The 57671-nt window shown below is 72.6% G+C and carries 43 protein-coding genes (1 of these 43 running past the window's edge); 14 read left to right on the top strand and 29 right to left on the bottom strand.

Features of this window, described 5'->3' with window-relative positions:
- From ACH4U8_RS45425 to ACH4U8_RS45410, 4 genes are all read right to left on the bottom strand, one after another.
- Positions 1-12014 carry part of the coding region annotated (locus ACH4U8_RS45425; protein WP_395784557.1) for an SDR family NAD(P)-dependent oxidoreductase on the bottom strand (this coding region is incomplete at its 3' end). 785 nt of the annotated region lie to the left of the window's left edge, so 12014 of the 12799 annotated nt are shown.
- A gap of 58 nt (positions 12015-12072) precedes the next feature.
- Positions 12073-12267, bottom strand: a complete 195-nt coding sequence (locus ACH4U8_RS45420; RefSeq protein WP_360320466.1) for a ferredoxin — start codon at positions 12265-12267, stop codon at positions 12073-12075.
- 8 nt (positions 12268-12275) lie between these two features.
- Positions 12276-13466 (bottom strand): cytochrome P450, encoded by a 1191-nt coding sequence (locus ACH4U8_RS45415; protein WP_360320463.1) that lies wholly within the window; start codon positions 13464-13466, stop codon positions 12276-12278.
- A 106-nt stretch (positions 13467-13572) separates the two neighbouring features.
- Positions 13573-13962 carry a nuclear transport factor 2 family protein gene (locus ACH4U8_RS45410; RefSeq protein ID WP_360320460.1) on the bottom strand — a complete coding sequence of 130 codons (390 nt, stop codon included), beginning with the start codon at positions 13960-13962 and terminating at the stop codon, positions 13573-13575.
- A 607-nt stretch (positions 13963-14569) separates the two neighbouring features.
- On the opposite strand from ACH4U8_RS45410, the gene ACH4U8_RS45405 reads away from it, so the two are divergent.
- On the top strand, positions 14570-17335 hold the full coding sequence (locus ACH4U8_RS45405) for an AAA family ATPase (RefSeq protein WP_395784555.1): 2766 nt from the start codon (positions 14570-14572) through the stop codon (positions 17333-17335).
- 156 nt (positions 17336-17491) lie between these two features.
- On the opposite strand, the gene ACH4U8_RS45400 is transcribed toward ACH4U8_RS45405, so the two are convergent.
- The gene (locus tag ACH4U8_RS45400) at positions 17492-19087 is read right to left on the bottom strand and encodes an ABC transporter permease (RefSeq protein WP_395784553.1); all 1596 of its coding nucleotides are present in this window, start codon (positions 19085-19087) and stop codon (positions 17492-17494) included.
- A complete protein-coding gene (locus ACH4U8_RS45395; protein WP_360320451.1) occupies positions 19084-19980 on the bottom strand; it encodes an ABC transporter ATP-binding protein in 897 nt (298 codons plus the stop codon). Before ACH4U8_RS45395 ends, ACH4U8_RS45400 begins: the two co-directional genes overlap by 4 nt.
- 114 nt (positions 19981-20094) lie before the next feature.
- On the opposite strand from ACH4U8_RS45395, the gene ACH4U8_RS45390 reads away from it, so the two are divergent.
- From ACH4U8_RS45390 to ACH4U8_RS45380, 3 genes are all read left to right on the top strand, one after another.
- On the top strand, positions 20095-20583 hold the full coding sequence (locus ACH4U8_RS45390) for a MarR family transcriptional regulator (RefSeq protein WP_360320448.1): 489 nt from the start codon (positions 20095-20097) through the stop codon (positions 20581-20583).
- A gap of 145 nt (positions 20584-20728) precedes the next feature.
- Entirely contained in the window at positions 20729-21433 is a 705-nt protein-coding gene (locus tag ACH4U8_RS45385) for an HAD family hydrolase (protein WP_360320445.1), read from the top strand.
- The gene (locus ACH4U8_RS45380; protein ID WP_360320442.1) at positions 21433-21873 is read left to right on the top strand and encodes an NUDIX domain-containing protein; all 441 of its coding nucleotides are present in this window, start codon (positions 21433-21435) and stop codon (positions 21871-21873) included. Before ACH4U8_RS45385 ends, ACH4U8_RS45380 begins: the two co-directional genes overlap by 1 nt.
- 44 nt (positions 21874-21917) lie before the next feature.
- Here the strand turns inward: ACH4U8_RS45380 and ACH4U8_RS45375 are convergent, their stop codons facing one another.
- Together ACH4U8_RS45375 and ACH4U8_RS45370 are read right to left on the bottom strand one after the other, a co-directional pair.
- Positions 21918-22838, bottom strand: coding sequence for a galactosyltransferase-related protein (locus tag ACH4U8_RS45375; protein WP_395784551.1), 921 nt, complete (start codon positions 22836-22838; stop codon positions 21918-21920).
- A 365-nt stretch (positions 22839-23203) separates the two neighbouring features.
- Positions 23204-23782, bottom strand: a complete 579-nt coding sequence (locus ACH4U8_RS45370) for a TetR/AcrR family transcriptional regulator (protein ID WP_395784549.1) — start codon at positions 23780-23782, stop codon at positions 23204-23206.
- A 117-nt stretch (positions 23783-23899) separates the two neighbouring features.
- On the opposite strand from ACH4U8_RS45370, the gene ACH4U8_RS45365 reads away from it, so the two are divergent.
- Positions 23900-24814, top strand: coding sequence for a hypothetical protein (locus ACH4U8_RS45365; RefSeq protein WP_395784547.1), 915 nt, complete (start codon positions 23900-23902; stop codon positions 24812-24814).
- 64 nt (positions 24815-24878) lie between these two features.
- Here ACH4U8_RS45365 and ureB read toward each other — a convergent pair whose 3' ends face one another.
- The 10 genes from ureB to ACH4U8_RS45315 all read right to left on the bottom strand — a co-directional run bounded on the left by ureB (position 24879) and on the right by ACH4U8_RS45315 (position 37299).
- Positions 24879-25451: an urease subunit beta gene (gene ureB / locus ACH4U8_RS45360; RefSeq protein ID WP_395784545.1), complete on the bottom strand. Its 573-nt coding sequence runs from the start codon at positions 25449-25451 to the stop codon at positions 24879-24881.
- Between the two features lie 13 nt (positions 25452-25464).
- Entirely contained in the window at positions 25465-26232 is a 768-nt protein-coding gene (locus tag ACH4U8_RS45355) for a cobalamin biosynthesis protein CbiX (protein WP_360320427.1), read from the bottom strand.
- Between the two features lie 347 nt (positions 26233-26579).
- A complete protein-coding gene (gene mnhG / locus ACH4U8_RS45350) occupies positions 26580-26939 on the bottom strand; it encodes a monovalent cation/H(+) antiporter subunit G (RefSeq protein WP_360320424.1) in 360 nt (119 codons plus the stop codon).
- A 1-nt stretch (position 26940) separates the two neighbouring features.
- The gene (locus tag ACH4U8_RS45345; RefSeq protein ID WP_360320421.1) at positions 26941-27204 is read right to left on the bottom strand and encodes a monovalent cation/H+ antiporter complex subunit F; all 264 of its coding nucleotides are present in this window, start codon (positions 27202-27204) and stop codon (positions 26941-26943) included.
- On the bottom strand, positions 27201-27770 hold the full coding sequence (locus ACH4U8_RS45340; protein ID WP_395784543.1) for a Na+/H+ antiporter subunit E: 570 nt from the start codon (positions 27768-27770) through the stop codon (positions 27201-27203). The genes ACH4U8_RS45345 and ACH4U8_RS45340 overlap by 4 nt, the downstream gene beginning before the upstream one ends.
- Positions 27767-29338 carry a Na+/H+ antiporter subunit D gene (locus ACH4U8_RS45335; RefSeq protein ID WP_395784541.1) on the bottom strand — a complete coding sequence of 524 codons (1572 nt, stop codon included), beginning with the start codon at positions 29336-29338 and terminating at the stop codon, positions 27767-27769. Before ACH4U8_RS45335 ends, ACH4U8_RS45340 begins: the two co-directional genes overlap by 4 nt.
- Positions 29335-30123: a Na(+)/H(+) antiporter subunit C gene (locus ACH4U8_RS45330; protein ID WP_360320412.1), complete on the bottom strand. Its 789-nt coding sequence runs from the start codon at positions 30121-30123 to the stop codon at positions 29335-29337. Before ACH4U8_RS45330 ends, ACH4U8_RS45335 begins: the two co-directional genes overlap by 4 nt.
- Entirely contained in the window at positions 30120-33047 is a 2928-nt protein-coding gene (locus ACH4U8_RS45325; protein ID WP_395784539.1) for a Na+/H+ antiporter subunit A, read from the bottom strand. Before ACH4U8_RS45325 ends, ACH4U8_RS45330 begins: the two co-directional genes overlap by 4 nt.
- Before the next feature lie 129 nt (positions 33048-33176).
- Positions 33177-33533 (bottom strand): arsenate reductase family protein, encoded by a 357-nt coding sequence (locus ACH4U8_RS45320; RefSeq protein ID WP_379988031.1) that lies wholly within the window; start codon positions 33531-33533, stop codon positions 33177-33179.
- A 460-nt stretch (positions 33534-33993) separates the two neighbouring features.
- The gene (locus ACH4U8_RS45315; RefSeq protein ID WP_395784537.1) at positions 33994-37299 is read right to left on the bottom strand and encodes an AfsR/SARP family transcriptional regulator; all 3306 of its coding nucleotides are present in this window, start codon (positions 37297-37299) and stop codon (positions 33994-33996) included.
- Between the two features lie 151 nt (positions 37300-37450).
- On the opposite strand from ACH4U8_RS45315, the gene ACH4U8_RS45310 reads away from it, so the two are divergent.
- Together ACH4U8_RS45310 and ACH4U8_RS45305 are read left to right on the top strand one after the other, a co-directional pair.
- On the top strand, positions 37451-38479 hold the full coding sequence (locus ACH4U8_RS45310) for an NADP-dependent oxidoreductase (RefSeq protein ID WP_395784535.1): 1029 nt from the start codon (positions 37451-37453) through the stop codon (positions 38477-38479).
- A 44-nt stretch (positions 38480-38523) separates the two neighbouring features.
- The gene (locus ACH4U8_RS45305) at positions 38524-39168 is read left to right on the top strand and encodes an NAD(P)H oxidoreductase (RefSeq protein WP_395784533.1); all 645 of its coding nucleotides are present in this window, start codon (positions 38524-38526) and stop codon (positions 39166-39168) included.
- Between the two features lie 225 nt (positions 39169-39393).
- Here ACH4U8_RS45305 and ACH4U8_RS45300 read toward each other — a convergent pair whose 3' ends face one another.
- The 5 genes from ACH4U8_RS45300 to ACH4U8_RS45280 form a co-directional block, all read right to left on the bottom strand.
- Positions 39394-41931: an ABC transporter permease gene (locus tag ACH4U8_RS45300; protein ID WP_395784561.1), complete on the bottom strand. Its 2538-nt coding sequence runs from the start codon at positions 41929-41931 to the stop codon at positions 39394-39396.
- Positions 41931-42680, bottom strand: a complete 750-nt coding sequence (locus tag ACH4U8_RS45295; RefSeq protein ID WP_360320397.1) for an ABC transporter ATP-binding protein — start codon at positions 42678-42680, stop codon at positions 41931-41933. Before ACH4U8_RS45295 ends, ACH4U8_RS45300 begins: the two co-directional genes overlap by 1 nt.
- Before the next feature lie 211 nt (positions 42681-42891).
- Positions 42892-43548: an ArsR/SmtB family transcription factor gene (locus ACH4U8_RS45290; protein WP_395784531.1), complete on the bottom strand. Its 657-nt coding sequence runs from the start codon at positions 43546-43548 to the stop codon at positions 42892-42894.
- A 61-nt stretch (positions 43549-43609) separates the two neighbouring features.
- The gene (locus ACH4U8_RS45285) at positions 43610-44140 is read right to left on the bottom strand and encodes a DUF1697 domain-containing protein (protein ID WP_360320391.1); all 531 of its coding nucleotides are present in this window, start codon (positions 44138-44140) and stop codon (positions 43610-43612) included.
- 260 nt (positions 44141-44400) lie between these two features.
- Positions 44401-44967: a WHG domain-containing protein gene (locus tag ACH4U8_RS45280; RefSeq protein ID WP_360320388.1), complete on the bottom strand. Its 567-nt coding sequence runs from the start codon at positions 44965-44967 to the stop codon at positions 44401-44403.
- 100 nt (positions 44968-45067) lie between these two features.
- Between ACH4U8_RS45280 and ACH4U8_RS45275 the strand changes: the two genes are divergently transcribed.
- The gene (locus ACH4U8_RS45275) at positions 45068-45562 is read left to right on the top strand and encodes an FBP domain-containing protein (RefSeq protein ID WP_360320385.1); all 495 of its coding nucleotides are present in this window, start codon (positions 45068-45070) and stop codon (positions 45560-45562) included.
- 112 nt (positions 45563-45674) lie between these two features.
- Positions 45675-46514, top strand: coding sequence for an SDR family oxidoreductase (locus ACH4U8_RS45270; RefSeq protein WP_395784529.1), 840 nt, complete (start codon positions 45675-45677; stop codon positions 46512-46514).
- Positions 46515-46601: 87 nt separating this feature from the next.
- Here the strand turns inward: ACH4U8_RS45270 and ACH4U8_RS45265 are convergent, their stop codons facing one another.
- A complete protein-coding gene (locus ACH4U8_RS45265) occupies positions 46602-47753 on the bottom strand; it encodes a serine hydrolase domain-containing protein (protein WP_395784527.1) in 1152 nt (383 codons plus the stop codon).
- Positions 47754-47888: 135 nt separating this feature from the next.
- On the opposite strand from ACH4U8_RS45265, the gene ACH4U8_RS45260 reads away from it, so the two are divergent.
- The 4 genes from ACH4U8_RS45260 (at position 47889) to ACH4U8_RS45245 (ending at position 51267) form a co-directional block, all read left to right on the top strand.
- Complete coding sequence (locus ACH4U8_RS45260; RefSeq protein WP_395784525.1) at positions 47889-48587, top strand: PadR family transcriptional regulator; 699 nt, start codon at positions 47889-47891, stop codon at positions 48585-48587.
- 208 nt (positions 48588-48795) lie between these two features.
- The gene (locus tag ACH4U8_RS45255; protein ID WP_360320376.1) at positions 48796-49917 is read left to right on the top strand and encodes an ATP-binding cassette domain-containing protein; all 1122 of its coding nucleotides are present in this window, start codon (positions 48796-48798) and stop codon (positions 49915-49917) included.
- 89 nt (positions 49918-50006) lie between these two features.
- Positions 50007-50753: an ABC transporter permease gene (locus ACH4U8_RS45250; RefSeq protein WP_395784559.1), complete on the top strand. Its 747-nt coding sequence runs from the start codon at positions 50007-50009 to the stop codon at positions 50751-50753.
- Between the two features lie 112 nt (positions 50754-50865).
- The gene (locus ACH4U8_RS45245) at positions 50866-51267 is read left to right on the top strand and encodes a VOC family protein (RefSeq protein ID WP_360320373.1); all 402 of its coding nucleotides are present in this window, start codon (positions 50866-50868) and stop codon (positions 51265-51267) included.
- On the opposite strand, the gene ACH4U8_RS45240 is transcribed toward ACH4U8_RS45245, so the two are convergent.
- The 5 genes from ACH4U8_RS45240 to ACH4U8_RS45220 form a co-directional block, all read right to left on the bottom strand.
- Complete coding sequence (locus ACH4U8_RS45240) at positions 51264-52064, bottom strand: aspartate/glutamate racemase family protein (protein WP_360320370.1); 801 nt, start codon at positions 52062-52064, stop codon at positions 51264-51266. The genes ACH4U8_RS45245 and ACH4U8_RS45240 overlap by 4 nt on opposite strands.
- Before the next feature lie 147 nt (positions 52065-52211).
- A complete protein-coding gene (locus tag ACH4U8_RS45235; RefSeq protein WP_395784523.1) occupies positions 52212-52805 on the bottom strand; it encodes a Sir2 family NAD-dependent protein deacetylase in 594 nt (197 codons plus the stop codon).
- Positions 52721-53110 (bottom strand): DUF4180 domain-containing protein, encoded by a 390-nt coding sequence (locus ACH4U8_RS45230; protein ID WP_395784521.1) that lies wholly within the window; start codon positions 53108-53110, stop codon positions 52721-52723. Before ACH4U8_RS45230 ends, ACH4U8_RS45235 begins: the two co-directional genes overlap by 85 nt.
- Positions 53111-53281: 171 nt before the next feature.
- On the bottom strand, positions 53282-55165 hold the full coding sequence (locus ACH4U8_RS45225; protein ID WP_395784519.1) for a hypothetical protein: 1884 nt from the start codon (positions 55163-55165) through the stop codon (positions 53282-53284).
- A 13-nt stretch (positions 55166-55178) separates the two neighbouring features.
- A complete protein-coding gene (locus ACH4U8_RS45220; protein WP_360320358.1) occupies positions 55179-56240 on the bottom strand; it encodes a MoxR family ATPase in 1062 nt (353 codons plus the stop codon).
- A gap of 464 nt (positions 56241-56704) precedes the next feature.
- Between ACH4U8_RS45220 and ACH4U8_RS45215 the strand changes: the two genes are divergently transcribed.
- On the top strand, positions 56705-57496 hold the full coding sequence (locus ACH4U8_RS45215; protein ID WP_360320355.1) for an arylamine N-acetyltransferase: 792 nt from the start codon (positions 56705-56707) through the stop codon (positions 57494-57496).
- Positions 57497-57671 lie beyond the last annotated feature (175 nt).

Below are 57671 nucleotides of genomic sequence, written 5' to 3'. Positions count from 1 at the left end.
GCCGAGAACACCGGCCGCCCGGTGCCGTCGGCGGCCCGGACCGCGATCCGGTCGGTATCCCCGTCGACCGCGGCCAGGCGCACCCGGAGCGCGGACGCCCCGGCCGCGTGCAGCCGCAGGCCGTTCCATTCGAAGGGCAGCCGCATCGTCTGCTCCCGACCGGGGCCGGCCGGGTCCGGATCATCCGCGATCAGCGCATGCAGCGCGGCGTCGAGCAGAGCGGGATGAATGCCGAACCGACCCGCGTCGTCGGCGTGTTCGGCAGGCGCCTCGACCTCGGCGAACAGCGTGCCGTCCGGGTCCCGGTACAGCGCACGCAGCCCCTGGAAGGCGGGCCCGTAGCCGTAACCGGCCTCGGCGGCCTGCGGGTAGAAGTCGTCGATGTCGATCGCCCGGGCCCCGACCGGCGGCCAGGCGGCGAGGTCGAACACCGCTTCGGCGGCGTCCTCGGCCAGGAATCCCGCGGCGTGGCAGGTCCATTCGCCGTCCTCGCCCACCGCTTCGTCCCGGGAGTACACGCCCACCGCCCGACGCCCGTCGGCAGCGGGCGGTTCCACCTGCACCTGGAGGGCGTACGCACCGTGGGCGGACAACACGAGCGGTGCTCGGAGCGTCAGTTCGTCGACGCGTCCGCAGCCGACCCGATCGCCCGCCTGCATGACCAGCTCCGCGAAGGCGGTGCCGGGCAACAACACCGTTCCGGCGACCGCGTGATCGCCCAACCAGGGCTGGGCCTGGAGCGAGATCCGGCCGGTCAACATGACCGCATCGGCGCCGGCGAGCCGCACGGTGGCCGCCAGCAACGGGTGTCCGGCCGGAATCAGCCCGAGCCCGGCGGCATCGGCGGGGCCACTCGCGGTCGTGTCGAGCCAGTAGCGCCGGCGCCGGAAGGCGTAGGTGGGCAGGTCGACATGCCCGCGCGCGGCGGGGGTGAGCAGCGCGGCCCGATCGGTCGGGCAACCGCGCACGTGGGCGAACGCGACCGCGGCGAGCAGCGCCTCGATCTCCGCGTGGCCTCGGCGCAGCGCGGAGCGAATGCCGATGTCGCGGGTGGCGCCCGCCTCCGGGTCGGTCGGCGCGGCGACGCAGTCGTGGACCATGGCGGTCAGCACCGCATCGGGGCCCAGTTCCAGGAAGGTTCCGGTGCCGGCCGCGCGCAGGTGTGCCACGCCGTCGGCGAAGCGCACCGCACCGCGGACCTGCCGAACCCAGTAGTCCGGGTCGGTCAACTCCTCGGCGCTCGCGTGCCGTCCGGTCAGGTTGGAGACGATCGGCAGCGTCGGCTCGGCGAAGGAGACGCCGGCCAGAACGTCGCGGAACTCGGCGAGCATGCCGTCCATCCGCAACGAATGGAACGCATGACTGACGGTGAGACGCCGCGTCTTGCGCCCCCGCGCCGCGAAGACGGCCGCCACCGCCAACACCGGCTCCTCGTCGCCGGAAAGCACCACGGACGTCGGCCCGTTCACCGCGGCCACACCCACCGCGGCCGACCCGTCCAGCGCCGCCCGCACCTCGTCCTCGGGCGCCTGCACCGCGACCATCGCCCCACCGGCCGGCAACGCCTGCATCAACCGCCCACGCGCCGCCACCACCGCCGCCGCGTCCTCCAGCGACCACACCCCCGCCACATGCGCCGCGGCCAACTCACCGATCGAATGCCCCAGCAGGAACCCCGGCCGCACACCCAACGACTCCACCAACCGGAACAGCGCCACCTCCACCGCGAACAACCCGGCCTGCGTGAACACCGTCTCGTCCAACAAACCCTCGGCACCGACCCCGCCGAACACCACATCCCGCACCGAATGCGCGACATGACCCGTCAGTTGCCGGTCCAACTCGAACACGGCGGCGTCGAACGCCTCCGCGAACACCGGGTAGGCGTCGTGCAGTTCACGCCCCATGCCGACCCGCTGGCACCCCTGCCCACTGAACAGGAAGGCGAGATCTCCCGTTCCGAGGATCGAGCCGCGTACGACACCTGACGTGGCCTCACCCGCCGCGAGCGCGTCGAGGCCGGCCAACAGGTCGGCACGGGTGGAACCGATCACCGCGGCCCGCTCGTCGAGGGCCGCGCGCGAGACGGCGAGCGCCGAGGCAACGGCGGCGAGATCGAGTTCGGGGTGGTCCCGCAGGTGCGTGGACAGGGCAACGGCCTGTGCTTCGAGCGCGTCGTCGGACTTCGCCGACAGCAGCCAGGTAAGTACGCGTTCATCGGCCGGCGTTGGCTCTTCGGTCGCCGGGAACACCGGCTCGGGGCCCTGTTCCAGCACGACATGCGCGTTGGTGCCGCTGGCGCCGAACGACGAGACGCCCGCTCGGCGGGGACGACCCGTCTCGGGCCACGTGCGCGCCTCGGTGAGCAGTTCGACCGCGCCCGCCGACCAATCCACGTGCGGGGACGGCTCGGCGCTGTGCAGGGTCCGCGGCAACACGCCCTCGCGCATCGCCATCACCATCTTGATCACGCCGCCCACACCGGCCGCGGCCTGGGCGTGACCGATGTTCGACTTCAACGACCCGAGGTAGAAGGGCCGTTCCGCGTCGCGATCCCGACCGTAGGTCGCGATCAGCGCCTGCGCCTCGATCGGGTCGCCCAGCGTCGTGCCCGTCCCGTGCGCCTCGACCGCGTCGACCTCGGCGGCCGACAGGCCGGCAACCGCCAGCGCCTGACGGATGACCCGCTGCTGCGAGGGGCCGTTCGGCGCGGTCAGCCCGTTGCTCGCACCGTCCTGGTTCACCGCGGTGCCCCGCACCACGGCCAGGATGTGATGGCCGTTGCGCTGCGCGTCCGACAGTCGTTCCACCAGCAACACGCCGACGCCCTCGGACCAGCCGGTCCCGTCCGCGTCGGCGGAGAAGGCTTTGCAGCGCCCGTCGGGCGACAACCCGCGCTGGCGGCTGAACTCGACGAAGACCTCGGGCGTCGACATCACCGTGACACCGCCGGCCAGCGCCATCGAGCATTCGCCGCTGCGCAATGCCTGAACGGCCAGGTGCAGGGCCACCAGCGACGACGAGCAGGCCGTGTCCACGGTCACCGCGGGTCCCTCGAACCCGAAGGTGTAGGACAGCCGGCCCGAGGCGGCGCTGCCGGTGTTGCCCATCAGCAGGTAGCCGTCCACCCCTTCGGGCACCTTCTGCATGCCCGACGCGTAGTCGTGGTACATCACCCCGACGAACACGCCCGTCCGACTGCCGCGCAGCGTGGTCGGATCGATTCCGGCCCGCTCCAGCACCTGCCAGGAGGTCTCCAGGAGAAGCCGCTGCTGCGGGTCCATCGCCAACGCCTCGCGCGGCGAGACCTCGAAGAATCCGGCGTCGAACTCCCCCGCGTCGTGCAGGAATCCGCCCTCGCGGGCATAGCTCTTCCCGGAGACCGAGGGGTCCGGGTCGTACAGACCCTCCAGGTCCCAGCCCCGGTTCGTCGGGAACGGCGAGACCGCGTCCCGACCCTCGGCGACCAGGCGCCACAGGTCCTCCGGCGACTCCACCCCACCGGGATAGCGGCAGGCCATGCCGACGATCGCGATCGGTTCGTCGTCCACGACCGCACCGACCACCGCGGCGGGGGGCGCCTCCCGAGCGCCGAAGAGGGTCTGCCGGATGGTGCGCAACAGCGCGGTCGGCGTCGGGTGGTCGAAGACCAGCGTGGCCGACAACCGCAGACCGGTCGCGGAATTCAGCCGATTGCGCAGGTCGAGTCCGGTGAGCGAGTCGAAGCCGAGGGACTTGAAGGTGCCGGCGAAGTCGACGTCGGCGCCCGTGGGCAGGCCGAGTACGGCCGCCACCTGTTCGCGAACCAGCTCCTGTAGGGCCCGTTCCCGCTCGGCGTCCGGCAACGCGCCGAGCCGTAGTGCGAGTGCGGATCCCGCCGGGGCCTCGGCCGCGCCGTCGGCGGTGGGGCGGGCCGGCGCGGGGGCGAAACCGCGCAACATTCCCGCCGACGTGCCGTTCCCGGCGCGGGCGCGGAGTGCGGGCAGGTCCAGCGCGACGGGGACCAGCAGGGCCTCGTCACTGCCGAGGGCGGCGTCGAACAAGCGGAGACCTTGTTCGGTGGCGAGCGGCCCGACGCCGAGCCGGCTCATCCGCTGTCGGTCGGCGCCACTCATCGCGCCCGTCATCCCGCCGGCCTCGGCCCACAGGCCCCAGGCCATCGAGGTGGCGGGGAGCCCGTCGGCCCGGCGGGCGTGCGCGAGGGCATCGAGATACGTGTTCGCCGCAGCGTAGTTCGCCTGGCCCGGGCCGCCCAGGATCCCCGAGACCGAGGAGAAGAGCACGAAGGCGGCGAGGTCGAGATCGCGCGTCGCCTCGTGCAGGTTGACCGCACCGTCCACCTTGGACCGCAACACGGCGTGCAACCGCTCGTCGGTCAACGCCTCGACCAGGCCGTCGTCCAGGAGCCCGGCGGCGTGCACCACTCCGGTCAACGGGCCCCGGATCCGGCCCAACACGCCACGCAACGCCTCCCGATCGGCCGCGTCACCCGCCTCCACCACCACCGACGCACCCAGCGTCGCCAGCTCCGCCACCAACTCGTGCACTCCGGGGGCCTGTTCGCCACGACGACTGAGCAACACCAGGCTGCGCACCCCGTGCCGGGAGACCAGGCGCCGGGAGATCAATCCGCCCAACAGGCCGGTACCACCGGTGATCAGGACCGTGCCCGCATCGAGGGAGGTCTTCGCTTCGCCGGACGCAGAGGCAAAGGCAGAAGCAGACCCGGCCCCGGACGCGGAGGTGGATCCGAACGCCGAGACGGGCGAGTCGACGGCGTGCCGAACCAGTCGCGGCACCAACACGGTGCCGCCGCGGATCGCCATCTCCCGTTCGCCGTGGGCCAGTGCGCCCGGCAGGAGGGCCTGCCAGTCGTCCTCGCCGTCGACCGGGTCGACGTCCACCAATACGAAACGATCGGGATGCTCCGTGGCCGCCGACCGCACCAGGCCCCACACCGGCGAGGCCGCGAGGCCGGGCAGCACGGACGGCTGCGGGCCGGCGGCGACACCCACCGCGCCCCGGGTAACCACGAGCAGTCGCGACTCGGCGAACCGTGCGTCACCCAGCCACCCGCGCACCACCGACAACGCCCCGGCCGCCGCCCGATGGGCCGCGGCGGCGTGGTCGTCACCCGGCTCCGACGCCACCAGGCAGGGCAGTACGACCACCTCGGGTACGCCGCCCGCGACCAGCGCCGACAGGTCGGGGGTGTCGGCGTCGAGCACCGCGATGCCACCGGCGAAGGCGGCGCCGGCCGATCCCGGCATCCACTCGACGCGGCACAGGTCGTCCGTCGCGACCGGTCGTGCCGCCGCGAGCGACTCGGCGGCGATCGGGCGCAGGGTCAGCGCCTCGATCGCAGCCACCGGGCCGCCCTTCGGATCGGCCAGCGTCACCCGGACGGCATCCGAGCCGACGGGTGACAGCCGTACCCGCAACCGGGAGGCGGCGCCCGCGAAGAGGGTCAGCCCCTTGAAGACGAACGGCAGTCGCACCCGGTCCGCCGCACCGTCGTCGCCCCGGGGAAGCGCGGCATGCAGTGCCGCGTCGAGCAGCGCCGGGTGCAGCCCGAAGCGGGCCGCACTCCGCGCCGGCTCCTCGGGCAGCGCCACCTCGGCGTACACGTCCTCCCCCACCCGCCAGGCGGCCCGCAGGCCCTGGAAGACGGGTCCGTACGCATAGCCCTTCGGCACCAGGTCGGCGTAGAAGTCGTCGAGCCGCACCGGCTCCGCGCCGCTGGGCGGCCAGGTGCCGGAGGCGAAGGAGGTGTCGGACGCATCGGACGCCGATCCGCGTTCGGACAGTGCGCCGACGGCATGTCGGATCCACTCCGGCCCCGCCGATTCGGCCGCGCCGCGCGAGAACACGCTCACCGGCCGGGTTCCGTCGTGCTCGGCCGCGCCGACCACGACCTGGATCTGCACCGCTTCGCGCTCCGGGATCACCAACGGCGCTTCCAGGGCGAGTTCGTCGATCCGACCGCAGCCGACCTCGTCGCCTGCCCGGACCACCAGTTCGACGAAGGCCGCGCCGGGCAGCAGGGCCGTGCCGGCGACCAGGTGATCCCCGAGCCAGGCGTGCGAGGACAACGACAGCCGGCCGGTCAGCACGACCCCATGCCCGCCACCGAGTCGCACCGCGGCGCCGAGCAACGGATGGTCCGCCTGCGCCTGGCCGAGACCACGCGCGTCGCCGGTGGACTCGATACGTTCCAGCCAGTACCGCCGGCGGCGGAAGGCGTAGGTCGGCAGCTCGACGGTCACCGTGCCGCGGCCGGGAAGCTGCCCGCCCAGCAGCGGGGACCAGTCCACGGCGACGCCGTCGACGTACGCCTGCGCCACCGCGGCGGTGAAGCGAACCAGGTCACCCTCGCCCCGGCGCAGCGTGCCCAGGACGACCGCTTCGGCCTCGGCCGACTCGACCGTGCCTTCGATCGGGGTGGTGAGCACCGGGTGGGCGCTGGCCTCGACGAAGGTGTCGAAGCCCTGCGCGAGCAGCAGCCGCACCGTCTCCTCGAACCGCACGGTCTCGCGCAGGTTGGTGTACCAGTACTCCGCGTCGAGCGCGGCGCCCTCCACCCGCTCCGCCGTCACCGCCGAGTAGAACGGGATCGCCGGCACCGCCGGTTCGATATCGGCCAGCTCGGTCAGGAGCCGCTCGCGGATGGACTCCACCTGCACCGAGTGCGACGCGTAGTCCACCGGGACCCGACGCGCCCACACACCCCGCGCATCACACTCCGCGAGCAACTCGTCCAGCGCGGCCGAGTCACCCGCCACCGTCACCGAGGACGGACCGTTCACCGCCGCCACCGACACCCGACCCTCGAACGCGGTCAGCAACTCCGCCACGTCCACCCGCGGCAACGACACCGACGCCATCCCGCCCGAACCGGCCATCTCCAGAATCGCCCGACTCCGCAACGCCACAACCTTCGCCGCGTCCGACAGCGACAACGCACCCGCCACACACGCCGCAGCGATCTCACCCTGCGAATGCCCCACCACCGCAGCCGGCTCGACCCCGAACGACCGCCACAACTCGGCCAACGAGACCATCACCGCCCACAACACCGGCTGCACGACGTCGACCCGGTCCAGCCACTCCTCCGACTCCGACCGCAACACCGACACCAACGACCAGTCCACGAACGGCGCAAGAGCCGCCTCACACTCCGCAACCCGCCCCGCGAACACCGCCGACGAATCCACCAGTTCCGCAGCCATCCCCAACCACTGCGAACCCTGACCAGGGAACACCAAAACGATCCGCCCGGAGGACCGCGCCACCCCCGAAACCACACCCGACCCGGACTCCCCGGCGGCCAACATCGCCAACCCGGACGACAACTCCGCACGACCCGAGGCCAGTACCACCCCCCGGTGATCCAACACCGAGCGTGACGCGACCAGCGCCCCGGCCAGGTCGGGCAACGGCAGTTCGGGCTCGTCCCGAACGAATTGCCCCAGCCGGGCCGCCTGGGCTCGAAGCCCCTGCCCGCCACGCCCGGAGACGACGAACGGCAGCAGCGCGTCCGGGTCGCCGCAACCCGCTTCCGCAGCGGACACCGGGCCCGACGCCGCCGTCGGTGCGCTCCCCGTCACCGGGTCCGCGTCCGGCTGCGGGGTCTCGCCCGCAGCCTGCTCGATGATCAGGTGGGCGTTCGTACCGCTGATCCCGAACGAGGAGACCGCCGCCCGGCGCGGTCGGTCGACCACGGGCCACTCCCGCGCCCGGGTCAACAACTCCACCGCGCCCGCCGACCAGTCGATGTGCGGCGACGGTTCGTCGGCATGCAGGGTCCGCGGCAGGATGCCCGCGCGGATGGCCATCACCGTCTTGATCACGCCGGCGACACCGGCGGCGGCCTGCGCATGGCCGATGTTGGACTTCAACGAGCCGAGATACAGGGGCTGTTCGTCACCACGGTCACGGCCGTACGTGGCCAGCAACGCCTGCGCCTCGATCGGGTCGCCGAGCGTGGTACCGGTCCCGTGTGCCTCGACCGCGTCGACGTCGGCGGCCGACAGACCGGCGCTCGTCAGTGCCTGGCGGATCACCCGCTGCTGCGAGGGGCCGTTCGGCGCGGTCAGCCCGTTGCTGGCACCGTCCTGATTCACCGCGGAGCCCCGAACCACGGCAAGGACCCGGTGGCCGTGGCGCTCCGCGTCCGAGAGCCGCTCCACCAGCAGTACACCGACGCCCTCGGACCAGCCCGTGCCGTCCGCGGCGGCGGAGAACGCCTTGCACCGGCCGTCGGGCGACAGACCCCGCTGGCGGCTGAATTCGACGAACATGCCCGGCGTGGACATGACCGTCACGCCGCCGGCCAAAGCCATCGAGCACTCGCCGCCGCGCACGGCCTGCACCGCGAGATGCAGGGCCACCAGGGACGACGAGCACGCCGTGTCCACGGTGACCGCGGGCCCCTCGAAACCGAAGGTGTAGGCGAGGCGTCCGGAGACGACGCTGCCGGTGTTGCCGGTGAGCAGGTAGCCCTCGGAGCCGTTGGCTGCCTCGTCGAGCCGCGCGCCGTAGTCCTGGTTCATCGCGCCGACGAACACACCGGTTCGGCTGCCGCGCAGCTCGGCCGGGTCGATCCCGGCCCGCTCGAACACCTCCCAGGAGGTCTCCAACAACAACCGCTGTTGCGGATCCATCGCCAACGCCTCACGCGGCGAGATCCCGAAGAACTCGGCGTCGAAGTCGGCGACGCCGTGCAGGAAGCCGCCGTGCCGGGCGTAACTGGTGCCGGCTTTCGCCGAGTCGGGGTCGTAGAGTCCCGCCAGGTCCCAGCCTCGGTCGTCCGGGAACGGCGTGATGGCCTCCCCGCCGGCGGCCACCAGGCGCCACAGATCCTCGGGCGAGGCGATCCCGCCGGGCAGTCGGCAGGCCATGCCGACGATGGCGATCGGGTCGGCGTCGGTCGGTGATCCGGCCGCCTGCTTCGTCCCGCTTCCGGGCGCGGACCCGGCGACGGCGGTCGGGTCGGCCGCCGACTGCCCTCCCGTGGCCTCCGCGATCAGGGCGGTGAGGTGGCGGACGACGGCGACCGGCGTGGGGTGGTCGTAGGCGAGCGTGGTCGGCAGCCGGAGCCCGGTGTCGGTGTTGATGCGATTGCGGAATTCGACGGCGCTCGGCGAGTCCAGGCCCAGTGCCTTGAACGTCTGCTCGGCGTCGGCCGGGCCCAGCGCGCGGCGGCCCAGCACGGTCGCGGCATGGGCGAACGTCAGTTCGCGGATCGCCTGTTCCCGCTCCTCCGGGGGCAATGCCGCCGGCCCGCCGACCGGTGCGGACGGCCGCGACCCGTCGTCGGTGGGCGCGTCGACCGCGGAGCCCAGCCAGTGGCGTTCGCGCTGGAACGCGTAGGTCGGCAGGTCGACCCGGCAGGCCCCGGCGACGAGGGCGGGGTGCCAGTCGACGGCGACCCCGCGGACGTGGGCTTCGCCCAGGGCGGTGCGAAAGCGCTCGGAGCCACCCTGGTTGCGGCGCAGCGTGCCGAACGCGGCGGCGTCGGACCCGGTGTCCTCGATCGTCTCCAGGATGCCGGTGGTCAGGACCGGATGGGCGCTGGACTCGATGAAAACGTCGTGGCCCAGGCGCAGGAGCGTACGCACGGCCTGGTCGAAGCGCACGGTCTTGCGCAGGTTGGTGTACCAGTACCCGGCGTCCAGGGCGGCGGTGTCGAGGAGTTCGCCGGTCACCGACGAGCAGAAGGGGATGTGCGAGGTACGCGGCCGGATCCCGGCCAGGGCCCGCAGCAGGGTTTTCCGGGTTTTGGTGACCTGGGCGGAGTGCGAGGCGTAATCGACCGGTACGCGCCGTGCCCAGGTGCCCTGTGCCTCGCAGATGGCCAGGAATTCGTCCAGGGCGCCCTGCGCGCCCGAGACGATCACCGACGCCGGACTGTTGATCGCGGCGATCGAGAGTCGTTTCTTGAACGGGGCGATCAGTTCGGTGATCCGGTCGGCCGAGACGCCGACCGAGACCATGCCGCCTCGGCCGGACAGGTCGAGGATGGCCTTGCTGCGCAACGCCACGACGGTCGCGCCGTCCTCCAGCGAGAGCGCGCCGGCGACGCACGCGGCGGCGATCTCGCCCTGGGAGTGCCCGACCACGGCGGCGGGCCGCACCCCGGAGGAGGCCCAGAGTCCGGCGAGCGAGACCATCACCGCCCAGAGCACGGGCTGCACGACGTCGACCCGCTCCAGCCAGTCCTCGGAGTCCGAGCGCAGGGTCGCGGTCAACGACCAGTCGACGTGCGGCGCGAGTGCCGCCTCGCAGTCGGCGATCCGCGCGGCGAAAGCCGGTTCGGAGTCGAGCAGATCCGCGGCCATGCCGAGCCACTGCGAGCCCTGGCCGGGGAAGACCAGCACCGGGCGCGCGGTGGATCGGGCCCGGCCGGCCACCACGCCCGGCGCCGGTTCGCCGGCGGCGAGCGCGGTCAGGCCCTCGACCAGGTCGGCCCGGCCGCCGGCGATCACCACGCCGCGGTGGGCGAGCAACGAGCGTGTCGACACCAGCGAATGGGCGAGGTCGGGCAGGTCGAGTTCCGGCCGGTCGGTGACGAAGCGGGCGAGTCGGGCGGCCTGTGCGCGCAGCGCCGAGTCGGTGTGGCCGCAGACGAGCAGGGGCAGGGGGCCCGCCGCGGGACCGGGGGTCGCGCCGGCCGGGGCCGGAGTCCCCTGCTCGACCACGGTGTCGGCGTCGGTGAGCACGACGTGGCAATTCGTCCCGCCCATGCCGAACGAGCTCACTCCGGCGATCCGCGGCCCGGCCGCGGCCGGCCAGGCGATCGGCTCGGTCTGCACCGTCAGGCGCAGTTCGGCCAACGGGATGTCGGGATTGGGCTCCACGTGGTTCAGCGAGGCCGGGATCTCCCGGTGGGAGACCACCAGGGCGGCCTTGACCAGTCCGATCACCCCGGCCGCGGCCTCCAGGTGGCCGACGTTGGTCTTCACCGAGCCGACCGGAAGGGGCCGGTCGGGCTCGCGCGCGGCGCCGAGCACGGCGCCCAGCGCGGCGGCCTCGATCGGGTCCCCGAGCCGGGTGCCGGTTCCGTGCAACTCGACGTAGCCGACCCGGGCCGGGTCCACGTCCGCCTGCCGGTACGCCCGGCGCAGCACGTCCTGTTGCGCACTCGCGCTGGGCGCGGTGAGCGTCTGGCCGCCGCCGTCGTTGTTGACGGCGCTGCCGCGCAGCAGGCAGTGGATCCGGTCGCCGTCCGCGAGCGCGCGCCGCAGGGGCTTGAGCACCACCACGGCACCGCCTTCGCCGCGGACGTAGCCGTTGGCCCGGGCATCGAAGGTGTAGCAGCGTCCGTCCGGTGACAGTGCGCCGAAACGTTCCATGCGTTCGGTGGACTGCGGGGTCAGGATCAGGTTCACCCCGCCGGCCAGGGCCGTCTCGGACTCGCCGGAGCGCAGGCTCTCGCAGGCCATGTGCACGGCGACCAGGGAGGAGGACTGGCCGGTGTCCACGGTCAGGCTGGGGCCGCCCGCGCGCAGGAAGTAGGAGACCCGGTTGGCGATGATGCTGCGGTGCAGGCCGGTGGTGCTGTGCGCGGTCACCGCGTCCGGACCGTCGGCCTGGAGCAGCAGCGAGTAGTCGTCGGAGAAGGCGCCGACGAACACGCCGGTGCGGGTGCCGGCCAGCGTGTCGGCCACGGTGCCGGCGTCCTCCAACGCCTCCCAGCTCAGTTCGAGCATCAGCCGCTGGTGCGGGTCCATGGCGGCGGCCTCGCGCCCGGAGATGCCGAAGAAGGCCGGGTCGAAGCCGTCGACGGAGGCGAGGAAGGATCCCCGACCCGATACGCCGCCGATGCCGGCGCGGTCCGCGGCGGGCGGTGCCACGGTGTCGGCGCCCGCGCGCAGGAGCCGCCACAGGTCCGCCGGGCCGTCCACCCCCGGCAGCCGACACGCCATGCCGACGACGGCGATCGGCTCGTGCCGGTCCGGACCGGAACCCCGGTTCGCGGACGGGTCGTTGCCCAGGCGGTCCCCACGTACCATGTCAAGCCCTTCAGTTCTCAGCCGGTTCGCGGTTGTGGCCCGATGGCCGGGCCGGGACTCACTCGGTGAGCTTGACCGCCCCGGACGGGCAGAGCCTGGCCGCCTCGCGGACGGCCTCGTGGCCTGCGTCGGGCGGCTCCGGCAGGAGCAGCACGACCAGGCCCTCGGTTTCGTCCTGGTCGAAGACCTCCGGTGCCTCCAGCGCGCACATCCCGGCGCCGCAGCACAGGTCGCGGTCCACCTCGATCCGCATCGGCCCGCCTACCAGGCGACCGGCATCGAGGCGACGCCGTAGATCAGCATGGTGTCCCGCATCCGGACCTCTTCCGCGGGAACGGCCAGGTGCAGTCCGGGGAATCGCTCGAACAGGGCCTCGAAGCCGATCCGCATCTCGATGCGGGCCAGTTGTTGGCCGATGCACTGGTGGATGCCGTGTCCGAAGGAGAGTTGGCCGCGGCCGCCGCGGGCGAAGTCCAGGCGGTCGGGGTCGGCGTAGTGCTTGGGATCGCGGTTCGCCGCGAACGCGGACAGGGTGACCGTCTCGCCGGCCTTCATCGGACAGCCCTCGAACTCGAAGTCCTCCAGGACGCCGCGGATCGGGCCGTAGTGGTTGACCGTCAGGTAGCGCATCAGTTCCTCGACGGCGCTCTCCATCGTGGTCTCGCCGGCACGCAGCGCGGCGAGCTGATCGGGGTTGGTGAGCAGGGCGTAGGTGCCCAGCGAGAGCATGTTGGCGGTGGTCTCGTGCCCTGCGGCCAACAGCAGGAAGCAGACGTTGGTGACCTCCTCGACGGTGAGTTCCTCGTGCGCGGCCAGGCCGCCGAGGATGTCGTCGGAGGGGTCCGGGCCGCGGCGCCGTTCGACCAGGCCGGCCAGGTACTTCTGCATCGCCTCCAGGGCGGCGTAGGCCTGTTCGATCGGGGTGTTGGTGTCCTGGATGACGGTGGAGTTGTGTTGGAAGACCTCGCGGTCCTCGTAGGGCACGCCGAGCAGTTCGCAGATCACCAGCGACGGGACGGCCAGCGCGAAGGCGGGTACCAGGTCGACCGGCGGGCCGGCCTGTTCCATGGCGTCCAGCGCGTCGGCGGCGATCTCCCGTACACGGTCCCCGAGTTGGTTCATCCGCCGGAGCGTGAACAGGCCGGTGAGCAGGCGACGGTAGCGGGTGTGCTCGGGCGGGTCGGTGTAGACGAAGAAGCCGGGCTTGGCGGCGGTGGGCTCCTGCGATTGGATCGGCGAGCGCAGCAGGTCCTTGCGCGAGCTGAAACGCAGGTCGGCCAGGGCCGCCCGGACCTGGTCGTAGCCGGTGATCAGCCAGCCCTCGCTGCCGTCGGGGTACAACAACCGGTCGACCGGGCAGGCCCGTTGCCGTTCGAGCAGTTCCGGCGGCGGGTCCAGGGGCGTGGTGCGCGTGACGGGCAACGGCTTGGCCTGGGCCGGAACCTCGGTCATGTCGTGATCCTTCCTGTCGGCGGTGTATCGCGGTCTCCGGCGGTGCCGGCGCCAGGCGTGGTCCGCGGCACCGGTGACGCCCGGTGCCGCGCCTGTGGTGGTGCGGTCAGCCGAGCACCCTCATGTCGGTATCGCCCCACAACGCACGGAAGTCGCCCACCAGGCCGTCGTCGCGGAAGCGGACGATCCCGATGATCGAGATCTCGATCCGCTTCGGATAACTGCGTGGGCTCAGTTCGATGGTGGCGGGCAGCACGACGGTCTCGCCGTCGTGGGCGGCGACCGGCGTGCCGGGGCGTTCCCGGGCCCGGTCGTCGACGATGGCCCGGGTGATGTGCGCGCGCAGAGCGTCCCGGCCCACCTGCTCGCCGGAGCCGACCGGATCCTCGAATACCACGTCGGGGGCGAACAGTTCGAGGACGCCCTCGACGTCGCCGGCGTTCATCCTGCGGCAGTACTCCAGTGCCAGGGCCTTACGAGTCACCTCGTCGGGCACGCCGACTCCTTCCGGGCGGGTCAACGGCGAAGGCGCGGGCGCGAAGGCCCGCGCCGGACCGGGAAGCCGGTCTCACACAGGACCCAGTGTTCGATCGCCCTTGCGGACGACACCACCCCTGTTTCCGACCCCTGTCCACCCCGGGGGTCGTCCCCGTGGGCCGCCGACCTGCGTGGGAGCAAAACCGGGCCGGCGCGTTCCGGCGGCCGGGCAACGTCGCCCCATCGGTCGAACCTGCCCGCAAAATCGGCGAGTTCGTCGGTGCGCCGAAGTGTTTCGTGTCACTGCAAGGCCCGCGTCAAGGAGTCTCGAACGTCGCCCGAATCCCTGTTAACGTGATCTGACGGTAACCGTCGACATGCGCAGCGCGACCCCTGGCCAGGGAGTCGGCGGCAGATCGCATGGTCGACGTCCGGAACGTCGGTGCTACAGCGTGGTACCCCTCGACGTTTTCGTGTCCCCATCACTGCTGTGAAGGAAGGTACATGGAGACCATCGTGCGCCCTCATCGTCTGCACACCCCGTCCACGAGACTCGCGCCGCCTCCGTCCCCACACCCACGACATCGCCAGGCACCGACCGGCACCGTCCGTGACGAGACCAAGACGTGAACACTCGGGAGCGTTCACATGCGGCGGCCGTACTGGCCGAACTCCTCGACGGCGCACTCGCGGGAGAAAGCGGAATCGCCGTCGTCGGTGCCTCCGTGGCCATGGGCAAGACCACACTGCTGGCCACGTTCACTCATCGGGTGCGGGCCGCGGGCGGCCTGGTCCTACCAGCCGTGGCGTCCGAGTCGGAGGCGGGCATCCCATTGGGGGTGATCGGCCAACTACTCCAGGAGGCTTCGTTGTCGCCCCCGGTCCGCGATCGGGTGGGCCGACTGCTCGCGACCGGCCGGGCGCAGATGACGGCCGCGCCGCACGGGCCGCCGGGCCGACTGTCCGCGGCGGACGCCGAGATCGTGGAGTCCCTGTGCACGGTCCTGCTCGGCCTGGCCGGGCCTCGACCGCTGGCCATCGTGGTGGACGACGTCCACCATGCCGACCCGGCCTCGCTCGCGTGTCTCGCCTATCTGGCGCGCCGCATGCACAACACACCGCTGCTCGCGGTGTTCACCCACCACGACGCGGCGAACGACCGATGCGAGGACTTCGTCGAGCAGTTGCTCCGGCTGCCGCATGCCCGCGGGGTGCATCTGGCGCCGCTCGACGTGGACCGGGTGCGGGCCGCGGCGGTGGCCAGGCTCGGCGCGGACCGGGCGGAGCAGGTCACGGCCCGGGCGCTGTGGCTGAGCGGCGGCAATCCGCTGCTGCTGGACGGGGTCCTGGACGACTTCCGGCTCGGCGGGCACGCGACGTCCCCGGGCTATGCCCGGGCGCTGCTCTCGTGCGTGCATCGCAGCCCGGCGCCCACGGCGGCGGTGGCCCAGGCACTGGCCGTGCTGGGCACCCCGGAACCGATCGCCCGATTACTGGGACTGGCGTCCGGTACGGTGACGCGGTGCCTGACGGTGCTCGACGCCTCGGGCGTTCTGGACGGGGGTCGCTTCCGCCATCCCGCGGCGGCGGCGGCGATGTTGACGGGCCTCGGCCCCGAGGCCACGGCGGCACTGCACCGGGACGCGGCGGAGTTGACGTACGCGGAGGGCGCCACCACCACCGTCGTCGCCGAGCATCTCTTGGCGGGCCGAGGGGTGCGTACACCCTGGGCGGTACCGGTACTCGACGCGGCGGCCTCGTCGGCGCTGTCCGAGGGCCGGGGCACCAGGACGGTCGACTATCTGCGCCTGGCCTGCACGTTGAGCGCCAACGCGGGTGAACTGGCCCGAACCAGGGCGGCGTTGCTCCAGGCGGAGCGGCGGATGGAACCGGGCATTCCGGAACGACAGATCCCCGATCTCCTCCAGGCGGTGCGCACCGGCTGCCTGGGCAGCGGCGAAACCCTGGCGGTGATCCGGGCGCTGTTGTGGACCGGTCGTTTCGAGGCCGCCACCGAGGCGTTGCGGCATCTGACCGACTCGGGTCGGGCCACGACCCCGGAGACGGCGATGGAGTTGCGCGCCGCCCGGATGTGGATGCGCTGCTCGTACACCCCGTTGCTGGGTCTGTTGCCCAGTGCCGGTGAGGACGAGGGCGAGTTGCCCGGCCTGCCCTCGACGACCGAAAGTCGCCGTCGCTACGACGCGGCGACGGTGCTCGACTCGGTGCTGACCAAGGGCTTTTCCGACCGCGCGGTACCCAAAGCGGAAAGGATTTTGCACGGCACCCGTCTGCACGGCACCGATTTGGACACGATCGAGTGCGCGTTGCTCGCGTTGACCTACGCGGAGCGCCCCGCGCTGGCGCTGCCGCACTGCGACGAACTGATCGTCACCGCGCAGGAACGCGGCGAACCCGGCAGCGAGGCCCGACTGCACGCGCTGCGGGCGGAGATCTGCATCCGCCTGGGTGATTTGCCCGGGGCCGTCACGCACGCGACCAAGTCCTTCGACGTGGTTCCGATCGGCGAGTGGGGAGCGGCGGTCGGCTTGCCGTTGGCCAGCATGCTGATCGCGCTCACCTCGATGGGGCGTCACGACGAGGCCGCGGAACTGCTTTATCTGCCGATCCCGGACCGCATGCTCCAGAGCCGACCGGGCCTGCACTACCTGCATGCGCGCGGCCGGTACAGCATGGCGGTCCGGGACTGGGACGGGGCGCTGTCGGATTTCCGGGGCTGCGGCGAGCTGATGGCCCGCTGGGGCATGGACGTGCCGGGGCTGATCGCGTGGCGCAACGATGCCGGTGAGGCGTGGTTGCGGATGGGCGAGCGCGATCGGGCCCGGACGATCCTGGAGGAGCAGTTGAGCCGCAGCGAGCACGGCGGTTCACCACGCACCCGCGGGGCGACGCTGCGCCTGCTGGCGGCGACCCACGAACCGCACCGGCGGCTGGCGCTGTTGCGGCAGGCCGTCGACGCGTTGCAGGAGAGCGGGGACCGTTACGAGTTGGCCCGCGCGCTGGCCGACCTCACGGACATGTACAACGCCGTGGGCGAGACGCGGCGGGCCCGGGTGATCGGCTCGCAGGCGAAGATCATCGCGGACAAGTGCCAGGCGGAACCGCTGAGCAGGCTGCTGCCCGCGGACCGCGACCGCCCCGACGCCGAGCCCAAGGGTCCGGCCGCGTTGCTCACCGACGCGGAGCAGCGCGTCGCCGACCTGGTGGCGCTGGGCCATACGAACAGTGAGATCGCCAAACTGCTCTACATCACGGTCAGTACGGTGGAGCAACATCTGACGCGCATGTATCGCAAGGTCGGGGTCAACGACCGGGCGCAACTGGCCTCGGCGCTGTTCACCGGGCCGCACACCCAGGCAATCGGGGCCTGACGAGCGGAGCTTGGACGATCGGGGCCGGGAACGACACGGCACAGCGCACCGCGACAGGCGCCCGGCCGGAATTCGGTCGGGCGCCTGGGCGGTGTTCCGTGGGTGTTCCCCGGGCGCTCCGGCGACCGTTGCCCGGCGCCGGTGGGCGGATGCGAGTCAGGCGAGCAGATCGCGGCGACGGAAGGCGGTCACCGCCGCGGCGACGCCGACCAGGGCCAGGGCGCCCATGACGACCAGCGGCGTGGCCGGGACCGCGTTGCCGGGGAGCTTGGGCACGTGGCTGAAGGGCGAGAGGTCCAGGACGTACTGGCTGACCTTCAACTGGGGGCCGACCAGGGTCAGGAAGGCGAACAGGCCCAGCAGTCCCCATCCGGCGGCGGTCCAGCGGGGAACCGCGGCGAACAACAACACGGCGAGTGCCACGATCAGCAGCACGGCCGGGAGTTGCACGAACACGGCGCCGAAGACCCGGCCGAGCGTGGCCGCCACGTCGTGCGCGCCCAGCCCCGCGGACAAACCCATGCCGAATCCCGCGGCGACCAGGATCAGCACCGCACCGAGCACCGCGAACACCAGGTGGCCGAGCAGCCAGCGCGCGCGGCTCGGCGTGCCGGCGAAGACGAGTTCGATCCGGCCGGCAGCCTCCTCCGCCCGGGCCCGGACGATCACGGTGAGCGCGAAGACGGCCGCCATGATCCCGAACACGCCCACCACGGAGGACACATACGCGTCGGCCATGTCCTGTGAGCCGCCCAGATCGGCCATGATCTCGCGCACCCGGTCGCTGTCGGTGAGGACGTCGACGTCGCGGACGAAGGAGCCGAAGACCAGCGCCGCGGTGAGCACGCCGAGCGTCCAGCCGAGCATCGAGACGCGGTGCATGCGCCAGGCGAGGCCGAGGGTGCCGCGGGTGTCGGCACCCCCGTGCGCGGGTCCGGGCCGGGCGGGCAACACCCCGGAGCCGAAGTCCCGCACGTTCAACAGTCGCAGCGCCACCACGATCAGTACGGTCGCGGCAACCGCGGGCACCGCCAGCACCCACCACCGGTCGCCCGCGTAGGGCCGCACCTCCTCGGTCCAGCCGATCGGCGAGATCCACAACAGCCACTCGGCGCCGTGGCTCATGTCGCCCACCGCGCGCACCAGGTAGAACGCGCCGAGCAGGGTCAGCGAGACCGCGTTCGCGGTGCGCGAGGACTCGAAGAGCTGGGCGCAGACCGCCGCGATGCCGGTGAAGGCGATGCCGCAGGCCGCGATCGACAGGCCGAGGGCGAACGCACCGGCCGCCGGCAGGCCGACCAGGGGCAGTACGCCGCCGATGACCACGCCGACGGCGAGATTGACCGAGATCACCAGTTGCAGTGCGGCGACCAGTGGCGCCGCCCGGTCCACGACGCCCGCGGCGACCAGTTCCTGACGGCCCGTCTGTTCCTCCGCCCGGGTGTGCCGGACGACGAGGAGAATGGACATCACCGCGGCCAGGACGGCGCCGAGCACCGCCGAGCGCCACGTGGTGATGGCTCCGGGAGAGGTGTCCAGGATCCGGCCGTAGAGCGCGGCGGCGCCGGACGCGGCCCGGATGCCGTCGACGAACTCCTGCCGCGACGCCTGGTCGGGGAAGAGGCCCTTGATGCTGTAGGCGGTCGAGGCCGCGCTGCCGATCAGGGCGTACGCCCACAGGGGCAGGATGATCCGGTCCCGGCGGGAGGCGAGCTTGGACAACTCGCGCAGGCCGGCGAGCCCGCCGCTCACTGCTTGTCCCCGGAGTAGTAGCGCATGAACAGTTCTTCCAGCGTGGGCGGCCGGCTGGTCAACGACTCCAGGCCCGCGTCGGTGAGCAGGCGCAGCGTCTTCTCCAACGCGTCCGGATCGACCTGGAAGCTCACCGAGCGCCCGTCGACCTGTAGTTCGTGCACACCTCCGATGGCGTCCAGGTTGCCCGGCGACCGGAACACCGTCGCGGTGATGGTGGTGCGCGAGAGGTGGCGCAGGTCGTCGAGCGAGCCGGAGTCGACCCGGCGTCCCTCGCGGATGATCGAGACCCGGTCGCAGAGTTCCTCGACCTCGCTGAGGATGTGGCTGGAGAGCAGGACGGTCGCGCCGCGCTCCTTGGCCTCGGCCACGCACGAGCCGAAGACCGCCTCCATCAGCGGGTCCAGGCCGGAGGTCGGCTCGTCGAGGATGAGCAGTTCGGCCTCGGAGGCCAGGGCGGCGACGAGCGCCACCTTCTGTCGGTTGCCCTTGGAGTAGGCCCGGCCCTTCTTCTTGGGGTCCAGTTCGAACCGCTCCACGAGGGCGTCGCGACGGGCCTTGTCCAGGCCGCCGCGCATCGAGCCGAGCAGGTCGATCGTCTCGCCCCCGCTCAGATTGGGCCACAGGCTCACGTCGCCGGGCACGTAGGCCAGTCTTCGGTGCAGTGCCGTGGCCTCCTGCCAGGGGTCGCCGCCGAACAGGGTAACGGTGCCGCCGTCCCGGCGCAGCAGGCCCAGCAGGATGCGGATCACGGTGGACTTGCCCGCGCCGTTGGGGCCGAGCAGTCCGTGCACCTCGCCCTGGGCCACCTGTAAGTCCAGCCCGTCCAGGGCGACTGCCTGCCCGAACCGTTTCTGCAGCCCTGTGGTGCAGATCACGTCGATTGCGTTCACCCCCCGGATGCTACTGTTACTTCACGTGTTTGTGAAGCTTCATAACGTAATGTATATACGCCCGCAGGCTCCCGCCGAGGGCGACCCACCGACGCGGCGGAGGAGCTGATGGGCGTGGCTGACGGCCGGGACGAGGAGGCCGCGCGGCACTTCATCGAACAGATGGCGATGTTGTTCGCCGACTGGGGTTTCCCCAGGATGAGCGCCCGCGTACTGATCACCTTGATGGCCGCCGAGGAGCGCGGGTTGACCGCCGGCGAGCTGGCCGACCGGCTGGCCGCGAGCCCCGCCGCGATTTCGGGCGCGGTCCGCTACCTCGCCCAGGTCGGACTGGTCACCCGCGAGTCGGTCCTGGGTTCGCGCAGCGATCTGTACCTGCTGCCCGACGACGCCTGGTACACCGGCACCGCGACCAAGCAGGCGCTGTTCGCCCAGCTCATCGCCGCCACCGACAAGGGCATCGGACCGCTCGGCGGCCCCGGCACGAAGGCGGGTGCCCGGATGGCGGAGATGCGGGACTTCTTCGCCTTCGCCCAGCAGGAGATGGCGGGCGTGCTGGAGAAGTGGCAGGCCCTGCGCGGCAAGCCGCCGGCGCGGTCGTGACCCGCTCCCGACTTCGGCCCGCACCGCCGTCCCGTCCCTGCCGGTTGGGCACGGGCAGCGGTCGGAAAATCCGATGAGGGGGGCCGGCGGTCCGCTCTAGGATGATCGCCGCAGTGTCGCCGAGCGGACAGAGACGAAACGAACCATGAACACGCCGACGGGCCTTTCGCGTCAGGTCCTGATCTTCGACGCCGACGACACGTTGTGGGAGAACAACGTCCTGTTCGAGCGGGTCATCGAGGACTGGCTCGACTGGCTCGACCACCCCACGCTCGACCGGACCGAGATCCGCGCGATGCTCAACGACATCGAGGCCGCGAACGCGATCACGCACGGCTACGGCAGCAAGATGTTCCTGCGCAGTCTGGGCGAGACGGTGGCGCGGCTGCACGCGCGGCCGGCCACCGAGGCGGAGCTGCGGCACATCGGGCAACTCGCGGTCGCGCTGCTGGAGAACCGGATGGAACTGGTTCCCGGCGTGGTCGAGACGCTCACCACGCTCGGCGCGCGCCACGACCTGATGTTGCTCACCAAGGGCGACACCGAGGAGCAACAGCGCAAGATCGACGCGTCCGCGCTGGCGCACCACTTCCGCAGCGTGCACATCGTGCCGGAGAAGGGCGTCGACGCCTACCTCGATCTCACCCGTGCGCACGGGCTGGTGCCGGAGACGACCTGGATGATCGGCAACTCCCCCAAGTCGGACATCCTTCCCGCGCGCGGCGCGGGGCTGGGCGCGGTGTTCATCCCGAACGCGCACACCTGGGTCCTGGAGCAGAGCGAGTTGGACCCGCACGACGATCGGGTGCTCACGCTGACCGCGTTCCCCGAGTTGCTGAAGCACTTCTGATGGCGACGAACCGGCCGGGCGGCCCGTCCGTGTCCTGTGTGTTCATCTGCCACGACGGGGCCGGGCGGGTGTTGTTGGCGCGTCGCTCGGCGGCGGCCCGGGACGAGGCCGGCACCTGGGACACCGGTGCGGGCGCGTTGGAGTGGGGCGAGACGTTCGAGCGTGCGGTGGCCCGCGAGGTGCGCGAGGAGTACTCGACCGAGGCGTTGTCGATCGAGACGATCGGGGTGCGCAACGTGCTGCGCGGGGACCCGGTCGCCTCGCACTGGGTCGCGGTGGTGTTCGCGGTCGAGGTCGAGCCGGGCCGGGTCGCCATCGGCGAGCCGCACAAGTTCGACGCGCTGGAGTGGTTCGCGCCCGACGCCCTGCCGACCCCGCTGCACTCGCAATGCGCGGCCGGCCTGGCCCTGTTCCGGGATCGGCTCGACCGGACTCGATAGCCGGGTCGGCTCGGGCCGGCACCGTCGCGGCGGGCGGTGCGGGCTCAATGGCCCTGGGGCATGCCGCCCGGGTCGGCGTGCTCGGCCAGGTCCTGTTCGATCATCGCGTCCGGACCGGCCGCGATCCGCGCGGCCAACAGGCGTTCGTTGGCCGCCTGTTGCTCGGTTCCGTCGTATGGTGTGCGGTGCTCGAAGTGCAGGCAGCTCCAGGATCGATCGAGCTGCCGGCCGCGGCGCAGCCGGGTGTGCGCGGCGACCTTCGCGAGCAGGTCGACGTCCTCGCCGCCCCAGCCCAGATATCGCGGGCAGTACCCGCCCACCCCGTCGAAGGTCCGGCGGTCCACCAGCATCGCGCCCCACTGGTAGGGCGCGCGCCACAACCGGCTGTGGGGTCCGTAGGGCGCCCGCGCCCGCGGCGGCGGCAACGCCCGCGGGGTGGCGCCCTCCGGTGCCCCGGCCCGCGGCGGATCCCAGACCAGCCGCTCGTCCGGGAACCCGCGCAGCACGCCGTCCGGGTCCTCCCGGACGAAGCAGAACGGGTCCTCGCCCACCGGCACCAGGTCCACCGCGGCCCACCCGACGGGCAGTTCGGCGGCGCCGACGAGCCGGTACATCCACGGCTGGGCCAGCGCCCCGCCGGCCGCCAGCTCCAGCGCGCGGGCCACGAAGTCGCGCCCGAGCGGAGCCACATCGGCATCGGTCAGGTACAGCACCGGCGCCCTGGCCCGAGCCGCCGCCACGTTGCGCAGCAACCCGGCGGCCAGGCTCGTCTCGGGGGCCCGGATCACCCGCACCCGGCGACGCGCGTCCAGATCCGGCGGTACGACCGGCACCGCGTCGCCGGCCGTCGCCAGCACCACCTCGCAGCACACGCTCTGCGCCAGCCACGCCGCCGCGACCGAGGCGAACACCCCGCGCGCCTCGTGGTCGCCGTAGAGCGGGACGACGACGCTCACTTCCGGCATTCCCGGTCTCCCCTCACCCGATCGCACGGCACCTCCCCGGATCCGACCCGCACGCCGAGCAGGTGCGCGTCGGCGGCGGCTGGATCCGGGTCGGCACCACGCCCGCGGGGGTTCACGTGCGTGGCGTGCCCGGTCACGAGCCACGGCCTGCACCGGGTCACGGCATCGAGGCGCGGGAGGTCCCCGGCTCGACGAGGCGCGAATCTCCAGAGGATCGGGCGGGCCGTGCTCGACCCGACTGCCAGGTGTACCGGGACGGCGACATCACGGTCAAGAGTCCTCCCGTCACACATGGTGCACATCGCCGCCCGGAATCGTTGCCCCCGGGCGAATCGGGCGAATCCCCGGACCCGGCGCGCCGCGCGTCACTCCATCGCGGGCCCGGAGAACAACAGGCCCGTCAGCGACCGGAAGGTGCCCGCCGGATCGGCTCCCGCCGGGATGCCACCGGACAGGCACAGGGTGGCATAGCCGTGCGCGAGCGACCACGCGGCGAGCACCGCCTGGTCCGGATCGCCCCGGCGCTCGGCCGGCACCCCCGCGACGCCGCCGCGCAACGACTCACCGGCCCGGGCCCGCTGCCGCAGCAGTTCCGGGTCGGCGCCGTCGACCGCGTGCGGACGGTTCATCACCTCGAAGTGCGCGGGATGCGCGAGCGCGAAGCGCACGTAGCGCACGCCGAGTTCGCGCAGGGCGTCCGCGTCGCCGGGCACGACCTCGGCAAGCGCGTCGGCGAGCAGGCCGTAGCCCTCGGCGGCGATCGCGGTGAGCAGCCCGGTCTTGTCGCCGAAGTGGTGCGCGGGGGCGGCGTGCGACACGCCCGCGCGGCGGGCCAGATCGCGCAGGCTGATCGCGCCGAGGCCGTCCGAGGCCACCACGTCCAGCGCGGCGGCGAGTACGGCGCGGCGCAGGTCGCCGTGGTGATAGGGGCGTCCGGTGCTCATGGGTCGATGCTACCCGGGATCTAGGCATTGACAAGTTTGCAGCACGAGAGCAATCTTGCCAGTGACAAGTTGCCCGCCGGGCGAGCCGCTCGGAAGTCGGAAAGAGGACTGCACGACATGAGCACGACGAACGAGACGAACGAAACGAACAAGGCCCTGGACGCCGTGCTGGTCCGCCGGATGTGGCAGACCCTGGAGCCGTTGCACGCGCTGCACTACTACTCGCCGAAGATGTTCGAGGAGTTCGCGGCGCTCGGCTACGCGGTGGACGAACGATGGCCGGCCTACTTCGCGATGCGTGCCGCGGCCCTCGGGACGGCCTCCGCCGAGTTGGTCACCTCGACCTTCTACAGCTTCAGCCCGGCGATGGTCGCCCGGTACGTGCCGAGGGTCTGGTCGATCGCCGACCCCGCCGACGTGCTCGCGGCCCGGCTGCGCGCGGTCGACGCCACGCTGCGCTCGGCGCTCGGCGAGCGGGTGCACGCGCCGGAGATCGCCGAGGCCGCCGCGCTGACCCGGCGGGTGGCCGAGACCGCCGACACCGTCGGTCGCCCGCTGGCCGCCGCGCATGCCGCACTCCCGTGGGCGGACGAGCCGCACCTGGTGTTGTGGCAGGCGATCACCCGGCTGCGTGAACACCGGGGCGACGGGCACATCGCGGCGCTGCTGGCACACCGTCTGGACGGCGTCGAGGCGCTCGTCTCGCACAGCGCCGCCGGTGCCGCTCCGGCCGAGGTGTTCGCAAGCCGACAGTGGAGCGCCGACGAGTGGGACGCGGCGCGCGGGCGCCTGGTCGCCCGGGGGTGGCTGAACGCCGACGGCACGGCCACCGAGGCGGGTCGCAGCGGCCGCGACTCGGTCGAGGCGCTGACCGACGAACTCGCCGCCCGGCCCTGGGAATCGATCGGCGCCACCGAGGCGGCTCGACTGGCCGACCTGATCCTGCCCGCCGTGCTGGACACGATCGGCACCGGCCTGCTCCCGATGCAGTCCACGCTCGGGATCGGCATGAGCTATCCGCACCAGGGCTGATCGCGGGCCCACGAACGGTCCCGCCGCCGGCCGCCGCGACCGGCGGCGCGGGTGGGATGTGTGGTCAGCGCGGGCCCCTTCGCCCCGGGCCCGGCGTGGATCCGGGCTTGGTCGGCGGCCGGCTGCCCGGCTTGCCGCGGATCGGCCGGCCGGCGGGTCGGTCCGCCCGCACCACCGCGGGCCGCGCGGCGTCGGCGGCGGGCTCCGGTACCGCCGGATCGGCCCGTCCGGCTTGCGCCTGTGACAACGCCTGCGCCTGCGCCTCGCGGAGGCCGTGTTCGATCGCGTGCAACGTCGCCCCCAGCCGGGCCGGTTGTGCGGCGGCCGCCGCCCCGTGCGGCAGCTCGGTGCAGCCGACCAGGCGTCCCGAGCCCGCGAACGGGCGCAGTTCCACCTGCCGGGTGCCGCCCGGTTCGAACCGGATCGAGCTACCCGCCGCGATGTTCGGCCGCATCCCGAAGGTCGCCGCCCGGTCGAAGACCAGCGTCGGGTCGACCTCGAAGAAGTGGAAGTGCGACCCGACCCGGATCGCGCGGTCGCCGGTGTTGCGCACCGCCACGATCGAGGTGCGGCGATCAGCCGCCGCCTCGGCCGGGTGATCGCGATAGAGGTAGCGCTGTGGTTGGGCCGTGACCATGGGCTCGGACCTCCTAGGCGACGGGGAACGCGGGCACGGACTCGCGGCCGGGCGGGCGGACCGGCGGCCGCGCACGATCCCGCGCGTCCGAGTGGGCGGGCGGCGTTGTGCGCGGGCCGATCCCCGCGAGGCCGTCGTCGCCGTGCACCCGCAGGCGCTCGACCGCCGAGCCGACCCGGGCCGCCAGCACCCCGGCCGCCGCCGGCCTCGACAGCAGCGGGGCCACGCCCGGCACGGCCGGCAACACGAAGGACGCGGCCAGCGCCACGGTCCGGGCCGCACCCAGTACCCGGCAGCGCTCCAGGGCCCGGCCCAGATCCGGGTCACCGCCGATCAGCGCGACCTCGACGATCCGGTGCGGGCCGTGTTGCCACACCAGGCGCGCGATCCGATACAGCTCGGCGTCCTCGTGCCCGTCCCCCGCCGGCGCCGCCACGAGCAACGCGGCCCGATCCGGCACCCGCGCGGCGGCGGCGCGCAGCCATTGGGTGAGCTGCTCCGTACCGGCGAACGGGCGGCTCAGCAACACCCGGCCCCGCTCCGCCGCCGGCAGCGCGAGCAACGTCCGCGCCGCGGCCCCGGCCAGGCCCGGGTCCCGGCCCAGCGTGACCGGCACCACGCACACCCGCTCCGCGCCCGCCCGCAGCGCCGCGCCCACCGCCCGGTGCAGTTGCCGGCCGCACGCCGCCGAGATCACCTCGGCCCCGAACAGGTCGGGCAACGCGGCGCCGTTCGCGCTCTCGTGCCCGCCGACCACCACCACCGCCACCCGCTCCGACACGACTCAGCCGCCGATCGGGTCGACGCCGGAGCACGGCCCGGTGCCGACCGGCACCGACACCGCGCACTCGTCGATCTCGCCGGGTTCCGCATTCATCGTGGATTCCTTTCTGCGGCGGGTACGTCCGAGGGCCCCGACCCCGGCCCGGGGCGTGCGCGGCCCCGAACGGCCGTACCCGGGCCCGACCGACCCGGGTACGGGCGCGCCGAGTCCCGGGCCGCGAACACACCCGCGCCGCGGACCCGGGACGGACGTGCGGGCCCCGACGGGCCCTCGGTCGACGGTTGTCTCGTCCCGGGTATCCACCGAACCGACTCGCCAACCTCACGCATCGGAGTGAAATACGACTATCCGTTCGCGCTCCTCGGGTCGATCCCGTCCGCGAGTTCGTCGACGGCCAGGTCCCCGGTCGGCAGTTGCGGCAACCGGTACACCGCGCGGCCCACCAGGTGGGTCGCCACCGGAACGGTGGTCAGTTGGAAGAACGCCACCATCACCAGCATCCCGATGTCGATCCCGTGCCGCAGCCGCAACCCCAGGCCGAGCGTGACCAGCAGCAGGCCCAGGACCTGCGGCTTGGCCACGGTGTGCATCCGCGACAACGTGTCCGGGAAGCGCAGCAGTCCCACCCCCGCGACGAACGCGAGCGCGCAGCCCACGAGCAGGCACACCGCGGACGCGCCGTCGGCGAACTCGCCGGCCCGCACGTCAGTCGCCCTCGCGCGCCGAGAAGCGCACGATCGACACCGAACCCAGGAAGCCGACCAGGGCCAGGGCGAGCAGTACCGGGACGGTCGTGGTGTGCCGATTCAAGGTGGCCTCCGCGGCGACCGCGGCCAACATCACCGCGAGCAGCATGTCCACCGCGACCGCCCGGTCCAGCGTCGATGGCCCGCGCACGAGCCGGATCAGGGCGAGCACCGCAGCCGCGCCGAGCAGCACGATCACGGTGCCGCCGATGAGCGGATTCATGAACCACCTCCGGGAGTTCCGGTCGAACGGGCACGTTCGGCGCGGGTGCCGAACGCGGCGAGCACACGGGCCTCCAGGCGCACCACCGCCCGCCGCGCCGCTTCGACCGAGGCAGGCGTGTCGGCGCCCAGCGCGTGGATGAACAACACGGTGGGCCGACCTTGGCGAATCTCGATCACGATGCTGCCGGGCATCACGTTCAACGCCAGTACGGTCAGGGTGAGCAACAGGTCCGAACGCGAGGCCAATTCGACCCCCACCACCGAGTTGCGCGGCAACCGCCCCGGCCACAGCGCCTGCCAGGCGACCCGCAGCGAGGACACCACCAGGTCGAGCACGAACAGCACCACGAACCGGACCAGTCCCCACGGCCGGAAGGCCAACCCGTCGTGCGCCGGCGGCAACGGCAGCAGCACCGACGACAACACCGCGATCACGAGCCCGGTGAGCAGGTTGGCGACGGTCAGGGTGCCCCACAGCGCGACCCACACCGCGATCAACCACCCGACCAGCAGCGGCGAGATCCGTCGGGTCCGAGGCCGGCTCCGGAACCGGCGCACGGTCACCGACCCGACCCTCGGGCGAACCCGCCGGGCAGCGGCACGGCGTCGATATAGGCGACCCGATCCACCAGTTCGCTGCCCGTGCGCTCGGTCAGCGCGACGAGCGGCCCGGCCAGCACGGTGAACGCCACGCCCAACGTGACCAGCGCGCAGGTCGCCAGCGTCATCGCGCGCGGCAGCACACTGCTGGTGGCCGCGACGTCGCGTCCGCTCAGACTCGCGCCGAAGGAGTACGCGGTCGCCCCCGAGGTGTCCGGCGAACTGCCGAACACCTGCCCCCACACCCGGGCCATCGCGTACAACGTCAACAAACTGGTGGCCACCGCCGCGCCGATCAACAGGTATGACGCCACCGAACCGATCTCCGCTCCCGCCCGCAACAACAACCACTTGCCCAGGAAGCCGGACAGCGGCGGGATCCCGCCCAGGTTCATCGCGGGTACGAAGAACAACACCGCGAGCGCCGGCGACATCCGCGCCAGCCCGCCCAGTCGACCCAGGTCGGTACTGCCACCGCGCCGCTCGATCAGCCCGGTGACCAGGAACAGCGAGGTCTGCACGGTGATGTGGTGGACCGCGTAGAACACCGTGCCGGCCAGGCCCGCCGCGCTCGCCAGCGCGATCCCGAAGACCATGTACCCGATGTGGCTGACCAGTGTGAAGGACAACAGCCGGTTCAGGTCGCTCTGCACGATCGCGCCCAGGATGCCGACGATCATCGTCGCCGCGGCCACCACGAGCAGCAGTTCGCGCAATCGCCCGTCCGGGAACAACAACGTCTGCACCCGGATGATCGCGTACACCCCGACCTTGGTGAGCAGTCCGGCGAACACCGCGGTCACCGGCGCGGGCGCGGTCGGGTACGAGTCGGGCAACCACGCGGACAGCGGGAACACCGCCGCCTTGACCCCGAATCCGATCAACAACATCGACTCCAGGACCAGTTGCACGCCGGGGTCGACCTCGGGCAGCCGCACCGCGAGCTGGGCCAGGTTGACCGTGCCGGTCGCCGCGTACACCATCGCGATCGCGGACAGGAACACCACCGAGGACAGCAGGCCGACCACCACGTAGCCGGCGCCCGCGCGCACCCGGGCGGCGGTGCCGCCGACGGTCAGCAGCACGTAGCTGGCCGCGAGCAACACCTCGAAGCCCACGTAGAGATTGAACAGGTCGCCCGCCAGGAACGCGTTCGCCACGCCCGCGACCAGGATCAGATAGGTGGGGTGGAACACCGACAGCGGCGTGGCCTCGTCCTCGTCCGCGCGGCCCTGGCCGATCGAATAGACCAGCACGCCGAGGGTGACCGCGCAGGAGACCACCAGCATCAGCGCGGACAACCGGTCCGCCACCAGCACGATCCCGGTCGGCGCGGGCCACCCGGCCATCCGGGCCACCACCGGGCCGTCCCGATCGGCCGCCACCAGCAGGGCGATCGCCACGCCGAGCACGGCGGTCAGCACCCCGACGCTGATCAGCCGCTGGCCGCGCGGCAGTCGGCCGCCGATGGCCGGCTTGAGGCCGGCGCCGAACAGCGGCAGCAGGACCGGGAGCGGCACCAGGTGGTTCATCGCGCGGGCCGGTCCCGACCCCGCTCGGGACCGGCGGGTTCTCCGGCACCGCGCGGGAACTCGGTGTCGGGCACCGCGTCCACCACACTGTCCGCGCGGGCCACGGCCGCCCGTTCGGCCCGCGCCTGCCGATTCAACTCGCGCCGCGCCCGCCGGAACCTGGCCCGCAACTCGGCCTGTTGGATCCGGTGTTCGGACTTGATCCCGCGCAGTCGCCGGCGCAGTTCCGCGCGTCGTTCGCGGGCGATCCGCTGCGCCTCCGGTCGACCGCCGTGCCCGTTCCGGTCCACCCCGAGTCGTCGGCACTCGGCGTCGTAGTTGGCCCGGGCCTCGATCCCCAGGCGCCGCACCACCGCCCGGCGATCCGCGGTCTGCCGGCGCAACTCCCGTCGCAGTCGCCGATGTTCGCTGCGCAGGTCGCCCCGCTCGGCGCGGCGGGCCACCCGCAGGTCCTCGGTGTCGTCCTGGATCTCGTCGGATCCGGTCAGTTCCCAGTGTCGATGCACCATCGACAACACGAACGCGGTCACCGCGAGCGTGATCACGATCGCGGTCAACACCATCGCCTGGGGCAGCGGGTCGTTCATCGCGAACGGCAGCGTCACCCCCAGCACCGGCGCGCCGCCCGCGCGACCGCCGCCGGCGAGCACGATCAGGTTGGCGCCGTTGCCGATCAGCACCACGCCGAGCAACACCCGGGTCAGACTGCGTTCGAGCACCAGGTAGACCCCGGCGCCCACGAGCACGGCGGCGGTCAGTACCAGGATCATGGTCGGGCTCTTCATACGATCACCGTTCGTTCGGCGTCCCGGTCCCGGGTCTGTTCGATGCGTCGGTCCAACTCCGCGCCGAGCGCGCTCAGTACGTCCTGCACGAGGCCGACCACGAGCAGGTAGACGCCGATGTCGAAGAACACCGACGTCGCGATGTGCACGTCGCCGAAGGGCGGCAGCGTGGCGTCCAGCACCGTGCTGCGCAGCACCGAGCCGCCCGCGATCAGGCCGACCAGGCCGACGCCCGCGCCGATCACCAGGCCGGTGCCGAGCAGCCGGCCGGGGGGCAGCGGCGCGGCCTCGGCCAGTTCGTACCGCCCGCCCGCGAGATAGCGCACCAGCAGGGCGAGTCCGGCGGTGATGCCGCCCGCGAACCCGCCGCCCGGCGTGGAGTGTCCGCTGAACAGGAAGTACAGGGACAACACCAGGACGGTCGGGAACGCGACGCGCGCGACCACTTCGAAGAGCACCGTGCGCCGCTCGGGGGCGAGTGTGTCGGCGGCGGCCAGCCAGGGCATCCGCGCCGGCGGCGGGGTGGGGGCGGGCGCGGGTGCCGCGGGGCGGTAGGCACTGCTTCCGGTGGTACTTCCGGCGGTGCTCCCGGGGCCGCTTCCGCCGGGCTCGGCCGGTTCCGGGGCGCGGTCGCCGAGTCGGGGCAGGCCGCGGTCGCGGCGGACGAAGATCAGACTGGTCACGCCGATCGCGGCGACCGCCAGCACGGAGATCTCGCCCATCGTGTCCCAGGCGCGGATGTCCACCAGCAGCACGCTGACGATCTCCTTGCCGCCCGCCTCCTTCGCGGCGGCGGCGAACACCCGGGACACCGGCGGCCGGGTCCGGGCGGCGAACGCGGAGACGGCGACGCCCGCGAGCACCGCGCCGGTGAGTACGCCCAGGGCGATGTGCACGGCCCTGCGGCCGGGCCGGGTGGTTCGGGCGAACCGGCGCGGGAGTCGGCGCAGCACGAGCAGGAACACCACCACGCTGACCGTCTCGACCAGGCCCTGGGTCAGGGCGAGGTCGGGAGCGCCCTGGAGCACGAACAACGTCGCGCAGCCGTAGCCGGTGACGCCGACCAGGAGCACCGCGGGCAGCCTGTCCCGGGTGCCGGCGGCGATCAGCGCGGTGCCCATGACGAGCAGGCCGACCACGATCTGCGCGGCCGAGTCCGACCAGCGCGGCGAATGCGGGAACGGCAGCGGGAGGTTGCCCAGCGCGGTCGCGGTGGTGATCGCGATCAGGCTGAGCAGGATCACCCCGAGGTAGACCGGCATCGAGCCGCGTTGGGTGGTGCCGGTCAGTTGCAGCGCACCCCGGTCCACACCGTGCACGAGCGCGTCGTACAGGCGCGAGGGTTCGATCCGGGCGGTGGCCGATTGCAGGCGAAGCACCGGTTCGCGGGCCAGGAACAGCCCGATGCCCACGCAGATCGCGACGGCGGACAGGGTCAGCGCGGTACCCGGGCCGTGCCACAGGGCCAGGTGGTAGTCGGATCCGGTGGACGGGAACAGGTCGGCGTACGAGGAGATCCAGTGGTCCAGCGACTGCGCGGCGAATCCCAGGGCCGGGCAACCGACGCCGAGCAGGGCGGCCGGGCCGAGCAGCAGTCCGCCCGGCGGTTCGCATCGGGTGTCGGCCACGTCGGGTTTGCGGGCGAAGGCGCCCCAGACGAAGCGCAGGCTGTAGGCGGCGGTCAGCGCGGACCCGGCGACCAGCACGCCGAGCACGATGGTGTCGGTGCGCCCCCGGTGCAGGAACGCCTCGTAGACCGCTTCCTTGGCGACGAATCCGACCATCGGTGGCAGTCCGGCCATGGACAGCGCGGCCACCACCGCGACCAGGCAGGTGATCGGCATGGTCCGGGCCAGGCCGGAGAGTCGGCGCAGGTCCCGGGTGCCTGCCGCGTGGTCGATGACGCCGACCACCAGGAACAGCGTGGCCTTGAACAGGGCGTGGGCGACCAGCATCGCGATCCCGGCGAGCGCCGCGTCCCGGTTGCCCGCGCCGGTGACCACGATCAGCAGGCCGAGTTGGCTGACCGTGCCATAGGCGAGTACCCGCTTGAGGTCGTCCTCGCGCAACGCCCGCCAACCGGCCAGGAGCAGCGTCGCGCAGCCGGTGATCAGCACGATCGGTCGCCACGGCGCGAGTTCGGCGAATCCGGGGGCCAGCCGGGCGACCAGGTACACGCCGGCCTTGACCATCGCGGCGGCGTGCAGGTAGGCACTGACCGGGGTGGGCGCCGCCATCGCCGCGGGCAGCCAGGAACCGAACGGCACGATCGCCGACTTGGACAGCGCGCCGACCAGGATCAGCACGATCGCGGTGGTGACCACGGTGCCGCCGGGCGGGGCGGCGAGGATCTCGGAGAGCCGGTAGGTGCCCGCCTTCTCGCCGAGCAGGATCAGGCCGACCAGCATCGCCAGGCCGCCGAACGTGGTCATGGTCAGCGCCTGCATCGCGGCCCGGCGCGAGCCGCGGTGTTCGCTGCGATGGCCGATCAGCAGGTAGGAGAAGACCGTGGTCAGCTCCCAGAACACGTACAGCAGGATCAGGTCGTCGGTGGTGACCAGGCCGATCATCGCCCCGGCGAAGGCGACCAGGACGCCGGCGAACGCGCCGAGCCCGGGCTCGTCGGTGGCGAAGTAGCGCGCGCAGTAGACCAGGACCAGAACTCCCACGCCGGCCGCGAGGAAGACCATCAGCAGCGCGAGCGCGTCGCAGCGAAACGCCAGGGAGACGCCGAGTTCGGGAATCCACTCGCGCGATTCGAACTCGGGCCGGCCGTCGAACACCGAGCCGGCCCGGGCGAACGCCCACCCCGTGGTCGCCGCCGGCAGCGCGGCGAGCACGAGGAAGGCGTTTCGCCCGAGGCGGCGGACCAGCCACGGGGCGATGGCCGCGACCACGAAGTACGAGGCCACCGAGAAGATCATGACGTCAAGGTATGCGGCAATACACCTAAATCACCTTAACCAGACAAATGTCTCGCGTTTTCCACCCGCTCCGCCGAGCGCCGACCACATCCTTCGGACCATCGAGCCGCCCGGCTCGGGTCGGCATCGTCAATCCAGAACCGAGCGGACCGCCTCCGGCGTACGGGCCACCACGGCACTGCCGTCGTCGGCGGTGATGATCGGCCGCTGGATCAAAATCGGGTGCTCCGCCAACGCCGCGATCCAGCGCCCCCGTTCACCCGCCTCCCGCGCCCACTCCCGGAGCCCCAACTCCCCCGCAACCGCCTCCCCGGTCCGCACGATGTCCCACGGCTCCAGCCCCAACCGATCCAACACCGCCTCCAACTCGACCACCGTCGGCGGCTCCTCCAAATAGCGCCGCACGGTGTACTCGGCCCCCTCGGCATCCAACATCGACACCGCCGACCGACACTTCGAACAACCAGGATTGATCCAAATCTCCATAACCCCCGACCGTACCCCCCACCCACCACCACCCAACCCAACCCACAACCCCACCCCACACACCCCCACCCCAACCAACCACCGACCCACCCAACGCACGAACCCACCCCAACCCAACCAACCACCAGCCTGGCCGGCGCTTGAGGCCACTCAGCCCCGCCGGCGCTTGAGGCGAAACAGCCCGGCCGGCGCATGAGGCCACCCAGCCCGGCCGGCGCTTGAGGCCACTCAGCCCCGCCGGCGCATGAGGCCACTCAGCCCGGCCGGCGCTTGAGGCCAACCCAGCCCCGCCGGCGCATGAGGCGAAACAGCCCGGCCGGCGCATGAGGCCACCCAGCCCCGCCGGCGCATGAGGCGAAACAGCCCGGCCGGCGCATGAGGCCAAAACAGCCCGGCCACGCAACACAACGCATCGGACTGCCCCGACGCGGCCCCGCAAGTCGAAGGACAACCTGAGCCGTCAGACGCCGCCCTCGTCCGGCCCACCAAAGGAGTCGGCCCCGGCAGCGAAGGCACGCGTGTAGGCCGAAGGGCCAAGGCGCTCCCGGGCCGCCGCCACGATCCGCGTCACGTCGCCGAGTTCGCCGGCCGGCAACGGCGCACCGATCGAGGCACGGAGCGCGTCCGCGCGACCCAGCAGGGTGGCCGCCTCCGTGTGCCGACCCGAGATCGCCTCGACCCCGGCCAACCCCTCCCACGCCAGCGCGACCGCACGCGGATCGCCGGACGCCCGAGCCGCCGCGAGCCCCTCGGAGTGCGACGCCCGCGCGCCGACCGCGTCCCCACGCAGTTCGGCCACGAAGCCCAACTCGGCCAGCAGCAGCGTCACCCCGTAGAACGGCACGCCGTAGTCCTCGTGCAGCCGACGATTCCACTCCAGCGCATTGCGCAAGTGCCGCTCGGCCGCCCCCAGGTCGCCCGCCCGGCGCGCCCCCAGCCCGAGCCCGACCTCGGCGAACTCCTCGGCGAACCGGTCCGACTGCTCGACCGCGAGCCGCCGCCCACGCTCGTGGAACTCCTCGGCCCGCACGAAGTCACCGCGCAACAGCGCGATCCGACCGAGCCCGGACCACCGGTACGACACATCCGTCCACAGGCCCAACTCCTCTGCCCCGCGCAGCCCTTCTCGATGCAGCTCGGCGGCGCGGTCGTACTCGCCGGACACCTCGGCCAGATAGGCCAGTTGGTCCGCGGCCTGGACGATGCCCCACCGCTCGCCCAGCGCGGCGAACCGGGCCGCCGCGTCCTCCGCCGCCGTGCCGGCCGCGACCAGGTCGGCGCGGAACATCGCCGCCTTCGCCCGGCCGGTCAGCGCGGCGGCGATGCCCCACGCGTCGTCCGCCGCGCGGAAGCCCGCGAGGGCTCGATCGATCAGGGCGCCGCCCGCATCCGCATCGCCCACATGCAGGTGCGCCAGGCCCAGGAACCATTCGGCCCGGGCCCGCCCCGCCGCGATCCCGTCGAAGGCCCGCAGCGCGTCGCGGCTCTGCCGCACCAGGTCGCTGCCGTCCCCGATCAACATCGCGAACCCGGCCCGCCAGGCTCCCGCCGCCGCCCGAACCGGATCCCGCCCACCGGCGCCCGCACCCGCACCGACCGCCAACGCCGCGTCCAACGCCCGCCACGCCTCGCGGTAGCGCCCCCGCAGGAACCGGTACCACGCGGCCCCACCCGCCAGCCGCAGCGCGAGCCCCGCATCCGCGCGCCGCACCGCGCCGTCCAGCGCGGCACCCAGGTTCGCGCTCTCCGCGTCCAGCCGGATCAGCCACTCACGCTGATCGGGGCCGTACAAACGCGGCCCGGCATCCTCGACGAACTCGGCCAGACAACCGTCGTGCCGTCCCTGTACCGCGTCGAACTCACCCGCCGCGTGCAAGTGTTCCACGCAGTACGCGGCGACGGACTCCAGCAGCCGATACCTCGGCCCGTACCGCCCCTCGACCACCACCACCAACGACCGGTCCACCAAGCGCCCGACCAGATCGAGCACGTCGGCACGCGCCACGTCGGTCCCCGAACAGACCGCCTCCGCCGCCTCCGCCGCACAGCCGTCCACATGGATCGCCAACCGACGCAGCACGATCCGCTCCGCCTCGCCGAGCAGTTCCCAGCTCCAGTCGATCATCGCGCGCAGCGTCTGCTGCCGGGCCGGCACCCCGCGCCGACCCACGCCGAGCACCCGGAACCGGTCGTGCAATCGCGCCGCGAGCCCGTGTACGCCGAGCCCGCGCACCCGGGTCGCAGCCAGTTCCAGGGCCAGCGGGATGCCGTCCAGCCTGCGGCAGATCGCCGCGATCGGGTCCGCCGTATGCCCGTCCAGGACGAACCCGGGAGCCGCGGCGGCGGCACGGGCCACGAACAGCCGCACCGCCGTGGACTCGGCCAACGCCGCCGGTCCCGCCCCGGCGGCCGGCAGCATCAACGGCCGCACCACACACAGCACTTCGCCGCCGACGGTCAGCGGCTCCCGACTCGTGGCCAGGATCCGCAGTCGCGGAGCGGCGCGCAGCAGCAGATCGGCGAGTTCCGCGATCGGTTCGATCACGTGTTCGCAGTTGTCCAGGACCAGCAACAGCGCACGCCCGCGCAGCGCGTCCGCCAGCCGGGTCCGCGACTGCGCCGCACGATGCCCGGCACCGGCCGCGACCTCGTCCCGGATGCCCAGCGCGGAGGCGATGGCGTCGGCGAGGTCGTCGCCGCTCGGGTCGCGCCGACCGGCGAGTTCGACCAACCACACCCCGTCCGGTAAGGCCGGGTCGTCGACCACCCGGGCCGCACTCTCCAGCGCGAGCCGGGTCTTGCCGACGCCGCCGGAACCGGTCAGGGTCACCAGGCGGGCGCTCCGGAGCAGCCCGTCCACCTCGGCCATCGCGTCTTCGCGACCGACCAGTTCGGTCAGCGCGGCGGGCAGGTTGCTCCGCACCCGCGCCGGCACCGCTGTGCCGACGGGCGCTGCAATCGCGCCGGTCGCGCCGATCGCCGCACCGACCTGCCCCCGGGCCGGCGTCACGACCGGAGCCAGGCTCGGATCCTGGGCCAGGATCGCCCGATGCAGCGCGGCCAACTCCGGCCCCGGGTCCAGGCCCAGCTCCTCCGCCAACCGCTCGCGCAGCTCGGCGTACCCGGCCAACGCCTCCTCCTGGCGCCCGGACCGGTACAGCGCACGCAGGTGCACCGCGCGCAGCCGCTCGCGGACCGGATGCAGCGCGACCTGTTCCCCCAACTCGTCGGCGAGCAGCGTGTGTTCGCCCAGTTCCAGACGCACCTCGGCGTAGTCCTCGACGACCGTCAGCCGCTGCTCGTCCAGCCGGGTGATCGCCGCGCGGGCGAACTCCTCGTCCCGGAAGTCGGCGAACGCCGGCCCCCGCCACAGCGCGAGCGCATCCGCGAACAACCCGGCCCGGACGCGCACATCGACATCGGCCCGCGCCTGCGCGGTCAGCCCGACGAACCGATCCGCGTCGACGGCGTCCGTGTCCACCCGCAGTTGATAGCCGGGAGGGCGGAAGGCGACCAGTTCGCGGCCCCCGGGCTCGGCCGCCTCCAGCGCCCGACGCAGTTGGGAGACCTTGGTCTGCAACGTATTGGCCGGATTGCCGGGCGGGTCCGCACCCCACAGATCCTCCACCAGCAGGTCCGCCGAGACCGGACGACCGCGGTTCACGAGCAGGTCCGCGAGCAGCGCACGCACCTTCGACTCCGGGACCCGAACCGGCCGGCCATCCGCGGTCCACACCGCCAGCGGACCCATCACCCCGAAGCGCATGACGCCACGTTAGCGCAGGTCAGCCGGGCTCTGATGGTTGCCCGCCGGCGCCCGTGCGTGGACCCGCAGCATTCCGTGCGCGGCCGACGGCACTCTCCTGTCATCGAGTTCGGAACGGCCGAACGAGACACACCGAACCGGGAGCCACACCATGTCCGTCACCACCTCCCCCGTCACCACCGGCCGCGAGATCCGGCTGGCCTCCCGCCCGGTGGGCACCCCCACCGCCGCCGACTTCGAACTGGTCACCGCCGCGATCCCGGCCCTGGCCGAGGGCCAGATCCTGGTCCGCAATACGTGGATGTCGGTCGACCCGTACATGCGCGGTCGCATGGACGACGTCGAGTCGTACATCCCGCCGTTCGAACTCGGCGCCGTGCTGGACGGCAGCGCGGTCGGCGAGGTGATCGCCTCCCGCGCCGACGCGATCCCGGTCGGCGCGACCGTGTCGCACTTCGCCGGCTGGCGGGAGTACGCGGTCGTGGACGCGGCGACCGCAATCGTGCCGGACATCTCCTCGGTACCCGCCCAGGCGTACCTCGGTGTCCTGGGCACCACCGGCCTGACCGCGTACGCGGCGCTCACCGAGGTGGCCCCGGTCCGCGAGGGCGACACCGTGTTCGTCTCCGGAGCGGCGGGCGCGGTCGGCAGCGTGGCCGGCCGGATCGCCCGCAAGCTGGGCGCGGCCCGGGTGATCGGCTCCGCCGGCGGCCCGGTCAAGGCCGCCCGGTTGCGCGACGGGTTCGGCTACGACGTCGCGCTGGACTATCGGGCCGGCGCGATCGCCGACCAACTCGCCCAGGCGGCGCCCGAGGGCATCGACGTCTACCTCGACCACGTCGGCGGCGACCACCTCGAAGCGGCCATCGCGAACGCCAGGGTCGGCGCCCGGTTCGCCCTGATCGGCGCGATCAGCGGCTACAACGCGACCGAGCCGGTGCCCGGCCCGAACAACCTCTTCCTCGCCTACACCCGGCGCCTGAACCTGCGCGGCCTGTTGGTCACCGACCACTTCGGGCTGTTCCCGGAGTGGACCGAGCGCGCCATCGGCTGGCTCGGCGACGGTTCGCTGCACGCCGAGGAGACCGTGTTCGAGGGCATCGAACAGGCTCCCGCCGCCTTCCTCGGCGTCCTGAACGGCGCCAACACCGGCAAGATGCTCGTCCGCCTGACCGACTGACCCCTCGCCCGTCCCCCGTTTCCACCACCGAAAAAGGCCACGCCATGACCACCGAAGCGCCGCACGCCCTCGTCGTCCACGCCCACCCGCGGGCCGACTCGTTGACCGCCCGGGTCGCCGCCCGGGTCCGGGCCCGGCTGTCGGCCGACGGCCACACCGTGGACGTCCTGGACCTGCACGCCGACGGGTTCGATCCGCGGATGACCGTCGAGGACGAACCCGACTGGGCCGACCGGGACAAGGTCTACAGCGCGGAGGTACGCGCGCACATGGCCCGGATCGAGGCGGCCGACACGATCGTCGTGGTCTTCCCCGTGTGGTGGTTCGGCCTGCCCGCGCTGCTCCAGGGCTGGATCGACCGCGTCTGGAACCACGGCTTCGCCTACGGCCGCAGCCGCCCACGACTGGCCGGCAAGCGCATGTTGTGGCTCGGCCTGACCGGCTACTCGCACGAACACTTCGCCAAGGGCGGCTGGGACGACCTACTCGACCGCCGCCTACGCATCGGCATCTCCGACTTCGCGGGCATCGAAGAAACCCGAGTCCACCTCTTCCACGACACCATCGCCACCGGCGCCCACACCACCCCCCTCCTGACCGCCACCGAATCCGCCCTGACCACCTTCATCCACCCCGCCCACCCCCAACCCACCCACCCTCAAAGCCGGTTCACCCCCACCGACGCTTGAGCAACCTCGGCCGAGGCCACCCAGCCCCGCCGGCGCATGAGGCGAACCAGCCTCGCCGGCGCTTGAGGCGAACCAGCCCCGCCGGCGCTTGAGGCGAACCAGCCCCGCCGGCGCTTGAGGCGAACCAGCCCCGCCGGCGCTTGAGGCGGCCTCGGCCGAAGGCCAGGCAACCCAGCCCCGCCGGCGCATGAGGCCAAAACAGCCCCGCCGGCGCCCGAGGCCACCTCAGTCCCGCAACCCCATCGTGTCCGCAGGATTCCCCCGCAACGCCACGCGTCCCGGCACGACCGTGGCCACGAACGCCAACCCCGTCGCCGCAACCAACACCGCCGCATACGTCAACGGCGGCGCATACGGAGCCGCACTCGCGGTCATCCCCACGCTGTAGGCCGTCAACGTCGCGTAGGCGACCAGAGACCCCAACACCGCAGCCAACAACACCACCGCCCCGGTCTCCCAGCGAAGCATCCGAAGCACCTGGCGCCGAGTCGTCCCCACCAGTTGCAGCAGCGCGAACTCCCGCCGCCGCGCCGACGTCGCCATCACCAACGTGTTCACCACCGCAATCCCGGTGAACGCGATGATCAGCCCCATCGCCACATAGTTGACCTGGGCCTGGGTGCCCGCCCGGTCCCGACGCGCCTGCTCGACCTCGCCCCGATCCAGCACCCGGACCCCGGGGAACTCGCCCAGCGCCCGCTGCAACGACTCCCGCACCAACGCCGCCGTACCGGAAACGAGCACCGCCTCGGCCGCCGGCCGATCCACGTGCGCCGCCACCACCGCATGAGGCAGCGTCAGATCACCGAACCCCAGACCGCGTTCGTACACCGCGACCACCTTCAGGGTGACCACGACCCCGTCGCCCATGGTGATCCGCAGATCGTCGCCGACGCCGACCCCCTTGGTCCTGGCCGCGAGTTCGCTCACCGCGACCGTCCCGTCGGCGAGCGCCGCGAACGAGCCGGACCGGGTCTTCGGGTCGAGTGTGCGCTGCACGCCCTGCGGGGTGACTCCCTGGGCCGCGAACTTGTCCCGGCCCGCCCGAACGAGCGTGTGCAGGACCTCGGTGACCACCTCGACCCCGGGCACCGCCCGCGCCGCCTCCGCCGCCCGCCCCGGCACGCCGGGCTTCGCGACCAGCGTGTACGAGGCCAACGTGCCCGCCTTCACCTGCTCCCCCGCGGCATGACTCGCCGTGGTCTGGGTGAACAGGATGGTGGACGCCATCGCCACCGCCAGGCTCAACGGGGTCACCACCGCGGCCACCCGTTCGGCCGCGGCCCGTGCGTTGCGCGCCGCCAGGAACCCGCTGATCGGCGACAGCCGCCCGACCACCAGGCCCAGTACCGCCGTTGCCGCCCGGGCGAGCAGCGGTCCGAGCAGCGCGATCGCCACGGCGGCCAGGATCACCGTCAGGAAGGTGACCGGCGTGGACTTGGGTTCGGTGTCCAGCGTGCTCAACACCAGCAGGAGTACGCCGTAGCCCAGCGCCGCGAGCACCCCGCCGATCGTGCGCGCGACACCGAGCCCGGGCCGCTCGATCGCCGCGTCGGCCAACGCCTCGGTCGGTCGCACCCGCGCGGCCCGCCGTACCGACACCCGCGCCGCCGTCCAGGCCGCGAGCAGCGTCAGCAGTACCGCGCCGATCAGCGGGATCGGGCTCAGCTTCAGGGCGAGCGTGTCCGGCATCGCGCCGAACGCGACGAACCGTCCGTGCAGCCAACGGGCCAGCCCCAGCCCGGCGAACGCACCGAGCGCGCCCGCGATCAGGCCCACCACCAGTGCCTCGCGGCCCACCATCCGACGGATCTGCCGAGGCGTCGCACCGATCGCGCGCAACAGCGCGATCTCGCGCCGGCGTTGCTGGATGGACAGCGCGAACGTGCCCACCACGACCAGGATCGCGACCAGCAGCGAGGTGCCGCCGAGCGCGCCGCCCAGACTGACCAGGGTCACCCGCGCCTTGGTCGCGGCGGGGAACTCGGCCGGCCCACGATCGGTACCGGTCCGCACCTGCGCGCCGGTGCCCGCCAGGGCCTTCCGGGCCGCCGCGCGCACCGTGCCCGGGTCCGCGCCGGGCGCGGCGAACAGGCCCACCGAGGCGACCTGTCCGGGGTGTCCGGCCAGCCGTCGGGCGTCCACGTCGGCGAAGAACACACTGGCCTGCCGGGCCAGCGCGTCCCGACCCGGCGGTGCCGCGATGCCCACCACGCGGTAGCCGCCCGGGGCTCGGCCCGCCTGCACGGTGACCGTGCCGCCGACCCGGACGTCTGCCCGGCGGGCCAGATCCGCGTCCAGCACGACCTCGCCGGCCGCCGTCGGCGCCCGCCCCTCGCGCAGCGCGAACGGGGTCAGCCGGGCCGACTCCCAGGCGTGGCCCCACGCGTTGCCGTCGGTGTCCAGGGACCGGCCGCCGGCGGTGAGTACGTGGGCGGAGAAGGTCAGTTCCGGGACCACCTCGGCACCGGGGATCGCGCGCAGTGTGTCCACGGCGGTCGCGTCCAGCCACGCCCGCTCGGTCAGCGGCTTCGACTTGGTCTTGGTCTTGCCCTTCTTGTGCTTGGTCCAGTGCAGGTTCTGGTCGGCCGTGACCACGGTGTCGGTACCGGCGTAGCGCTCGATCCGGATGTCGCCGCGCAGGCCGGTCTCCAACAGCGCGCCGCACGCGGTCACCAGCGCGGCCGCACACACCAGCGCGACGAACGCGCCGGCGAAGCCGCCCTTACGGGCGCGCAGGGTTCGCAGGGCGAGGAACAGCATCAGGCCCACGCGCCCAGGTGCGTCATCCGGTCCGCGATCCGGTCCGCGCCGGCCCCGGTCAGCGTGTCGGTGATGCGTCCGTCGGCGAGGAAGAGCACCTCGTCGGCGTAGGACGCGGCGACCGGGTCGTGGGTGACCATCACCACGGTCTGGCCCATCGCGTCCACGGTGTCGCGCAGCAGCACCAGCACCTCCTTGGCGGTGACCGTGTCCAGCGCGCCGGTGGGTTCGTCGGCGAAGACCACCTCGGGCCGGGTGACCAGCGCGCGGGCGATCGCGACCCGCTGCTGCTGGCCGCCGGACAGCTCGGCCGGCCGGTGTTCGGTACGCCCGGTCAGGCCCACCCGCTGGACGATCTCGGCCAGCCAGGTCCGGTCCGCCTTGCGGCCCGCCAGCCGCAGCGGCAGCGTGATGTTCTCCAGCACGGTCAGCGAGGGCATCAGGTTGAACGCCTGGAAGACGAAGCCGATCCGCTCGCGCCGCAGTTCGGTCAGGCCGGTCTCGGACAGCCCGGACAGGTCGGTCTCGCCGAGCCGCACACTGCCGCTGGTCGGCCGGTCCAGCCCGGCGGCGCACTGGAGAAACGTGCTCTTCCCGGAGCCCGAGGGCCCCATGACCGCGGTGAAGCTGCCGCGCCGGATGCCGACGGTGACGTCGTGCAGGGCGGTGACCGCTGCGGTGCCCTTGCCGTGGATGCGCCCGACGCCGGTCAGCGACACGGCATCGGGTATCTGGTCGTGCGTACTCATGGTGCGGTGCCGCCCTTGTCGTCTCTTCGGATGGGGATCGATGCCGAGCCGAACGCATGCCGGAGTCGCCGAACCGTGCACCGGCGCATGGCGCATCGACGGCTCGGTGCCCAAGGCTCGGTAGCCGGGATTCGGTGCCCGGGTCGGGGTGCAGCGCTCGCGTCTCGAATTTCCGGGTCGATGCCGGGGCCCGCGGCCTCGGCGCGGTGGCTCAGGGCCGGACGGTTCCGAGCCCACCGCCGTCCGGCTCGGCGCCCGCCGCTGCCGCGCCGTCGCGCACGTCGTCGTCCCGTTCGTCGTCCCGCCCACCGGTCGTGGTCGGGAACGCCAGGAAGCGCGTCTGCACCGGGCGCACCTCGGCCGGCAGCGGTCCGGCCCGCTTGTACCGGTTGAGGAGCGCGATGTACTCCTCGAAGAACTCGCCCAATTCGGCCGGCGTGACGTGGATGGTCCCGCGCGAGTACGGCATGTCCATCCCCTCTTCGACCTCGGTCGCGGTCTGCGCCTTGCGGTACTCCTCCAGGTCGGCCGCGAAGGCCAGGCGGTTCATCTCGTCGACGACCGGCCGGATCTCCTCGCTCTGCTCACTGCGCGGCGGAAACCGCAGGTCCCGCTGCACGGCGCGCCACCACCGCTCGCGGCCGTGCGCGTGCGGATCCACGAAGTCCTCGACGAACCCGTGTCGGGCCAGCTCCCGGAGGTGGTAGCTGGTCGCGCCGGTGTTCAATGTCAGCGCCCGGGCCAGCGACGCGGACGTCGCGGGCCCACCCGCCTCCAGTTCCCGCAGGATCCGTTGTCGCCGGGGGTGCGCCAAAGCCTTCAGCGCTTCGAGTTCGCTGACATCTCGGCGTTCCGGTGACACGGCCACCCATGCACAATAATCTGTGCACAGGAAATTGTGCAATGGTTCGAGCCCGGTCGCCCCGGTCTCACCCCGCCATGGCGAGCAGCTTGGTCACCGTGTTCCAGTTGCGGACGGTGGCCGTGTCGCCGAGCTTGCGGGCCAGGATCGGCGACAACCGCGCCCGACCCAGGCCGTCCGGGAAGTACATGTACAACTCGCGTTCGCCCAGCCGCAGTTCGTCCGGCGCGTAGGTCGCCGGATCGACCGCGCCGAGCACCGCCGGATCCGCGGCCGGGCTCAGGAACGCCACCGCGAGCTTGGCCGGATCGACCACCTCCAGCGGATTCGCCGCGACCACCGCGCGCAGTTCCGCGCCGCTGCGCACCATCACGTCCACCGCGAACCCGAATTCGCCGAGCAGCCCGGCCTCGATCGCCGCGACCAGATCGGCGGCCGGCTGCTCGGCCGCCTCGAACACCGCGTTCCCGCTCTGCAACAGCGTCTTGACCTCGGTGTATCCCAACTCGGTCAGGACCCGACGCAGATCCGCCATCGGCACCCGCCGGTGGCCACCCACATTGATGCCGCGCAACAGCGCCACGTACTTCGTCACCACGCACCTCGCCTTCCCGACGGCCGGGACCACCCGTACGGCGGCCGCCGACCGCTCCCGCGCACCATGATCGAACCGATCGCCGCCGATTCCACCGCATCGCGCGAAGACGCGCCGAAGCGGGTCCGGTCGCCACGGACCTCGCGGTGGGCGCGCAGGCCCGGTCCACCCGGCCCGGGTCCGCCGAGCCGGTTCGGTCGGGCCGGTTCGGTCGGGCCGGTTCGGTCGGGCCGACTCAGTTGGGTCGGGTCGGTCCGGCCGAGTCAATCGGGCCAGTTCATCAGCGCCACGTGCAGCGCCTCCACCGCCCGATCGAAGGACTCGCTCGGCCTGCGCACGTGACCGAACCCGCCGTTGCCCTCCAGCACCGCGAAGCCGTGGAAGACGCTGCGCAACAGCCGTCCCGCATCCGTCAGGTCCGGCTCGTCCAGGCCGTAGGCGCGCAACATCGCGTAGGTGCTCTCGATGTTGCGCCGGTAGCCCTCGGAGGTGGCCAGCAGCGCCGGGTCGATCCGCGCCTGGGTCGCCGCGTAGCGGCCGGGGCGCTCCAACGCGAACTCCCGGTACGCCCGGGCGAAGGCGATCAGCGCGTCCTTGCCCGCCCGACCCGCGACCGCCGCGCCGATGCGATCGGCCAGTTCGCCGGCGGCCAGCATCGCGATCCCCAGCCGCAGTTCCTGGAGGTTCTTCACGTGCGAGTACAGGCTCGCGTCCTTGACCCCGAAGCCGCGCGCCAACGCGGTCAGGGTGATGTTCTCGAACCCCACCTCGTCCGCCAGATCCGCCGCCGCGCGGGTCACCCGTTCCGCCGTCAGTCCCGCCCGAGCCACTCGCCGGCCTTTCTTCGAGACGCCGTCAGCGCGCCGCCCGCGCTTCCTAGAGCCTCTAGGTATTTGCCTAGGATACCTAGGCACTGTTAGTTTCCGCCGCATGGACCCACTCACCGAGCAGGTAATCCGTACGTCGTTCGTCAATTGTTCCAAGGGAGCGGCCCAGCGCCTGCCCATGCCCCGTGACCTGGCCGAACGCCCGTGGGCCGACCTGGATTTCCTGGGCTGGGGCGATCCGGGGGCACCTGATCGCACCTATCTGGTCACCGAATACCAGGGTCGGCTCGTCGGCCTCGCCCTGCGCTTTCCCGCCCAGCAGCGAGGCTACCTGCACCGCAGCATGTGCTCGTTGTGCCTGACCACACACCCGGGCCGCGGCGTCTCGCTGATGAGCGCCCGCAAGACCGGACAGGCCGGCCGGGACGGCAACTCGTTCGGCATGTACATCTGCACCGACCTCGCGTGCTCCCTGTATGTACGCGGCCTGAAGGCGCCGGCGCCCGGCGGTCGGTTCGAGGAGTCGCTGACCCTGGCCGAGCAGATCGAACGCACCCGGGGCAACCTGGCGGCGTTCCTGGCCAAGGTCATCGAGTAGGTCGCTCCCGCCGCCCGCGGGCCGAATGCCTTGACCTCACGTCCACTGGAGGTTGCAGGATCGTCCGAGGAGGCGGGACCCACCGCCTTCGTCGGGACACGAGGGGCTGCACATGATTCTGGTGACCGGGGCGACCGGAAACGTCGGCCGGCAGGTGGTCGGGCAACTCCTGGCCGCGGGAGTCGAGGTACGGGCGTTGGCGCGCCGTCCCGAGGCGGCCGGATTGCCCGCCGAGGTCGAGGTGGTGGGCGGCGACCTGGCCCGGCCGGACACCCTCGCGCCGGCCCTGATCGGGGTCGACGCGGTGTTCCTGGTCTGGCCCTTCCTCACCACCGACGGCGCGCCCGCCGTGCTGGACGCGGTGACCGCGCACACGGGCCGCGTCGTCTACCTCTCCTCCGCGCGGGTACGCGACGACGTCGACCGCCAGGTCGACCCGATCAGCGGGCTGCACGCCGAGCTGGAACGGGTGATCGCCGAATCGACCACCGAGTGGACCTTCCTGCGCGCGGAGACCATCGCGAGCAACGCACTGGGGTGGGCCGGGCAGATCCGCGCCTCCGGCGCCGTCGGCGGCCCGGATCTGGCCGCCAAGCCGGTCGTGCACGAAGGCGACATCGCCGCGTCGGCGGTCCGGGTGCTCACCGAGGACGCCCACACCGGTGTCACCTACGTCCTGACCGGTCCGGAGGTCCTCAGCCGAGCCGACCAGGTCCGGCTGATCGGCGCCGCGATCGAGCGCCCGCTGCGCTTCGAGCCGATCCCGGTGGCCGCCGCGCGGGAACGCATGCTCGCCGACGGCCGCCCGCCGGCCCTCGTCGACGCGCTGCTCGCGGGCGCCGACGCAGCACCCGAGACGCCGCTGATCACCACCGCGGTCCGAGACCTGACCGGCGCCCCTGCCCGCACCTTCGGAGCCTGGGCCCGGGAGCACCGCGGCGACTTCGGCTGATCCGCCGACACCGGACCCGCGGGCACCGAACACCGCGTCCCCGCCCAGGATCCGGGCGGGGGCGGGGCCGGCCCCGGGCCGTCCGGGTCAGCCGCCGATCGCCCGGAAGACCGCCGCCGCCAGCCGGGTGTTCTCCGGGGCCGCGCCGCCCGGATGGCCGAAGCGGCGGCGGGTGTAGGCGTAGGCGGTGCCGGACCGAGGGTCGGCGAAGGCCAGTGCGCCGGCCGCGCCGCTGTGGCCGAACGCGTCGTCGCCCAGGAAGTCGTAGCGCAGGCCCAACGCCTCGAAGCCCAGCGCGAAGTGGTCGTGCTCGCCGGTCACCAGGTCGGTACCGCCCCAGTGCACGTGCGCGAACTCGGCGACGGTGCCCGGTTCGAGCAGCGCCGGGCGACCGTCGAGCCCGGAGATCGCGGCCGCGTACATCCCGGCCAACCCGCGTGCGTTGCCGACGCCGCCCGAGGAGGCCGGACCCAGTGCGCGCACCTCACGGGTGTTGACGAAGCCGACCAGGTCGGTGGGCGGTTCGGCGTTGAGGTTGAAGGCGACCCCGGTGCGGCCGAATCGGTCGGGCGCGTGGGCGGCCGACCGGGCCTGCTGCTCCGGGGTGGGCAACATCGGCAACATGTCGAGCGTGCGGGCCTCCATCGCGACCGGCAGGCCGAGGTACATGTCCAGGTCGTGGGGCGCGCGCACGCGCTCCTCGTAGATCTCCTGGAGCGAACGCCCGGTGGCCCGGCGCACCACCTCGCCGGTGAGCGCGCCGATCACGAAGGCGTGGTAGCCGTACGCCGTGCCCGGCTCCCAGAACGGCCGGTGGGCGGCCAGGCGTTCGGCGAGCAGTCGGTCGTCGGCCAGTTCGGCGACGGTGAAGCCGCCGTCCACCCCGATCGCGCCGGAGCGGTGCGCGAGCAGCTCGCGCAGGGTGATCCCGCCCTTGCCGTGCGCGGCGAACTCCGGCCAGTAGTGCGCGACGGCCCGGTCCGGATCCAGCACACCGTCCTGCACGAGCAACGCCACCACCAGATGCGCGGCGCCCTTGGTGGTCGAGAAGACCGGGGCCAGCGTGTCCCCCGTGACCTCGTCCCCCGCCCACAGGTCGACCACACGACGACCGTCGCGATACACCGCGAGCTGCACCCCCGGCGCGTCCGGCAATTCGGCCAGGGCGGCGGCGAGTTCGGTCCGAACCTGCTCGAATCCCGCCGCGACGCTGCCCGATACCGCGATCCCACTCGACATGCTTCCCCCATGATCTTGAACCTTCACCGACGCCAAACCCGACGGGCACCGCCGAAATTCCGGCCGCACCCTGGACGTCGACTACCCGCAGTCGTATATTCGGTGACAAGTAATCGGAACTCCCCGGAGGCGGCCGTGGCCAGACGCAGGGTCGGCAACACACTGGCACTCGCCGTGCTGGCGCTGGTCGCCGAGCAGCCGCGCCACCCGTACGAAATCGCCCAGGTGTTGCGCAGTCGGGGCAAGGAAAACAGCATCAAGATCAACTACGGCTCGCTGTACACCGTGGTCCGCAACCTGGAGAAACACGGTCTGATCACCGCCACCGGGGTCGACCGCGAGGGCCGCCGGCCGGAGCGCACCACCTACGCGGTGACCGAGGCCGGCGATGCCGAGATGCGCGAGTGGCTGGGCGAGTTGTTGTCGGTCCGGGTGCACGAGTTCCCGCGCTTCGAGGGCGCCCTGTCCCTGATGGGCGTGCTCGACCCGGACCAGGTGAGCACGCTGCTCGAACGTCGGGTCGAGGCCATCGACGCCCACGTCGCCCGCGGGCGCGCCGAGTTGGCCGAACTCACCGGCCGGCTGCCCAGGGTGTTCCTGGTCGAGAACGAGTACGAACTGGCCATGGCCGAGGCCGAGGCGCGGTGGGTGCGCGGTCTGCTCGACGAGATCGCGGACGACAGCCTCTCCGGCGTCGCCGAGTGGCGCCACTTCCGAGCCACCGGCGAGGCCCCGGCGGCCTGGGTCGACATGGACGCCGCGGACCGGGAGCTCGCACCCATCGAAGCCGCCGAACACGATCAGGAGGCCACCACCGACGACCCCACCGGGTAGATCCACGATCCCGGACCGAAAAAGGCCCCCGGGCGGTGCTCGAACACCGCTCCCGAGGGCCGGGAACCTCGCACCGAAACCCTGTGGCAACAGGGACCGGCACATACGAGGCGCACCGAACCCATCGTATCCCCGGTCCTCTTGTCGCAGGTCGGCGAGCCACTCGGCATCGCCGTACCGCATGTCGACCGGAGGGATCCACTCCACCATGAAGCACACCGAGCGGACGGCGGCTACCGTCCACGACGGTCGCACGCCCGGACACACCGGCCCCGCCGGCACCGGCGCGCCCGCGATCGAGGCGCACGACCTCGTCAAGACCTATCCCGTCAAGGGCCGCCCGCAAGGTGTCCGGGCACTGGCCGGGCTGAGCCTGAGCGTGGCACCCGGCACCGTCTTCGGCCTGCTCGGGCCCAACGGCGCGGGCAAGTCCACCACCGTCAAGATCCTCACCACGCTGGCCGCCGCCGACTCCGGCACGGCCCGGGTCGCGGGCCACGACGTGACCCGGGACCCGGCTCGGGTCCGCCGGGCCATCGGCGTGGTCGCCCAGCGCTCCGGCGCCGATCCGGCCGCCACCGCTCGGGAGAACCTGATCCTCACCGGGCACCTGTTCGGCCTGCGCGGTCGCGAGCCCGGCCGGCGCGCCGATCACCTGCTGGATCGCTTCGGCCTGACCGAGGCCGCACACCGCCCGGTGCGCACCTACTCCGGCGGCATGCAGCGCCGACTGGATGTGGCACTGGGCCTGGTCCACCACCCCGAGGTGCTCTTCCTGGACGAACCCACCACCGGCCTGGATCCCGAGGCCCGCGCCGACATGTGGGAGGAGATCGGTCGGCTGGCCGGCGAGGGCCTGAGCATCCTGCTCACCACGCACTACCTCGACGAGGCCGACCGGCTCGCCGCGCGGCTGGCCATCGTGGACCACGGCCGGGTGGTCGCCGAAGGCGCTCCCGAACAGCTCAAGTCCCGATTGCACGGCGACGCGGTGCACGTGGACCTGCTCGACCCGGCCGGGCCCGAGGTGCGCGAGGCGCTGGCCCGGGTGCCGGGCATTCGGGAGATCACCGTCGAGGCCCGCGCGGTGCACGCCCGGGCGGACCACGGGGCCGCCGCGGTGCCCGAGGTGTTGGCCGCCCTCGACCACGTCGGCGCCCGGGTCGGCGCGGTCACGGTGGCCCGCCCCTCGCTCGACGACGTCTACCTGCGGCACGCCGGTCGCCGCTTCGACGCGACGAACCCGGCCGAGGCGGGCGGCGACGCCGCGCCCGTCGAGGACGCCGAGGTCGCCGACGCTTCCGACACCCGCGAAGGAGAGACGCGATGACGACCGCGACCACCGCGACGGGCACCACTCGTGTCCCGAGCCCGCCGAGCGTGCCGATCCTGCGCGAGACGATCACCCACACCTGGTACATGACCGCCCGTCAGTTCCGGGTCTTCCTGCGGCAGCCCGTCTACCTGGTGATCACCCTGATCCAGCCGGTGATCTGGCTGTTCCTCTTCGGTCAACTCTTCCGCGACATAGCCGAGTTGCCCGGCTTCGGCGCCGGGACCTACCTCGACTACCTGGTCCCGGGCGTCGTGGTGATGAACGCGGTGTCGGCCAACATGTGGGCCGGCATGGGCATCCTGGAGGAGATCGAACGCGGCACGCTCAACCGCTTCCTGGTCACCCCGCTCCGGCGCAGCGCGCTGGTCAACGCGAACGTGGTGGCCCAGGGCTGCTCGACCGCGTTCCAGTCGCTGGTGATGGTCGGGCTGGGCAAACTGGCGGGCGCGCACTATCCGGGCGGCTTCGCCGGGGTCCTGGTCCTGATCGTGGTGGCCTCGGTGCTGGGCACGGTCTTCGGTGCCTTCTCCAACGCGGTGGGCATGGTGGCACGCGAACGCGAGACGGTGATCGCGCTGAACACCTTCCTGCTGCTGCCGCTCACCTTCATGTCCTCGGCGTTCATGCCCCCGTCCCGGATGCCGGATTGGATGCGGGAGGTCGCACGCTTCAATCCGCTCGACTGGGCACTGACGGCGACCCGTTCGGCCATGCGTGCCGACCCCGACTGGGCCCTGGTCGCCGAACGCGGCGCGGCCCTGGTCGGGTTGGCCGCGTTCGCGGTGTGGTTGTCGATGCGCACGTTCCGCGCGTACCGCAAGTCGGTGTAGGCCGGCGGGGGTACGCCGCGGTGTCTCCTCGGCTCGGCTCGGTCGGCGGCCGGCCGAGCCGGGGTCGACGTGCGCCGTCGAAGGTCGGCGGCCACCGACTAATCTCACCGACATGATCAGCACCGACACGCATGTACGAGTCGCCCGCCCCTCGCGCGACCTGGCCGCCGCCGAACGCTTCTACGTCGAGGGCCTGGGCCTGGAGGTCCTGTGGCGCACCACCGAGCGCGTCTCGGGCGAGTGGGATCTGGTCATGGTCGGTCTCCCGGGCGGCAATTGGCACTTCGAGCTGACCATCGACCCGGAGCATCCGCTGCCGCCCACGCCCACGGTCGAGGACCTGTTCGTGCTCTACCTGGGCGAGCCGATCGACCCCGCGCTGATCGACCGGCTGGTCGCGGCGGGCGGCACCCGAACCGCCGCGCACAACCCGTACTGGGACACGTACGGCGTCACCATCGTCGACCCGGACGGCTACCACCTGGTGTTGTCCACCCGGAACTGGACTGTCTAGGGCCTGACTTCGGCCGGCTGTGTGTGTGCGGGCACCGGTCGGCCGGCGGCGAGTGCGCGGCCGAGCGGGTAGGCGAGCGCGTTCGGCGGCAGTGTGCCGGGGCGTCCGCTGAGGGTGACCTCGATCGTGCCGGGCGGCGCGTCCGGGTCCTCGGTCAGGCCCAGCCGGCGCAGCGTCTGCCGGGCGACCGCCTCGGCGCTGTCGTACAACCCCACCCCGGCGGGCAGCGCGGCGGCGATCCGGTCGGCGACGAGGGGGTAGTGCGTACAGCCCAGCACCACGCCGGCGCAGTGCGCGGGGGTGCGCCGCGCGGCGTCGGCGATGGCGGCCTCGACGGCCGGTCGATCGGCCCGGTCGATCGCCTCGGCCAGGCCGGGGCAGGCCACCCGCTCCACGGTGTGCCCGGCGGCGAACTCCTCGATCAGGCGGGCCTGGTACGCACTCGCGGTGGTGGCGACGGTGGCCCACACCGCGAACGGGGCACCGGACCCGGCGGCGGGCTTGATCGCCGGCACGGTGCCCACCACCGGTACGGCGGGCTCGCAACGGGCCCGCAGCGTGTCCAGGGCGGTCACGGTGGCGGTGTTGCACGGCACCACGATGCCCTCGGCGCCGCGCTCGGCGGCCAGCTCCGCGGCGGCCAGCACCCGTCGGGTGATGGTCGCCTCGCCGCGGTCGCCCCACGGCATGTGGTCGGGGTCCATGCACAGCAGCAGGTCGAGGTCCGGCCGCAACCGTCGCAGCCACCCCGCCGTCGGCAACAGTCCCGTCCCGGAATCGATCAACGCCACAAGCATGCCGTCCAACCTAGCCGCCCCGGCGCACGGGCCCGAACAGGGGCGCGATCGTGGGCGTGGTGCACACCGCCCACCGGCTCGGGCCGGCCGTCCCGACCCGGCACCCGGTCCCGACCGGCGGATCCGTGCCCGCCACCGGCCGCCCGCTCACCCGACCGGCGGTCCGCCGGCCTCCGGAGCCGCCACGACGCGCGGCACGACCAGTTCGACGTCACCACGCGGCACATCGCTCGCGAAGTCGTCGTACGGCGCGGCTTCGGTGTCGACGATCGCCGACGCCGCGCCACGGTCGACGGCGGTGGCACACACCGCAGCGGCCGGCTCCACCCGCGGCGACGTGCCGACCACCGAGAGGAAAGTCCGCCGCCCGCACCGCGTCGGCGGCCCGCCCGTACACGCCGCAGTCGGGGGGTCGCCGAACGGCACCATGTCCGGCCGCAGGACCCCCGTGGCGCATGCCGGACCCGCCGGTTCGGCGGCACCCGCCCGGACCGCCCGGAGCGTGTCGTCCATCGGCGCGGGCCGCCGGCGCCGCATGCAGCGGGCCCGGGTGAGCGTGCCGTGCGGTTCGTGCACCCGATCGGCCGGACTTCCCACCGCCCGATGCGGCCCGTCGATGCTCCGCGTGACGACATGTGCCCGCGCCCGCGCCGCGGTCACTCGGCGAGGCCCTCCTCGGCGAGGCGGGCGGTGAGGGCCTCCAGGTCGGCGCCGAACCACACGTGCCGGCCCCGGTTGCATTCGCGGACGAAGTCGGTCAGCGGCTCGCTCGCGGCGGTGTACTCGGTGATGTCGCCCAGGATGGCCACCCGCATCCGGTAGTCGGCGAACTTCTGCAGCACGTCGCCGGCCACGCCGGTGCGCAGCCGGAAGAAGTCCGGGTCCAGGCGCGCCGCCGGCAGGACGACCCAGTTCGCGCCCCGGTAGCCGGCCTCGCCGATCAGATCGAGTGTGTCGCGTACCGTACGGATCGGCGTGCCTTCGGCGGCGCAGATCCACACCGAGGTGTCGTGCAGGGTTTCCATGGCGTCCGGCCTGTCGGGCATGTCGAGCGATGTCCTTCCGGGTTCGGTGCCGCGCTTGTGTGTTGCGCCGCCTGCCTTCGAGTCTGGTCCTCGGCCCGCCCCGACGCATCCGAAATTCCGGCCGTCGAGCCACCGGACCCGACCGAAAGGCCCTGCCCCGGTCGCGGACGGCACCCGCCCGGACCGCCCGCCTCAGCGGACCCGGAACACCGGCCCGCGTGCCGTGAACGGCAGCCGGGCTCCGGCCGGGACCAGGAAGGCGTGTTCGCGCCGCACTCGCAGCACGTCGCACTGCCCGTCGGTGACCACCAGGATCGGACCGTCCGCAGGAAAGTCCGCCGCGCCCTCCAACAGCCGGATCCCCGGCTGCAACACCGTGCCGCCGCGCCCGCGCACCCGCACCTTGCGCGCGATGTCCTCGACCGGCAGATAGCCCGCGTCGTAGGCGGCGGCGTCGCAATACACCACCCGCGCGGCCGGCACGTCACGCGCGGTGGCGTACGAGGCGATCGCGCCCAGCGCCTTGCCGAGCAGCACCGGATCCATCGACCCGGAGGTGTCCAACACCACGCCGAACGTACACAGCCGGTCCACGTCCAAGGGCCGGATCCGCCCGGGCCGAGGGATGTCGGGCGTCGACGCCTGACGGCGGCTCGCCCGGGTGTAGCTGCGCACCGACTCCGGCCGACGCACGTGCTCGTCGAACCAGCGGGCCAGTCGTACGTCCCAGGCCGGCGGCGGTTGTTCCAGCGTGCGGATCTCCTCGATCAGTCCGGCGGGCAACAGCCCTCGGTCGAGATCGTGGTAGGCCAACCCGGCGGAGAGCGCGCGTCGATAGAACGCGTCCAGGTCGACGAACGAACCACCGGACCGACCCGCGCCCGGGAGCGGCCCCGACCCCGTCCGCCGGCTCGAACGCCGGGCCGCGGCGGCCGGTTCGGAGAGCCAGTCGCCCAGCATGTCGCCGTGCTCGCGCGAGCCGGGGGTGCGCAGCTTGCGGGCCCGGCGCAGGTCGGTGGTCAACGTGTCGTACACCGACTCGGCCGACAACCCGGCCAACCGCGCGTCGTACAGCAGCCCGTCCGGCAGCACCCCGACACCCATCTCCACCAGCCACCCGTTGATCACGTAGTCGCAGGCCACGTTGAACAGGTGTGCGTCCCGGTGCTCGCGCCGGCGGTCGTGGCGCAGCGCGGCGTGCAACATCTCGTGGGCGAGCACGAAGCGCCACTCCTCGATGCTCAGGCCGGCGTGCGGGTTGACGTAGATCTCGCCGTGCTCGGCGTCGACGGCGGCGATGGTGATGTCCCAGGAGCGGGCCAGTTCGGCGTCGGCGACCAGGGTGAGGCCGGCGGCGAGGGCGCCCAGGAGGGGATAGGAGGAGACGAACCAGGACAGTGCCCGGTCCCAGGGGCCGTCGGGGCGCGCGGTCCGGCGGCCGTGCTCGCCGGCGGCGGAGTCGAGCGAGGCGGCGACCATCCGAACCAGGCCGCGGGCCAGCACTGCGGGCCAGTCCGGGCGCGTCGCGGTGGTCGGGTCGACGGACGGTGAGCGGCGGATGCACGGGGAGGTGCCGTTGGTGCCGATCCGGCGCAGCGCCTCGGGGACGCCTTCGCGGCGCCAACGCTCGGTGAGTTCGCGCTCGTTGCCGACGGGCAGGTCGGGCAGTTCGGCCAGGGGCGTGCCGATGCCCAGGCCCAGGCCCTCGGCGAAGCGGTGCACCGCGACACAACACGCGGTGTTGTAGGCGGCGTCGATCTCGGCGTCCGGATCGCCCAGGCCGACCTCGGCGAGGGCGTCCTGGTCCAGGTGGCCCATCGCCAGGTGCATCAGCAGGTGGGTGTAGACGCGGGACCAGATCAGGGGCGGCACGTAGCGGTGTCGGTCGACCACGAGGGTGCCGTATTCGGTGACGTGTCCCAGCGCGCCCGCGTCGTGTGCGGCGTAGGTGTGGCGGACCTGTCGCGCGACGATGTCCAGGGGTGCGACGCAGGCCGCCCGCCAACCGGCTTCGCGTGCTTTTCGGGCCCGTTCCTCGTGGTCTGCGGCGGGGTTGCGGGCCCGGCGGGCGGACATCGGCGCGGCCGATTCAGCGCCGCGCGCCGACCAGGCGCGGCAGGTCGCGGGCGGTCTCGACGAGGAACCACGCGGGCAGCGGGGCGCCGCCGGCGGTGTCCTCGGCGATCACGAGTTGGGCCATCTCCAGCGATATCTCGGCGAGTTCGACCAGGAGGGCCTTGGCCCGGAAGGCGAATTCGCGCAGTGCGGGCGAGACGTGCCGACGGTCCGCGGGCAGATCCTTGGCCAGTCGGGCGCGGAAGCTCTCCACGAGGAAGAACAGCAGGTCGCGGTCGGCGGGCGCGGCCGGCCAGCGGGCGTCGCCCTTGACGATGGCGTCCAGCCCGTACGCGTTGCGCACGGTCTTGAGAAAGCCCAGGAACGCGGCGGCATGGGTGGGGGTGAGCGTGCCGTGCGCGAGCAACCGCACGTGCTCGTCGGTGACGTCCGGGCCGAAGGAGTACAACCCGTCGGAGAGCATGTGCCACGCGCGCGGTGTGGAGAACGCCTCCTCGGTCTTGGGCGGCAGGCTCCACAGGTGGTCCGGTCGGGCCCGCACGTGGTCCAGGATCCACGGGTGGATGCCGTTCCCGAGGGCCCACGTCAACCAGTCGTCGACCGAGGCGCGCAGGTGGATGTGCACCAGGCGGTTGATCAGCGCCGACGACATCGGCCGGGCCAGCGCGTTGTCGCTCGCCCGGTTGCCCGCGCCGATCACCACGGAGCCGGCCGGGAGCGTGTAGGAGCCGATCCGGCGGTCCAGGATCAGTGAGTAGAACGCCTTCTGCACATCGGGTGAGGCGGCGTTGAGTTCGTCGAGGAACAGGCAGTACGGCTCGTCCCGGGCGATCTGCTCGGGCGGACAGAACCGGCTGCGCCCGTCGACGATCTGCGGTACGCCGATCAGGTCCTCGGGAGCCAGTTGGGTGCCCAGCAACGACACACACTCCAGCCCGAGGGACTGCGCGAAGTCCCGTACCAACGAGGACTTCCCGATCCCGGGCGCTCCCCACACGAACACGGGCCGCACCAGCGCGGTATGCAACAGGACTTCGGGCAGGGCAGCGGGGGTGATCGTATGGGCGGCCTGCACGGCAACCTTTCGGCCATGGCACGGAAACGGAGGTCGGTCCGGCAAACACCACCGAAGGGAACAGCGGCGGCCGGCTCCCGAATGATGCCGTTGAACGCGGAACCTGTCGCCCAATTTTCGGCACCGGCCGAGGCGCGGACGGGCGGGAGCGGGGCCTGCGGGTGGGGCCTGCGGGTGGGGGCGGATCCGCCCGTGACCCGCCCACGATTCGAAGCGCGGGGTCCGCATCGCGGTCCCGGGAACGCGCCCCCTCCGTCGGAGAGTCGGCGAAACGTCTCCGGTCGACGAAACGCCTCGGCGGCGACCACCCCGGTCCGGACGCATGCTCGGGCATCGGCATGATGAGGGGCAGCCGACCTACCCGGCGGCACGCACACAACGTCCGGCATCGCGTGCACCGCGCACACACCGCGCACACCGCGCACGCATCGTGCACGCACCGGGCATCACAGCACGGAGACACGGTGGACCACGACCGCGCCGAAACCTACCTCGCCCTCATCGACGCCGCTCGCCCCGCGCGTCCCGACGCGGCGGCCCTGGCCGACCTCCAGTGGCGGCACCTGCTCGCGGTGCCGTTCGAGAACCTCGACATCCACCTCGGCCGGCCCGTCGAACTCGCCGAAGAGGCGCTCCTGGCCAAGCTCCTGGACCGCCGACGCGGCGGCTTCTGCTACGAACTCGGCGGCGCGTTCGCCGCGTTGCTGCGGTCTCTCGGCTACCGGGTCACCCTGCTCGCGGCGCGCACCTACGACGACAAGGGTCGCCTGGGCATCCCGTTCGACCATCTCGCGCTGCGCGTGGACCTGGACGAACCATGGCTCGTCGACGTCGGCTTCGGCCGGTTCACCCACCACCCGATCCGCCTGGACCTGCACACCGACCAGCACGACCCGGGCGGGGTGTTCCGCATCGTCGAGGGCGAGTACGGCGAACTCGACGTCCTACAGGACGGCCGACCCCAATACCGCCTGGAGCCACGACCACGCGACCTGCGCGACTTCGCGGCCGGCTGCTGGTGGCATCAGACCTCGCCCACATCACACTTCACCCGCGCCCCCCTGTGCTCCCGCCCGACCCCCGACGGCCGCATCACCATCACCAACCGCACCCTCATCCACACCACCGGCACCAACCGCCACGAGGAACCCCTCCCCGACGACAAGGCCCTCCTGTCCGCCTACCAAACCCACTTCGCCATCACCCTCCCCCACCCCCCAACCCGCCCCACCCAAATCCCAACCACCGCCCCCTGACCGGGGCCGGGGCCGGGGCGGGGGCCGAGGCGGGGGCGGGGGCCGGGCCGGGCCGGGCCGGGCCGACAACGACACTGCCGCCTGAGGTGCCCTTGATCTTCCGGACAGCGACCCGCGTAGGGTTGTAGGAAACCGGAAAGAGAAAGCACGTGCCAAAGAGATATACACAGCAGTT

The organism is Embleya sp. NPDC020886, from assembly GCF_044333915.1.
In the GTDB taxonomy this organism is placed as follows: domain Bacteria; phylum Actinomycetota; class Actinomycetes; order Streptomycetales; family Streptomycetaceae; genus Embleya.
This window is presented reverse-complemented; position numbering and strand designations above follow the sequence as displayed.

What these genes read in the sequence shown, in the direction of transcription:
- ACH4U8_RS45320 (WP_379988031.1), bottom strand. Translation starts at nt 33,533, where the DNA reads ATGGAGATTTGGATCAATCCTGGTTGTTCGAAGTGTCGGTCGGCGGTG.
- ureB (WP_395784545.1), bottom strand. Translation starts at nt 25,451, where the DNA reads ATGGTCACGGCCCAACCACAGCGCTACCTCTATCGCGATCACCCGGCC.
- ACH4U8_RS45335 (WP_395784541.1), bottom strand. Translation starts at nt 29,338, where the DNA reads ATGAACCACCTGGTGCCGCTCCCGGTCCTGCTGCCGCTGTTCGGCGCC.
- ACH4U8_RS45330 (WP_360320412.1), bottom strand. Translation starts at nt 30,123, where the DNA reads ATGAAGAGCCCGACCATGATCCTGGTACTGACCGCCGCCGTGCTCGTG.
- ACH4U8_RS45250 (WP_395784559.1), top strand. Translation starts at nt 50,007, where the DNA reads ATGACCGCCCGTCAGTTCCGGGTCTTCCTGCGGCAGCCCGTCTACCTG.
- ACH4U8_RS45295 (WP_360320397.1), bottom strand. Translation starts at nt 42,680, where the DNA reads ATGAGTACGCACGACCAGATACCCGATGCCGTGTCGCTGACCGGCGTC.
- ACH4U8_RS45345 (WP_360320421.1), bottom strand. Translation starts at nt 27,204, where the DNA reads ATGAATCCGCTCATCGGCGGCACCGTGATCGTGCTGCTCGGCGCGGCT.
- ACH4U8_RS45245 (WP_360320373.1), top strand. Translation starts at nt 50,866, where the DNA reads ATGATCAGCACCGACACGCATGTACGAGTCGCCCGCCCCTCGCGCGAC.
- ACH4U8_RS45385 (WP_360320445.1), top strand. Translation starts at nt 20,729, where the DNA reads ATGAACACGCCGACGGGCCTTTCGCGTCAGGTCCTGATCTTCGACGCC.
- ACH4U8_RS45375 (WP_395784551.1), bottom strand. Translation starts at nt 22,838, where the DNA reads ATGCCGGAAGTGAGCGTCGTCGTCCCGCTCTACGGCGACCACGAGGCG.
- ACH4U8_RS45270 (WP_395784529.1), top strand. Translation starts at nt 45,675, where the DNA reads ATGATTCTGGTGACCGGGGCGACCGGAAACGTCGGCCGGCAGGTGGTC.
- ACH4U8_RS45370 (WP_395784549.1), bottom strand. Translation starts at nt 23,782, where the DNA reads ATGAGCACCGGACGCCCCTATCACCACGGCGACCTGCGCCGCGCCGTA.
- ACH4U8_RS45305 (WP_395784533.1), top strand. Translation starts at nt 38,524, where the DNA reads ATGACCACCGAAGCGCCGCACGCCCTCGTCGTCCACGCCCACCCGCGG.
- ACH4U8_RS45420 (WP_360320466.1), bottom strand. Translation starts at nt 12,267, where the DNA reads ATGCGGATCGAGGTGGACCGCGACCTGTGCTGCGGCGCCGGGATGTGC.
- ACH4U8_RS45255 (WP_360320376.1), top strand. Translation starts at nt 48,796, where the DNA reads ATGAAGCACACCGAGCGGACGGCGGCTACCGTCCACGACGGTCGCACG.
- ACH4U8_RS45365 (WP_395784547.1), top strand. Translation starts at nt 23,900, where the DNA reads ATGAGCACGACGAACGAGACGAACGAAACGAACAAGGCCCTGGACGCC.
- ACH4U8_RS45235 (WP_395784523.1), bottom strand. Translation starts at nt 52,805, where the DNA reads ATGCAACCGGGGCCGGCACGTGTGGTTCGGCGCCGACCTGGAGGCCCT.
- ACH4U8_RS45265 (WP_395784527.1), bottom strand. Translation starts at nt 47,753, where the DNA reads ATGTCGAGTGGGATCGCGGTATCGGGCAGCGTCGCGGCGGGATTCGAG.
- ACH4U8_RS45380 (WP_360320442.1), top strand. Translation starts at nt 21,433, where the DNA reads ATGGCGACGAACCGGCCGGGCGGCCCGTCCGTGTCCTGTGTGTTCATC.
- ACH4U8_RS45310 (WP_395784535.1), top strand. Translation starts at nt 37,451, where the DNA reads ATGTCCGTCACCACCTCCCCCGTCACCACCGGCCGCGAGATCCGGCTG.
- ACH4U8_RS45240 (WP_360320370.1), bottom strand. Translation starts at nt 52,064, where the DNA reads ATGCTTGTGGCGTTGATCGATTCCGGGACGGGACTGTTGCCGACGGCG.
- ACH4U8_RS45300 (WP_395784561.1), bottom strand. Translation starts at nt 41,931, where the DNA reads ATGCTGTTCCTCGCCCTGCGAACCCTGCGCGCCCGTAAGGGCGGCTTC.
- ACH4U8_RS45275 (WP_360320385.1), top strand. Translation starts at nt 45,068, where the DNA reads ATGGACCCACTCACCGAGCAGGTAATCCGTACGTCGTTCGTCAATTGT.
- ACH4U8_RS45415 (WP_360320463.1), bottom strand. Translation starts at nt 13,466, where the DNA reads ATGACCGAGGTTCCGGCCCAGGCCAAGCCGTTGCCCGTCACGCGCACC.
- ACH4U8_RS45315 (WP_395784537.1), bottom strand. Translation starts at nt 37,299, where the DNA reads ATGCGCTTCGGGGTGATGGGTCCGCTGGCGGTGTGGACCGCGGATGGC.
- ACH4U8_RS45325 (WP_395784539.1), bottom strand. Translation starts at nt 33,047, where the DNA reads ATGATCTTCTCGGTGGCCTCGTACTTCGTGGTCGCGGCCATCGCCCCG.
- ACH4U8_RS45225 (WP_395784519.1), bottom strand. Translation starts at nt 55,165, where the DNA reads ATGTCCGCCCGCCGGGCCCGCAACCCCGCCGCAGACCACGAGGAACGG.
- ACH4U8_RS45230 (WP_395784521.1), bottom strand. Translation starts at nt 53,110, where the DNA reads ATGCCCGACAGGCCGGACGCCATGGAAACCCTGCACGACACCTCGGTG.